Below are 54,201 nucleotides of genomic sequence, written 5' to 3'. Positions count from 1 at the left end.
TCAGCCTCTACCAGTGGGACACGCAGGACCCGGTCCTGAAGACCTGGATGAAGGCGTTCCCGGGCACGGTGAAGCCCAAGGGCGAGATCTCCAAGGCGCTCATGGACCACCTGCGTTACCCGCAGGACCTCTTCAAGGTCCAGCGCGAGCTGCTGACCCGCTACCACGTCACCGACCCGCAGACCTTCCTCAGCGGCAGCGAGGCCTGGGCCGTCCCCGACGACCCGACCACCAAGGCCGGTACGGCGGTTCCGCCGTACTACCTGTCGATGAAGCTGCCGCACCAGACGGAGAAGGACCAGGTCTTCTCGCTCACGACGACCTTCACGCCGAACGAGCGGGACAACCTGAGCGCCTTCATGGCGGTCAACGCCGATCCGGGCACCCCGGACTACGGCAAGATCAGCGTCCTGAAGCTGCCGACCAGCAAGCCGGTCGACGGCCCCAAGCAGGTCCAGAGCAAGTTCCAGTCCGAACCGAAGATCGCCGAATCCATCCGCCTGCTGCGCGGTGGCGACTCGGAGGTCGAGTACGGAAACCTGCTCACGGTCCCGCTCGACGGCGGAATGCTCTACGTGGAGCCCGTGTACGTGCGCAGTTCGGGACTCAAGTACCCGCTGCTGCGCAAGGTGCTCGTGACCTACGGCGGCCAGACGGCCTTCGAGGACTCGCTGGAGAAGGCGCTGAACGTGGTCTTCGGGGCCGAGGCTCCGACCACGCCCGTGCCGCCGACGTCTCCCACCTCGCCGACGAACCCGACCACCCCGCCGACCGCGCAGGACCCGACGGTCAAGGCGGCCCTCGCCGACGCGCAGAAGGCCATCGAGGAGGCCGACAAGGCCATGAAGGCCGGCGACTGGACGGCGTACGGCAAGGCGCAGAGCGACCTCCAGGCGGCGCTGAAGCGGGCGATCGACGCGGAGGCGAAGCTGACGGCGCCCACCCCTGGCGGCGGCCAGTGACCACGCGGTAATGGTTCCGTCCCGCGTCGTGATACTGTGGTTTCACCGACGCGGGGTGGAGCAGCTCGGTAGCTCGCTGGGCTCATAACCCAGAGGTCGCAGGTTCAAATCCTGTCCCCGCTACTGAAGACGAAGGCCCGGATCCAATGGGATCCGGGCCTTCGTCATGTCCGGTGGGGGGACACGCGGTAGCTGAGACGGGTGAGTTGGAGCGGGAGCGTGTTTGACTTGACTCTCTATGGGCATGTCGACAAAACGCTGTAGTGACCTCACTGGCTGCGACATACCAGGTGTACGCGGGTAGCAGGTGATGCGACGATGGGATTTATGGGGGACAGGTCAACTCTGCTGGAGACAGGGCGGTTTGCGAGGGCAGTAGCCGAACCGGGTACCGGAGCCGGTGGCACGGCTCATGCTGACAACGCGCAGACCCCACTGACCGATGCGGGTTTCTTGGACAAGCACGGCGCGGAAGACGTGTTCGCCGAGACCGACGCGGCGAGCGACGCCGAGCTCGAGGCACGCCACCGGGTGGCGGCCGACAAGGGCGACCCCGGCGCCATGAGCGTGCTCGGGGCGCTGCTGCTGCGCCGCGGCGACCTGGCCGGGGCCGAGCCGTACCTCCGCGCCGCCACCGCGGAAGGGGACCGGGCCGCCGCCAACAACCTGGGCGTACTGCTGCACCAGCGGGGTTACCCCGAGGAGGCCGCCAGCTGGTGGAGGGTCGCCGCCGTCGCGGGGTCCGCGCCCGCCGCGCACGCCCTGGGTCGTCACTTCCGCGAGCGCGGGGACGAGCCGGCCGCCGAGTACTGGCTGCGCCAGGCGGCGGAATCCGGCCACGCCCTGGGCGCGTACGGGCTGGCCGACCTGCTGGAGCACCGGGGGGACAACGGTGTCGAGCGGTGGTTCCGCGCCGCGGCCGAGCAGGGGCACCGCGAGGCGGCGTACCGGCTGGCCAGGCACCTGAGGAAGGGCGACCCGGCGGAGGCCGAGCAGTGGTACCGGCAGGCCGCCGCGCGCGGCCACCGGCGTGCGGCGCTGCACCTGGGCGCCCTGCTGGAGGCCCGCGGGGAGCTCAAGGAGGCCGGGCGCTGGTACCTGACCTCCGCCAAGCAGGGCGAGGCCCGGGCGGCCTGCGCCCTCGGCTTCCTGCTGCGCGACGCCGGTGACGAGGACAGTGCGGCCGCGTGGTGGCACCGGGCCGCCCAGGACGGGGACGGCAACGCCGCGAACGCGCTGGGCGCGCTGCACGCCGCCCGGGGGGAGACCCAGACCGCGGAGAAGTGGTATCGCGCCGCCATGGACGCGGGCGACCAGAACGGGGCGTACAACCTTGCTTTGCTGTGCGTCGCACAGGACCGCACCGCACAGGCCGAGCAGTGGTACCGGCGCGCCGCCTACGCGGGTCACCGCGAGGCGGCCAACGCGCTGGCCATCCTGCTCCTGCAGGGCGGGGACGCGGCGGGCGCGGAGCCGTGGTTCTCGAAGGCCGCGGAGGCGGGCAGCGTGGACGCCGCCTTCAACCTCGGGATCCTCTTCGCCAGCCGGGACGAGGACCGCACGGCACTGAAGTGGTACGAGCGCGCCGCCTCGGCGGGACACACCGACGCGGCCCTCCAGGTCGGCATCGCGCTCGTCCGGGACGGCGAGGAGCGGGCGGCCGAACGGCACCTGCGGTGCGCGGCGGGCGGCGGCAGCGCGGAGGCGGCCTTCCGGCTGGCCGCGCTGCTGGAGTCGCTGGCCCCGCCGCCGGAGCCGGTGGCGCTGGGCGAGCCGGTGGGCGGCGCCCCGCGGACCGAGAGCGAGGAGTGGTACGAGCGGGCCGCCGAGCTGGGGCACCGGCGCGCCCAGGTGCGGGTCGGCATGCTGGCCGCCGCCCGGGGCGACCTGGAGGCCGCCGCGCGGTGGTACCGGGAGGCGGCCGAGGCCGGCTCCCGGAACGGCGCGTTCAACCTGGGGCTGCTGCTGGCCCGCGAGGGGAGCGAGCCGGAGGCCGCGCTGTGGTGGACGCGGGCCGCGGTGGCGGGCCACGGCCGTGCGGCGCTGCGGCTGGGGCTGCTGGCCGCTCGTCACGGTGACTTGGCGGAGGGGCAGAAGTGGTGCGTCCGGGCCATGGAGCTGGGCCCGGAGGAAGTCTCGGAGCGGGCGGCCCGGCTCCGGGAGGCCCTCGCGGAGGAGCTCTCGGCGTGACCCCGGCCGGGGGCCGGACGCGGTGGGGCGAGGCGGAAAGTTAAGCGATTTGCATCTGGCGAGGGGCCTCACGTAGAGTCGTGTTTACCGACGCGGGGTGGAGCAGCTCGGTAGCTCGCTGGGCTCATAACCCAGAGGTCGCAGGTTCAAATCCTGTCCCCGCTACTGAAGACTGAAGGCCCGGATCCTCTGGATCCGGGCCTTCAGCCGTTCCCGGCGTTCCCGGCGCCGGAAGGCGCGGGCAAAGGCGTGCAAGGCATGCAAGAAGGGCCCGGGAGCAGCCGCTCCCGGGCCCTTCTTCATGTTCTGCTACGCGGCGGCGCAGTTCGGGCAGATCCCGCGGTACGTCACCTCGACCGCCGACACCACGAAACCGAAGCGCTCCGTGTCCGGCAGGTCGGAGAGGGGATTGCCGGCCGGGTGGACGTCGCGGATCGCGCCGCACTGGGCGCAGACCAGGTGTTGGTGGGGCCGGTGGGCGTTGGGGTCGTACCGCTTGGCGCGGCGGTCCGTGGACACCTCCAGGACCTCGCCCAGGGTGACGAGCTCGCCCAGCGTGTTGTAGACGGTCGCGCGCGAGATCTCCGGCAGCTTCGCCACGGCGCGCGCGTGCACCTCGTCGGCCGTCAGGTGAACGTGGTCACCGTCGAGCACCTCGGCCACGACGCGCCGCTGTGCCGTCATGCGCCAGCCGCGTCCGCGAAGTCGTTCCAGCAGGTCACTCATGGACACCAGCCTAACAGCGAGGGGATCAGGTGTAACTCCCGAACCCGTGCGGATTTGGATGCTTACTTGACTTAGACAAAGTCCATCGTAGGATCGGGTACGGCAAACGCCAGGGACAGGACATGCAGGTATGACGCAGGAGGCGCACGTGACGCAGGGACCGCTCACCACGGAGGCCGGGGCTCCGGTCGCCGACAACCAGAACAGTGAGACCGCGGGCGTCGGCGGCCCCGTTCTGGTCCAGGACCAGCTCCTGCTCGAGAAGCTCGCCCACTTCAACCGCGAGCGCATCCCGGAGCGCGTGGTGCACGCCCGCGGCGCCGGCGCCTACGGCACCTTCACGCTGACCCGCGACGTCTCGCAGTGGACCCGCGCCAAGTTCCTCTCCGAGGTCGGCAAGCAGACCGAGACCTTCCTGCGCTTCTCGACCGTCGCGGGCAGCCTCGGCTCGGCCGACGCCGTCCGTGACCCCCGTGGCTGGGCGCTGAAGTTCTACACCGAAGAGGGCAACTACGACCTCGTCGGCAACAACACCCCGGTGTTCTTCATCAAGGACGCCATCAAGTTCCCGGACTTCATCCACACCCAGAAGCGCGACCCGTACACCGGCTCGCAGGAGGCGGACAACGTCTGGGACTTCTGGGGTCTGTCGCCCGAGTCCACCCACCAGGTGACCTGGCTGTTCGGTGACCGCGGCATCCCGGCCTCCTACCGCCACATGAACGGCTACGGCTCCCACACGTTCCAGTGGAACAACGAGGCCGGCGAGGTCTTCTGGGTCAAGTACCACTTCAAGACCGACCAGGGCATCAAGAACCTCACCCAGGCCGAGGCCAACAAGCTCGCCGGTGAGGACCCGGACAGCCACCAGCGCGACCTGCGCGAGGCCATCGAGCGCGGCGACTTCCCGTCCTGGACCGTGCAGGTCCAGATCATGCCGGCGGCCGAGGCGGCCGAGTACCGCTTCAACCCGTTCGACCTCACCAAGGTGTGGCCGCACGAGGACTACCCGCCGATCGAGATCGGCAAGCTCGAGCTCAACCGCAACCCGGAGAACGTCTTCGCCGAGGTCGAGCAGAGCATCTTCAGCCCGGCCCACTTCGTCCCCGGCATCGGTCCCTCCCCGGACAAGATGCTCCAGGGCCGTCTCTTCGGCTACGGCGACGCCCACCGCTACCGCGTCGGCATCAACGCCGACCACCTGCCGGTGAACCGCCCGCGCGCCACCGAGGCGCGCACCAACTCCCGTGACGGCTACCTGTACGACGGCCGCCACAAGGGTGCGAAGAACTACGAGCCGAACAGCTTCGGCGGCCCGCACCAGACGGACCGCCCGCTGTGGCAGCCCATCGCGCTGACCGGCGGCACCGGCAACCACGCCGCCCCCGTGCACCGCGAGGACAACGACTTCGTCCAGGCGGGCAACCTCTACCGCCTGTACTCCGAGGACGAGAAGTCCCGTCTGATCGAGAACCTGTCCGGCTTCATCGCCAAGGTCTCCCGTGACGACATCGTCGAGCGGGCGATCAACAACTTCCGCCAGGCGGACGGCGACTTCGGCAAGCGGCTCGAAGCCGCGGTCCAGGCCCTTCGCGGCTGACAGGGATCGCTTGCCGTAGCAGGACGGCGGGCCGGAATCCTCCTCGGAGGGTTCCGGCCCGCCGTCGTTCCCGGAGCGGGGGCAGCGGGTGCGCAGTTGCTACGCGGACACCGCGCGCCGCGCCGGCGCCCAGCAGCGGATGACGTCGCGTACGGAGACGATGCCCACGGGGCCGCCGTGCTCCAGCACGATCAGGTGCCGGAAGCCGCCGTGCGCCATCGCCTCGGCGGCTTCCTGCACGGTGGCGTCGGGGGTGCAGAACACCACGTTGTTGGTGGTGTGCGCGCCCACGGACTCCCGGTCGGGATCGTGTCCCGCGCCGAGGGAGTTGAGGATGTCGCGCTCGGTCAGGATGCCGATGCCGCTGTGGTCGGGATCGAGTACGACGGCTGCGCCGACGCGCCGGCCGGACATCAGGCAGGCCGCCTGCCGGAGGGTGTGAGCGGGTCCGAGGGTGAGGATCACGGTGCTCATTGCGTCACGGACGAGCATGAAGAGAGCCACCTCCTGGGGTGAGCCCCCCGCTTGGGTGGGTGAACCCGTGGACGCCTCCTTGAGAAGGCCTTCACAAGCGCACAAGCGGGTGGATTCTCAGATTCCCATGGACACGAAGGGTCATCAAGAGGGCGCGCTCGGTTCGTACGGTCCGTCAGGCGCGCGGGCGCAGCAGCTCCAGCATCTCCTCGTGGAGCAGCCCGTTCGACGCCGCCGCGTTCCCGCCGTGGACCCCGTCCACCCCGTCCAGGCCGGTGAACCGGCCGCCCGCCTCCTGGACCACGACCGCGATGGCCGCCATGTCCCAGAGGTTCAGCTCCGGCTCGGCGCACAGGTCCAGCGAGCCCTCCGCGACCATCATGTACGGCCAGAAGTCGCCGTAGCCGCGCGTACGCCAGCACGCCCGGGTCAGGTCCAGGAAGCCGGCGAGCCGGCCCTGCTCCTCCCAGCCGCTCAGCGAGGAGTACGCGAACGAGGCGTCGCCCAGCGTGCTCACCTTTGACACGCCGATCGCCGTGGTCTCGCCGAGCGCGCCGCCCGCGTACGCGCCCGCTCCCTGCGCCGCCCACCAGCGCCGGCCGAGCGCCGGCGCGGACACCACGCCGACCACCGGGCGGAAGACCCCGTCGGCGCCCTCGGCCATCAGGGAGATCAGGGTCGCCCAGACGGGGACCCCGCGCACGTAGTTCTTCGTACCGTCGATCGGGTCGACGACCCAGCGGCGCGGGCCGCTGCCCTTCAGGCCGTACTCCTCGCCGAGGATGGCGTCGTCGGGGCGCGCGGCCGCGATGCCCGCCCGGATGACCTCCTCGGCGGCCTTGTCGGCCTCGCTCACCGGGGTCATGTCCGGCTTCGTCTCGACCTTCAGGTCGAGGGCGCGGAACCGCTCCATCGTGGCGGCGTCCGCCGCGTCGGCGAGTTCGAGGGCGAGGCGCAGGTCATCGTCATACTCGGGCATGCCCGAACAGTATCGAGACTCCCGGACCCCGACCAACGGCGTCCACACTGCGGCCGGGAGGCGCCCTTGACAGGACCTGTCGCCCCGTCAACCCTGGCCAGGGAGCCAATCGGGGAGGCGTGACCATGCCGGCAGCCCGGGAGTCCTTGCTGGAGGCGGCGGGAGCGGCGCTCTCGGCGCGCCCCTGGCCGGCCGTGCGGATGGTGGACGTGGCGGCTGCCGCCGGGGTGTCCCGGCAGACCCTCTACAACGAGTTCGGCGGCAAGGCGGGCCTGGGCCGCGCCCTGGTCCTGCGCGAGGCCGAGCGCTACCTGCAGGGCGTGGACCGGGCCCTGTCCGTCCCGGCACAGGCCACCGAGCGCCTCGCCGCCGTAGCCGAGTGGACCGTACGGGCCGCCCGCGCCCAGCCCCTCGTACGGGCCCTGCTCACCGGGTTCTGGGACGCCGCCCTGCCCGCCGGCGGTGTCCGGGCGCCCGGGCCGGGCGAGCTGGCCCGCGCCGTCCGCGACCGGGCGGCCGCCGCGCTGCCGCCCGGGGAGGGCGTACAGCGCTGCGAGCTCGCCGTACGGCTCGCCCTGTCCTACGTGGTCGCCCCGGGCGAGGAGCCGGGGGCGGGGGAGCTGCTGCGGCTGCTCAATGGGCAGATCCGGACAGCTGGAGCCCGATGACCCCGAGGATCACCAGGGAGATCGAGACGAGCTTGAGGGTGGAGACCAGGTCCCCAAGGAAGACCATGCCGTAGATCGCCGTCCCCGCCGCCCCGATGCCGGTCCACACCGCGTAGGCCGGACCCACGTCCAGCTTCTTGAGGGCCAGCGTCAGCAGCCCGAAGCTGCCGAGCGCGAAGCAGGCGAAGGCGATGGTGGGCCACAGCCGGGTGAAACCGTGGGACAGCTTCAGGCAGACCGCGAAACCGGTCTCCAGGATTCCCGCGACCACGACGAGCAGCCACGCCATGTCGAATGCCTCCCCGCGTCACGTGACGGCACGTCACTTGGTGCGATTATGCATTTATCCCGGCATGATCCCCGACAAACACGAGTGAACCCGCCCCGCGCGAGGAACACCGGGTCAGAACACCGCGCGAGGAAACACCGCGCTGATCAGTCGCCTTCGCGGCGCTCGCGGGTCTCCAGCAGCCGCCGCAGCGAATACAGCCGTGCCGGATCCGCGTGGCCGTCCTCCACCCACGTGTCGAGCGCGCAGTCCGGCTCGTCGTGGCTGCACGCCCGCGGGCACCCCTCCGTCCCCGGCACCAGGTCCGGGAAGGCCAGGATCACCCGGGACGGGTCCACGTGGTGCAGGCCGAAGGAGCGCACGCCCGGGGTGTCGATGACCCAGCCGTCGCCGTCCGGCAGCGGCAGCGCGAGCGCCGAGGTCGTGGTGTGCCGGCCGCGGCCGGTCACCGCGTTGACATGGCCCGTGGCGCGCTGGCGGCCCTCGGCGACCAGCGAGTTCACCAGGGTGGTCTTGCCGACGCCGGAGTGGCCGACGAAGGCGGTGATCCGGCCGGTCAGCCGCTCGCGCACCCGGTCGGCCGCGTCGCCCGCCGCGAGCTCCTCGCGGTTGGTCACCACGTAGTTCACGCCGAGCGTCGAATAGATCTCCAGGATCTTGTCGGCGGAGGTCAGGTCGGACTTGGTGAGCACCAGCAGCGGCTCCAGCCCGGCGTCGTACGCCGCGACCAGGCAGCGGTCGATCATCCGCGGCCGCGGCTCGGGGTCGGCCAGGGCCGTGACGATGGCCAGCTGGTCCGCGTTGGCCACGACCACCCGCTCGTACGGGTCGTCGTCGTCGGCCGTGCGCCGCAGGACGGACTTGCGCTCCTCGATCCGCACGATGCGGGCGAGGGTGTCCTTCTTGCCGGACAGGTCACCGACGATCCAGACCCGGTCCCCGACCACCGCCGCCTTGCGGCCCAGCTCCCTGGACTTCATGGCGGTGACCGTGCGGTCCTCGACCAGGCAGGTCAGCCGCCCGCGGTCGACGGTCAGGACGAAACCCTCGGAGGCGTCCTCGTGCTTGGGCCGGATGCTGGTCCGGGGCCGGTTGCCCTTGGGGTTGGGGCGCTGCCGGATGTCGTCCTCGTCGGTGTGCTTGCCGTACCTGCGCATGACGGGCCCTACGCTCCCGCTCCCGTTCCCGCGAGCATGTCTGTCCACATCTTCGGGAAGTCCGGCAGGGTCTTCGCGGTCGTCGCCACGTTCTCGATCTCCACGCCCTTGACGGCCAGGCCGATCACCGCGCCCGCGGTGGCCATCCGGTGGTCGTCGTACGTGTGGAAGGTGCCGCCGTGCAGCGGGCGCGGCCGGATGTGCAGCCCGTCGGCGGTCTCGGTGACATCGCCGCCGAGGCCGTTGATCTCGGCGGTCAGCGCCGCCAGCCGGTCCGTCTCGTGCAGCCGCAGGTGCGCGACCCCGCGCAGGGTGGACGGGGAGTCCGCCAGCGCCGCGACCGCCGCGATGCCCGGAGTGAGCTCGCCGACCTCGCTCAGGTCGGCGTCGATGCCGGTGATCCGGCCGGTGCCGGTGAAGACCAGGCCCGCGTCGGTCAGCTCGCACGAGCCGCCCATCGCGGTGAAGAGGTCCCGCAGCGCGTCACCGGGCTGGGTGGTGTGCTCGGGCCAGTCGGGGATGGTGACCGTGCCGCCGGTGATCATGGCGGCGGCCAGGAAGGGCTGGGCGTTCGAGAGGTCAGGCTCCACGACCAGATCGCGGCCGAGCAGCGCGCCGGGGGAGACCCGCCAGACGTTCTTCTCGCCGCCCGCCTCCGGGGTGTCCACCTGGGCACCCGCCATGCGCAGCATGTCCACCGTCATCCGGATGTGCGGCATCGACGGAAGGGTGGCGCCCACGTGCCGGACCTCGATGCCCTGGTTGAAGCGCGGGGCGGAGAGCAGCAGCGCGGAGACGAACTGCGAGGAGTTGCTTGCGTCGATCTCGACCGTGCCGCCCTCCAGGGCCCCGCCGCCCTGGACGGTCATGGGCAGCGCGCCCCGGCCGTCGTCGTCGATGCGCGCGCCCAGCGTCCGCAGGGCGCTGATGACCTGGCCGAGCGGGCGCTCGTAGGAACGAGGGTCGCCGTCGAAGCGGATGTCGCCGTCCGCGAGGGTCGCGACCGGCGGCAGGAAGCGCATGACCGTGCCCGCGTTGCCGACGTCCACGGTGGTCGGGCCGTGCAGGGCCGCCGGGATGACCCGCCAGGCCTCGCCGCCCGCGCCGTCACCGGCGGAGCTGGAGGAGACGGTCTCCTCGATGCCGACGCCCATCGCGCGCAGGGCGTCCGCCATCAGCTGCGAGTCGCGCGAGCGCAGCGGGCGGCGGACCCAGCCCGGCTCGGCGGCGATCGCGGCGAGCACGAGGGCCCGGTTGGTGACCGATTTGGACCCCGGCACGGTGACGGTGGCGTGGACGGGCCCGTCCGCGAGCGGAGCGGGCCAGAGGGCGTGGAGCGCGGGGGTCTCGGTCATGGCCCCCACTTTAGTGGCTTCCCCGAACCCCGGATCTTGATCGCTGCGCCGTCTCAGAGGTCGAGAAGCCAACGCCCGCCGCCCACCAGCGAGCACAGCGCGACGACGTGGAACAAGAGCAGCCACACCACCGGGTGCACGTGGGTGAGCCGGCCCAGCTGGTCGGCGTCGGAATCGGGCGCCCCGCCGTGCCGGCGCTTGGCGCCGAGCTCGAAGACCGGCCGGACCCCGCCCAGGAGCAGGAACCAGACCACCCCGTACGCGAAGACGGCCTGTACGTCGGCCGGGGTCAGCCAGGAGACCAGGACGAACAGCGCGCCCGTCAGCACCACCGTCAGGGCACCGTACGCGTTGCGGATCATCACCAGCATCGCCGCCAGCAGGGCGGTCGCCGCCCACAGGAGCAGGGTGATCCGGTGCGCCGACAGCAGCACCGCGCCGCCCAGCCCGAGCAGCGACGGGGCCGTGTACCCGGCGGCGGCGGTGAGGATCATCCCGAGCCCGGTCGGCTTGCCCCGGCTGACGGTGACGCCGCTGGTGTCGGAGTGCAGCCGTATCCCGTCGAGCCGCCGCCCCGTCACCAGTGCGAGCAGGCCGTGCCCGCCCTCGTGCGCGATGGTGATGGCGTTGCGCGACAGCCGCCACAGCGGGCGGGGGCCGACGGCGGCGAGCGCGGCCAGCCCCGTCGCGATCACCAGCCACCGGTCGGGCGCTGCCTGTATACCCGTCAGCCGGTCCCAGAGACCGGACGCGGTGCTGCTGTCCATGAGGTGGCGGACTCCTTGCGGTGGTGGGCGGGTGACGTGGCAGTGTGGCACGCATGTGCGGAAGGTATGCGGCGAGTCGCAAGCCCGAGGACCTGGTGGAGGCCTTCGGCATCGAGAAGTGGGAGCCGGAGGAGACGCTGGCCCCGGACTGGAACGTGGCGCCGACGAAGGAGGTCCACGTCGTCCTCGACCGTCCCCTCAAGGACGCTCCGGACCGCCGTCCGGTTCGCCAGCTGCGCGTCCTGAAGTGGGGGCTCGTGCCCTCCTGGGCCCAGAACCCCGACGGCGCCGCCCGGATGATCAACGCGCGGGCCGAGACCGTGGCCGAGAAGCCCTCCTTCCGCCGCCCCTTCGCTCAGCGCCGCTGCATCATCCCCGCCGACGGCTACTACGAGTGGGTCACCGCCCACGACGAGCGGCAGCTGGAGGTGGAGGGGAAGAAGAAGCGGGCCCGCAAGCAGCCCTACTTCGTGCTCCCCTCCGACGGCTCGGTCTTCGCCATGGCCGGGATATACGAGTTCTGGCGCGACCGGACCGTGCCCGACGCGGACCCCCGCGCCTGGTGGGTGACCTGCTCGGTGATCACCACCGAGGCCGAGACCGGGCCGCTGGGCGTGGCTCCGGCCGAGGGCCCGCGCTCGCTGTCCGAGATCCACCCGCGGATGCCGCTCATGCTGACCCCGGACCGCTGGGACGCCTGGCTGGACCCCGCGAACACCGACACCGAGGGCTCGCTGCGGGACCTGCTGGCGCCGCCGCCGGGCGGACTGATGCGGGCCTACCCGGTGTCGACCGCCGCGAGCAACGTACGGAACAACGGGCCGGAGCTGCTGGAGGAACTGGCCGCGCCGGAAGAGGGCACGCTCTTCTAGTGCGGTGACCGGAACGGTTCACCGGGGCGCGGCGCCGGCCCGGGCACCATGGGGGCATGACCACGCGTACCGAGAGCGTCGACACCCCGGCGGGCGAGGCCCGCATCACCTGGCACACCGCCCCCAAGGCCGATCTCGTGCTGGCCGTGAGCCACGGCGCGGGCGGCGGCATCGAGGCCCGGGACCTCCGGGCGCTGGCCGCCGCGCTGCCCGCGCGGGGGATCACCGTGGCCCTGGTCGAACAGCCCTGGCGGGTCGCGGGCAAGAAGGTCGCCGCAGCCCCCCGGGTACTGGACGAGGGCTGGCGCGGGCTGTGGCCCGCGCTCGCGAAGGCCGGGCCGCCGGTGGTCGCCGGAGGGCGGAGCGCCGGGGCCCGGGTGGCCTGCCGGACCGCCGCCGAGCTGGGCGCCGCCGGGGTGCTGGCGCTGGCCTTCCCACTGCACCCGCCGGGCAAGCCGGAGAAGTCCCGCGCGCAGGAGCTGCTCGGCGCCGGGCGGCCCACCCTGGTGGTGCAGGGCGGCCGCGATCCCTTCGGGCGCCCCGAGGAGTTCCCGCGGGGCCCGCACACACTGGTGGAGGTCCCGTACGGGGACCACGGCTTCGCGGTGCCGAAGAAGGCGGAGCTCACCCAGGAGGAGGCCCTCGCGGTGATCACCGGGGCGGTGGGGGAGTGGCTCGAGGGGCTCTCCGTCTGACCGCGGCGAACCGCGACACGGCCCCCGCGGGCCCGGACCTGACGGATTCCGGCGGCTCCGGCGCGTGACGGTGGCCACTGCTGCCGCCGCGGCCGGGTGAAGGGCCGAAAACCCACCGCTCCCGGGGGAATGCGCCGCTCGGCCCTTCTGTTGTCCCGGATGTCGGTACGCACGGTGAACGTCGGAGGAGAGGGAGCGCATGACCCAGGTCATCAGCCACAACCGTCCGCAGGCCGCTGACCTGGACTGGACGGTGCTGCCCGCACCCAGGCGCGGCTCGCTTCGGGCGGCGGAGGGCCGGGATGGTCGACTATTCTCCGATTCGAGCGGATCCGCTTTCGGAGCCGCCACGCAGTCGGAGGAGGTGGGTCCTGTCGCTGGGACCGACGAAGGCCACGCGGAGGAGACGACCCCCGAGCGCAATGCGCGCTTCGAGCGGGACGCCCTCGGCTACCTCGACCAGATGTACTCGGCCGCGCTGCGCATGACGCGCAATCCGGCCGACGCCGAGGACCTGGTCCAGGAGACGTATGCGAAGGCGTACGCGTCCTTCCACCAGTTCCGCGAGGGCACCAACCTCAAGGCGTGGCTGTACCGCATCCTGACCAACACCTTCATCAACTCCTACCGCAAGAAGCAGCGCGAGCCCCAGCGCAGCGCGGCGGAGGAGATCGAGGACTGGCAGCTGGCGCGCGCCGAGTCGCACATGTCGACCGGACTGCGCTCCGCCGAGTCGCAGGCGCTCGACCACCTGCCCGATTCCGACGTGAAGGAAGCTCTCCAGGCCATTCCGGAGGAGTTCCGCATCGCGGTCTACCTTGCCGACGTAGAGGGGTTTGCGTACAAGGAGATCGCGGACATCATGGGTACACCCATCGGTACGGTCATGTCGCGACTGCACCGTGGCCGCCGTCAACTCCGCGGAATGCTGGAGGACTATGCCCGTGAGCGCGGGCTGGTGCCCGCCGGCGCGGGAGAGTCGAACGACCGGAAAGGCTCGGGCTCATGAGTTGCGGAGAGCCGCACGAGACGGAGTGCTCTGAGGTCCTGGACCACCTTTATGAGTTCCTCGACCATGAGATGCCCGACAGCGACTGCACCAAGTTCGAGACACACTTCGGCGAGTGCAGCCCCTGTCTGGAGAAGTACGGCCTGGAGAAGGCCGTGAAGAAGCTCGTGAAGCGCTGCTGCGGTTCGGACGACGTGCCGACCGATCTGCGCTCGAAGGTGATGGGCCGGATCGAGCTGATCCGGTCGGGGCAGGCCGTGCCCGATCACGACATCACAGCGGAGGAAACCGCCGCCGGCTGACAAGGCCGGCGGTTCTTTGAACCCTCGCCCCCGGACGGGTACTTCGTTCACTCGAAGGTGCTAATCCGGGGGCGTCCGCATGCCGCAATGTGAAAATGTGGCCCACCTCGCTCGGGCCGCCACTTATTCTCCCCCTTCGGTGCTGGTTTGATTCGGTACCTGGCTGAAACGGCACAGGGGAGGAGGCGCCATGCGGGTACTTCCTGCGGGGGCGCGCGCCTGCGTCCTCTGCGCCGTCCTCGCGGCGATCGCCTGTGTCACGCCGGCCCTCACGGATCCCGCCACGCCCTGGGGGACCGTGGCCCTGTCGGCCCTCCTCTACCTCGGCTGCGAGCTCGTCAGGATCTTCCCCCTGCCGGCCGGGCGGGTGCCCGAGGGCATCGGCTCCTTCTTCCCGGTGGTGCTGGCCGCCGTCTTCCTGCTGCCGCCCGAGGCCGCCGCGCTCGTGGCGGTGCCCGGCGGGCTGGCGGGGAGCGTGGTCCAGCGGCCCGCCTGGGTGCGCCGGGTGTGGCACGCGGCGCAGCAGGCGATAGCCGCGTGGGTCGCGGGGCAGACCTACCGGCTGCTGCGGGGCCCGGCCGCGCTGGGCAGCCCCGGGGGCTCCGGACCCCCAGGCCCCGGGGAGCCCGCCGTCTGGGTGGCCGACTTCCCGTACGTGATGCTCCCCGCGGCGGCCGCGGCCGTCGCCTTCTGCCTCGTGCTGACCGCCCTCGACGGGGGCATCCTGGCCGCCGCCGAACGCCGGCCCGCCGTCACCGCCTGGCGCGGACTGCTCACCCGCTCCCTCGCCCCGCACTGCGTGCACGGCCTCGCCGGCCTGATGATGGCCGTCATGTGGCGCAGCCCGTACGGACTTCCGGCGGCACTGCTCGTCCTGCTGCCGATGTACATCTCCTGCTGGGTCTTCGCCCAGTACCACCGCGAACGCGCCGCCCACCGGGCCACCATCCGCGCCCTCGTCCAGGCCGTCGACATCAAGGACCGCTACACGAGGGGCCACAGCGAACGCGTCGGCCAGGCCTCCGCGATGATCGCCCGCGAGCTGGGCATGGCGGAGGACCGCCTCGAAGTCGTCCGCATCGCCGGGATCCTGCACGACGTCGGCAAACTCGGCGTCCCGACCCGGCTCCTGCGCAAGGACGGGCCGCTCACGCCCGAGGAGCGGCGGATCATCGAGCTGCACCCCGAGTACGGGCACGAGATGGTGCGCGGCATCGGCTTCCTGGGGGAGGCACGGTCCGCGATCCTGCACCACCACGAGCGGGTCGACGGCTCCGGCTACCCGTACGGGCTGAGCGGGGACCAGATCCCGGTGCTGGCCCGGGTGGTGGCGGTGGCCGACGCCTTCGACGCGATGACCTCCACCCGCTCCTACAGCCGGGCCCGGCCGGTGGCGGTGGCCCTGGCGGAGCTGGAGCGGTGCGCGGGGGCGCAGTTCGACCCCGCGATGGTGGGGGCGCTGGCGGGGGCCATCGGACGGCACGGCTGGCACCCGGTGGTCACCTCGGACGAGGACCTCCAGGTGATCAGCGGCTCCGATCGGGCCGGCGCCGGTGCCGGTGCCGCTTCCGCTGGGGGCGGGCCGGGGGCTCCGCCGCTGCCCGGCATGCCCGGCCAGGGCTCCCGCCCGCCCGCCGACGGGGCCCGGGCCGCCGCGCAGGGCGGCGTACGCGTGGCGGCGGGCCCGGCCGGGAGCACGGACGCGGCCGCCCCGGGCGAAAGGGTTCGCCCCGGCCCAGACGGCGGCGGCGCCCCGCCCCGGGACTCCGGCGCGGCCGGCGCCCCGGACGCGCGGGCCGGCCGCCGGGCGGGGGGCGGGGCGTGAGGGGGGCCGCCGTCTGGGGCGTGCGCGGGGCGGCCGGGCTGCTCACCGTCGCCGGCCTGGGCCACACCCTGTGGAACGGCATCGTCGAGCCCGGCACCGCCCTGGTGTTCGGCACCCTGATCACCCTCGGTGAACTCGCCCGCCGGGACCAGGGCACGGGCCACCCCGCCGAGGGCGCCGACCGCCGGCCCGCACCGCTCGGCTCCGCCGGAGCCCTCGCCTACGCCCTGCTCGGCCAGAACGCCGGGCAGCCCACCCACCACGGCGTCCTCCAGATCGTGGCGGTCGTCGTCGCGGCCGCCCTCGCCGGGATTGTCCCGCACATCGCCCGCGGCCGGGGCCCCGCCGTCGACCACGTGGCCCGCCGCGTCCTGACCGTCACCTTCGCCGCCGTGTGTTTCCAGCCGCTGTACAACTCCGGCCGGCTGGAGGACCGGATCGGCCAGGGACCGTACGTCGTCCTCTTCCTGCTCTGCCTCCTCGGCCTCACGGCCCTGTGCGACGCCGTGCTGGCCGCGGCCCTGGCCGGCGCCCGGACCGGCTGGCCGTACGGTCCGCTGCTGCGCGACGAGCTGCGCGCCCAGCTGGGCATCGGCTCGGCGATCTGCGCCACCGGGGTCGTGATGGCCCTCGGCGCGGCCGTCGCCGGGCTGTGGGCCCTGCCCGTCTTCTGCGTGCCCCTCCTGCTGACCCAGATGTCCTTCCACCGGATCACCGCCATCCGCACCACCTACCGCCAGACCATCACCTCGCTGGCCCGCGCCACCGAGATCGCCGGGTACACCCCGGCCGGGCACTCCCGCCGGGTGGCCGCCCTCAGCTGCGCCGTCGGGCGGGAGCTGGGCCTGTCGGAGCGGGAGCTCACGGTGCTGGAGTACGCCGCCCTGATGCACGACATCGGCCAGCTCTCCCTCGTCGACCCGGTCCCGGCCGGGGCCACCGCCGAGCTGCCCGCCGCCGAGGCGCGCCGGATCGCCGAGCTGGGCGGGGAGGTGGCCCGCCAGACCGGGGTGCCCGCCGAGGTCGCCGTGGTCGTGGAGCGGCAGGCGGACCCGTACCGGGAGCAGCCCGTCGCCGCCCGCATCGTGCGCGCGGTCAACGCGTACGAGGACCTCACCGGCCAGGCCGGCGGGAGCCGTCACCCGGGCGGCTCACTGGCCGCCCTGGAACGGCTGCGCCTGGGCACCGGGCACGACTACCAGCCGGAGGTCGTCGAGTGCTTGGCGAGGGTTCTGGCCAGGGGCGGCCGTGACAGAGTGGTGCCCGTCCCACCTGGGTAACCCATGGGTAATGAGCGGCCGTCCGAGTGGGCATGGTTGGATGCCAGTAAGAGGGACGTGGGAGTGTCCGGAAGGCTGCACCTTAGGACCGGCAGGCGGGAATCGTGAGGATCTTCGGGAAGGTACGGCATCGGCCCTCCGCCTCGTGGCGGCAGGCCACCGACCGCGCGTTCACGCTGATCGGCGACGGGCGGTACGAGGACGCGGGCGCGCTCCTGACCAGAGCCGCGGACCTGGAACCCTGGCTGTCCGAGTCCTGGTTCAACCTGGCGCTGCTGCACAAGTTCCGGCACGACTGGGAGCAGGCGCGGGCCGCCGGGCTGCGCGCGGTGGCGCTGCTGGACCGGGAGACCGGCGCACCGGACTGGTGGAACGTCGGCATCGCCGCGACCGCGCTGCAGGACTGGCCGCTGGCCCGCAGGGCCTGGCAGGCGTACGGGCTGAAGGTGCCGGGAGACCCGCACGGCGCGGGCGGCAACGGCGAGCCCGTGGGCATGGAGCTCGGCAGCGCGGCCGTACGGCTGTCGCCCGAGGGCGAGGCCGAGGTGGTCTGGGGCCGCCGGCTCGACCCGGCGCGGCTGGAGGTCCTGTCGATCCCGCTGCCCTCCTCGGGGCGGCGCTGGGGCGAGGTCGTCCTGCACGACGGGGTCCCGCACGGCGAGCGGATCACCGCGGCCGGACCCTCGTACCCGGTCTTCGACGAGATCGAGCTGTGGGCTCCCTCACCGGTGCCGACCTGGGTGGTGCTGCTGGAGGCGGCCACCGAGGCGGACCGCGACGCGCTGGAGCAGCTGGCCTCGGACGCGGGCTTCGCCGCCGAGGACTGGTCCTCGTCGGTGCGGCTGCTGTGCCGGACCTGCTCGGAGAGCGAGATGCCGAGCGACGAGGGCGACGGGGAGCACCTGGACCCGCACGATCACAGCGAGCCGGGCCACCCCGGACCGCTGGGGCACCGCACGGCCGGCTCGCTGTGGGTGCCGGAGCGGGAGTGCGGCCTCGCGGCGCCGGCCGGTCTGGTGCGCGGGCTGCTCGACGGATGGGTCGCGGACAGCCCGGACAGCCGGGAGTGGCGGGATCTCGAAGAAGTCTGCTGAACCGGGCCGTAGGCTGTACGGGCACATCGGTGGCCATTGGCGACCACCGGTGACCGGACTTACGGAAGGCGTACGGCGGACATGTCGCAGCAGGAGAACGAGGTTGTCGAGATCGTGAACGACGGGTACGTCGTGGACACGGAGGACTGCGCCGCGCGCGAGCTCGCCCACCGTGAGCGCGGTACCGCCCGCCCGATCACCGTCGTCGGCAACCCGGTCCTGCACCGCGAGTGCAAGGACGTCACCGAGTTCGGGGACGAGCTGGCGCAGCTGATCGACGACATGTTCGCCAGCCAGAAGGCCGCCGAGGGCGTGGGTCTGGCCGCGAACCAGATCGGCGTGGACGCCAAGGTCTTCGTCTACGACTGCCCGGACGACGACGGCGTGCGGCACACCGGTGTCGTGGTCAACCCGAAGCTCGTGGAGCTGCCGGCGGCCGCGCGGGTGCTGGACGACTCCAACGAGGGCTGCCTGTCGGTCCCGACGGCCTACGCCTCCCTGGCCCGCCCCGACTACGCGGAGGTCGAGGGCCAGGACGCCGAGGGCAACCCGATCAAGGTGCGCGGCACCGGCTACTTCGCGCGCTGCCTCCAGCACGAGACCGACCACCTGTACGGCTACCTGTACATCGACCGGCTCTCGAAGCGGGACCGCAAGGACGCCCTGCGCCAGATGGAAGAGGGCACCCCGCGCTACGAGACGGTCCCGAACGACTGATCTCGCCGGCCGCGGTACGCAGCGGAAGGGCCCGCTCCGGGATCGGAGCGGGCCCTTCCGCGTGGCGTCGCCCGGACTACTTGGGCGCGGTGCCCCAGCCGCTGTCGGCAGGCGTGGCGTCCCAGCCGATGGTGGCGGGCTTGGCGCCGAGGCCGGCGGGCGCCGAGCCCCAGCCGGAGTCCGCCGAGGCGGTGGCGGCCGTACCGCCGAGGAGCAGAACGGCGAACGCGGCGGCGGTGACGGTGCGGGAGATACGGGACATGCAGGGCCCCCCTGGGCTGTCGTGAAGGGTGTCCGGCCGGGCGCTGTGCGGGGCGGTCAGGCCAGGCGTCATCACGGTACGACATCGATCGACTACGGAGGGGCTTGGTTTGGGTCAACTGTTCTATGGTTCTCGGCCAGGTGGTGCAACTCAGGCCACGGCCCGTGGCCCGCGGAAGGTGCGCCTGAAGGCGTTCGGGGTGGTGCCGAGGGTGCGCAGGAAGTGGTGGCGCAGCGCCGCCGCGTTCCCGAAGCCGCTGCGGCCCGCGATCGCGTCGACCGTGTCGTCGGTGGACTCCAGCAGTTCCTGGGCCAGCATCACCCGCTGCCGCAGGACCCACTGGTAGGGGGTCGTCCCGGTCTCCTGGAGGAACCGGCGGGCGAAGGTCCGGGGCGACATGTGGGCCCGCTCGGCGAGCTGCTCGACGGTGATCTCCTCGTCCAGGTGCCGGGCCATCCACCCGATCACCTCGCCCACCGTGTCGCAGGCCGTGCGGGGGAGCGGGCGCTGGATGTACTGGGCCTGCCCGCCGTCCCGGTGCGGCGGTACGACCATCCGCCGCGCGATGGTGTTGGCCACCTCCGCGCCCTGCTCCTGCCGCACGACGTGCAGGCACGCGTCGATCCCCGAGGCGGTGCCGGCCGCGGTGATCACCTGGCCCTCGTCGACGTAGAGCACGTCCGGGTCGACCAGAGCCCCCGCGTAACGGCGCATCAGGGCGGGCGCGTGCATCCAGTGCGTGGTGCAGCGCCGGCCGTCGAGGAGCCCGGCCGCGCCCAGCATGAAGGCGCCGCTGCACACGCTCAGCACCCGCGCACCGCGCTCCACGGCCCGGTTCAGGGCGGCCAGCAGCGCCTCGGGGTAGTCGCGGGTGGGCGCCTCCCGGTCGGCGGGCAGGCAGATCAGATCCGCCGTCTCCAGCCGCTCGGGCCCGTGGGGGAGCGTGAGGCCGAAGAGGCCGTCGCCGACGGACAGCGGATTGTCCTCGACCGCGCAGACGGCGAAGTCGTACGTCGGAAGGCCCATCGCGCTGCGGTCGATCCCGAAGACCTCGCAGAAGATGCCCAGCTCGAAGGGGGCGACCCCATTGACCACGGCCACGGCGACGTTGTTGAGAGGCATGGCTCCAGTGTGGCAGTAATTCGCTCTTCCATGACAGTCCTGCCACTGTCTGATCTTCGTCGGTCCGGCGAGGGTGGAGTCATGCACACGTTCTTGAACTACCTCGTCGTCCTCGCCGTCGCCGCCCTCCTCCTCGGCCCCTCCCTGTACGGAGTGGCCCGTGAACGCAGGATCGACCGGCAACTGCGCGGAGCAGCTGCCGGCCGATCGAAGGCCCGAAGGGCTCAGAAGTCCTCGTCCAGGTCGACCGTGCCCTCGACCGCGACCTGGTAGGCCGACGGCCGGCGCTCGAAGAAGTTCGTCAGCTCCTGGACGCCCTGGAGCTCCATGAAGGAGAACGGGTTCTGCGAGCCGTAGACCGGCGGGAAGCCGAGGCGGACCAGGCGCTGGTCGGCGACGCACTCCAGGTACTCGCGCATCGACTCGGTGTTCATGCCCGGCAGGCCGTCACCGCACAGGTCGCGGCCGAACTGCAGCTCCGCCTCCACGGCCTCCTTCAGCATGTCGGTCACCTGCTGCCGCAGGGCGTCGTCGAAGAGCTCGGGCTCCTCCTTGCGGACCGTGTCCACGACCTCGAAGGCGAAGTTCATGTGCATGGTCTCGTCCCGGAACACCCAGTTGGTGCCGGTGGCCAGGCCGTGCAGCAGGCCGCGCGAGCGGAACCAGTACACGTAGGCGAAGGCACCGTAGAAGAACAGGCCCTCGATGCACGCCGCGAAGCAGATCAGGTTCAGCAGGAATCGGCGGCGGTCGGCCTGCGTCTCCAGCCGGTCGATCTTCTCGACCGAGTCCATCCACTTGAAGCAGAACTGCGCCTTCTCGCGGATGGACGGGATCTCCTCGACCGCGTCGAAGGCCGCCGCGCGGTCGTCCGGGTCGGGCAGGTAGGTGTCGAGCAGCGTCAGGTAGAACTGGACGTGCACGGCCTCCTCGAACAGCTGGCGCGACAGGTACAGGCGCGCCTCCGGGGAGTTGATGTGCTTGTAGAGCGTCAGCACCAGGTTGTTGGAGACGATCGAGTCGCCCGTCGCGAAGAACGCGACCAGGCGGCCGATCATGTGCTGCTCGGCCGGCGTCAGCTTGGCGAGGTCGGCGACGTCCGAGTGGAGGTCGACCTCCTCCACGGTCCAGGTGTTCTTGATCGCGTCCCGGTAGCGCTCGTAGAAGTCCGGGTAGCGCATGGGGCGGAGCGTGAGCTCGAAGCCCGGGTCCAGGAGGTTCTTGTCGGACTGGGTGGTGCTCATTACTGGCAGGCCTCGCAGGACTCGGGGTTCTCAAGGGAGCAGGCCAGCGCGTCGGCGTCGACGGCCTGCGGGAGCGCCACCGGGGTGGCGGCCTGTGCGGCGCGGGCGATCTTCGTCGCCGGGCGCGAGCGCAGGTAGTACGTGGTCTTCAGGCCCTGCTTCCAGGCGTACGCGTACATCGACGACAGCTTGCCGATGGTGGGCGTCTCCAGGAACAGGTTCAGCGACTGCGACTGGTCGAGGAACGGGGTGCGGGCCGCCGCCATGTCGATCAGACCGCGCTGCGGGATCTCCCACGCCGTGCGGTACAGCGCGCGGACCTCGGCCGGGATCCAGCCGAAGCCCTGGACCGAGCCGCTGGACTCGCGCAGCGCCTCGCGGGTCTGCGCGTCCCACACGCCGAGCTGCTTCAGCTCCTCCACCAGGTAGCCGTTGACCTGGAGGAACTCACCGCTCAGCGTCTCGCGCTTGAAGAGGTTGGAGACCTGCGGCTCGATGCACTCGTACACGCCCGCGATCGAGGCGATCGTCGCCGTCGGGGCGATGGCGAGGAGCAGCGAGTTGCGCATGCCGCTCTTCGCGACGCGGGCGCGCAGCGCCTCCCAGCGCTCGGGCCAGTTCAGCTCGACCTCGTAGTGGTCCGGGTGCAGGACACCGCGGGCGGTGCGGGTCTGCTCCCAGGCCGGCAGCGGGCCGCTGCGCTCGGCGAGGTCGCAGGAGGCCTCGTACGCGGCCAGCATGATGCGCTCGGAGAGCTTGGTGGACAGGGCCTTCGCCTCGGGGGAGTCGAAGGGCAGCTTCAGCTTGAAGAAGACGTCCTGGAGGCCCATGGCGCCCAGGCCCACCGGGCGCCAGCGGGCGTTGGAACGGCCCGCCTGCTCGGTCGGGTAGAAGTTGATGTCCACCACGCGGTCGAGGAAGGTGACGGCGGTGCGGACGGTCTCGTCGAGGCGCTCCCAGTCGATCTCGCCGTCCACGACGAAAGCGCCCAGGTTGACCGAACCGAGGTTGCAGACGGCCGTCTCGCCGTCGTTGGTGACCTCGATGATCTCGGTGCACAGGTTCGAGGAGTGCACGACCGTGCCCGGCTCGGCGGTCTGGTTCGCCGTGCGGTTGGAGGCGTCCTTGAAGGTCATCCAGCCCTGGCCGGTCTGCGCGAGGGTGCGCATCATCCGGCCGTACAGGTCGCGGGCGGGCATGGTCTTGCGGGCCAGGCCGTCCGCCTCGGCCTTGCGGTAGGCGGCGTCGAACGCGTCGCCCCACAGGTCCACCAGCTCGGGCACGTCGGCCGGGGAGAAGAGGGACCACTCGGCGTCGGCGTTCACGCGGCGCATGAACTCGTCCGGCACCCAGTGGGCGAGGTTCAGGTTGTGCGTACGGCGCTGGTCCTCACCGGTGTTGTCGCGGAGCTCCAGGAACTCCTCGATGTCCGCGTGCCAGGTCTCCAGGTAGACGGCGGCGGCGCCCTTGCGGCGGCCGCCCTGGTTCACGGCGGCGACGGAGGCGTCGAGGGTCTTCAGGAACGGGACGATGCCGTTGGAGTGGCCGTTGGTGCCGCGGATCAGCGAACCACGGGCGCGGATGCGGGAGTACGAGAGGCCGATGCCGCCCGCGTGCTTGGAGAGCCGGGCCACCTGGTGGTAGCGGTCGTAGATCGAGTCGAGCTCGTCCAGCGGGGAGTCCAGCAGGTAGCAGGAGGACATCTGCGGGTGCCGGGTGCCGGAGTTGAAGAGCGTGGGGGAGGACGGCAGGTAGTCGAGGCGGCTCATCAGCCGGTACAGCGAGGCCACTTCCTCGACGGCCCCGACGGACTCGTCCGCGGCGAGACCGCAGGCCACGCGCAGCATGAAGTACTGCGGGGTCTCGATGACCTGGCGGGTGATCGGGTGGCGCAGCAGGTAGCGGCTGTGCAGGGTGCGCAGGCCGAAGAAGCCGAAGCGGTCGTCGGCGCCCTCCGCGAGGGAGTGCTCCACCAGCGAGTCCAGGCGGCTCGCGTGGGCCCGTACGAACGCGGCCGTGCGGTCGGCGATGAGCCCCTCGCGGTGGCCGACCTCGACGGAGGCCGAGAAGGAGGTGGAGCCCTGGCCGGCGGCCTCGTCCCGCACGGCCAGCGTCAGCAGCCGGGCGGCGAGCCTGGAGTAGGCCGGGTCCTCGGAGATCAGACCGGCGGCGGCCTCCGTGGCCAGCCCGCGCAGCTCGGCCTCGTCGGCGGCGGAGCTGCGGCCGCGCAGCGCGGCGGCGGCGACCCGGCCGGGGTCGGTGTCGGGGAGGTCGGCCGTCAGCTCGGTGAGGGTACGCAGCAGCGTGGCCCCCGGGCCTTCGGTGGTGTCGCCAGAAGCGGACTCGGCGCGCGGTGCGGAAGGCGCGATGGTCACGGCGGGAGCTCTCCCTCGCTCGGCCCGGCCGTCGGCGGGCAGGGCGCGGGGAGGCGCATGCGGGCGTGCCGAAGGCGCGTACACCGCATGGCGTCCACCGGCCCAACCGCGAGGCCCGGACGTGTCGGCACCCGGTTCGGTCGAGCCGGGCGCGCTGTCGGCAGGTCTTCGGACTTGCGTGTGCACCCATGGGTGTACTTCATACCGTTGCGGGACAGTTCCGGATTCGCACCGGATTCCCCTGCGGCGACAGCAGCCATGAGCATACATGTGGGGGGCGGTTGACGCGCGACCCCCCACATGTTGTGTCGGCCCGCTACTGGTTCGGTACTCCCAGCTGCATCGCGTAGGTCAGCAACGGCACCGTGGGGACGGGCGACCAGTCCCGCTCGGGGGTCCGTGCGAAGCCCAGCCGTTCGTAGATCCGGTGCGCGGCGGGGCTCTGGGCCTGGGTGGAGAGCACCAGGCGGGTCACGCCCTCGATGGCCTGCGCCCGCTGGACGCAGGCCCGCACCAGGGCCTCGCCGACGCCCCGGCCGCGACCGGCACGTGCCACCGCAAGCATCCGGAATTCGGCCTCGCCGGGCCCGGCGATGTCGGCCATGCGGCTGCCGGGCGGGGCGAAGGTCACACCGCCCAGCAGTACGCCGTCCAGCGTGGCGACGAGCACCTCGGCGTCGGCGGCCCGGCCGGCGACGTCGCGCAGCGCCCGCTCGTAGGAGTCGTCCTCGTTGTGGTCCAGGAGCCCGTCGTCGAGGTAGGCCTGCGCGGTGATGTCGCCCAGCTCGGCGTAGTCGTCGGGTACGGCTGTTCTGATCACGATGTCCATGCGGCCGAGTGTGCCGGACGGGTGTCAGGGTCCGGCGCTACCGTCGGAGACAGCACCGTCGAAGAAGGTGAGCGAGGCATGACCGTGATGCCCTACCGGCCCCACATGTTGACCGAGGACTTCGAGGCCGTGGCGCGGATAGCGGCCCGCGAGCGGGAGGGGACGCGGCTTGAATTCATCGACGGGGTAATCAGGAGCAAGGCCATGCCGGACGGCGACCACCAGATGATCATCCAGTGGCTCACGCGGATCTGCATGCAGTACCGGCCGGAGCTCTGGTTGCACGGGGGGCAGGGGATCAAGGCCCAGGAGTACCGGGAAGGACGGGCCATTCCGGACGCGGTGCTGGCGCCTTCCAAGGCGTTCGCCGGCCAGGGAGACTGGGTGGACCCCGCCCCCATCCTCATGGCGGTCGAGGTGCCATCCTGGGACTCCGATACCCACCGGCGCGACCGCGTCGAGAAGCCCCGAGCCTACGCCGAGACCGGGATCCCGGTGTACCTGCTGATCGACCGGCACAAGTGCGAGGTCTCCGTCTACAGCGAACCGAACGGGCAGCGGTACCAACTGGTTCACACCGTGCCGTACGGCAAGGACGTCGAACTGCCCGACCTCGTCGGCATCACCCTCCAGACCGAAGTCCTCAAGGACTGGGTGCGCTGAACCCGAAGGCCCCGCCGCGTGCAGCGGCGGGGCCTTCGGTATGGATGGTGCTCAGCAGCAGCGGAAGCCCTCGCGGGGGTCCGCCTCGCGGGCGTCGGTGCGGGCCCGTTCGAACTCCCGGCGGCTCGGGACCTCCGCGTCCGGGTCGTGGGAACGGGCGTGGGCGACGTACCGGTCGTAGGCCGCCTCGCCCGAGAACTCCCGTACGTAGTACCGGGCCCGCGCCAGTGCGCCGCGCAGGCTCATGACGCCGCCGGTTCCTTGACCCGTCCACCGCCCGAGTCCAGGCCCGCCGCGGCGAGTTCCGCCTTCTCCTGCGCGGTCGGGATCAGCCCGGCCGGAGCGATGATCTTGGACTCGGTCCACGGGACCTCGGAGAGCTTCACGGACTCCGGGCTGCTGATGGCCTTGAGGCAGGTCCGGGCCGCGTCGGCCAGCACGATGACGATCAGGATGGCGAACAGCGCCGACAGCGCGCCGTCCACCGTGGCGTTGGTGACCACGGTGTGCATGTCGTCCATGTTCTTCGCGGGCGGCAGCACCTTGCCCGCGTCGATCCCGCCCTGGTACTTGTCGCGCTGCGCGAAGAAGCCGACCTTCACGTCCTCCGAGAAGATCTTCTGGTAGCTCGCCGTGAGCGTGACGGCCACGTCCCATGCCAGGGGAACACCCGTCACCCAGGCCCACTTCAGCCGGCCGGACTTGACGAGCAGGGTGGTGCAGACGGCCAGGGCCACCGCCGCGAGCAGCTGGTTCGCGATGCCGAACAGCGGGAAGAGCTGGTTGATGCCGCCCAGCGGGTCCTTGATGCCGACCCACAGGAAGTAGCCCCAGCCGCCGACGACGAGGGCGCTGGCCAGCCACACGCCAGGCTTCCAGCTGACGTTCTTGAACGACTTGTGCACGTTGCCGAGGGTGTCCTGGAGCATGAACCGTCCGACGCGGGTGCCGGCGTCGACGGTCGTCAAGATGAACAGCGCCTCGAACATGATGGCGAAGTGGTACCAGAAGGCCTTCATTCCCGCGCCGCCGATCACGGACGAGAAGATCTCCGACATTCCGAGTGCGAACGTGGGCGCGCCACCGGTACGGGAGAGCAGGCTCGCTTCCTCGACGTCCTTCGCGGCCTGCGCGAGGGCCTCCGGGCTGATGGCGAAGCCGAAGTGGGTGACCGCCTCCGAGGCCGTCTGGACCGTGGTGCCGATGACGCCGCCGGGGGAGTTCACCGCGAAGAACAGGCCGGGTTCGATGATGGTGGCCGCGATCATCGCCATGATGGCGACGAACGACTCGGTGAGCATCGCGCCGTAGCCGATGACCCGGACCTGGGTCTCCTTCTGGATCATCTTCGGGGTGGTGCCCGACGAGACCAGCGAGTGGAAGCCGGACAGGGCCCCGCACGCGATCGTGATAAAGACAAACGGGAACATCGACCCGGCGAAGACCGGGCCGTCGCCGCGGGCCGCGAAGTCGGTGACCGCGGGCATCTTCAGGGTCGGCATGGCGATGACCACGCCCACCGCCATCAGCCCGATGGTGCCGACCTTCATGAAGGTGGAGAGGTAGTCGCGGGGAGCGAGCAGCATCCACACCGGCAGCACCGAGGCGATGAAGCCGTAGCCGATCATCCAGAGGACCAGCGTCTCCTTCTCCAGGGTGAAGGTGGAAGCCAGCGAGGACTCGGCGACCCAGCCGCCCGCGACGATGGCGAGCAGCAGCAGCGCAACGCCGATGGCGGAGACCTCGGTGACCCGGCCCGGCCGCAGGACGCGCAGGTAGAAGCCCATGAAGAGGGCGATCGGGATGGTCATGCCGATGGAGAAGACGCCCCACGGGGAGTGCGCCAGGGCGTTGACGATGACCAGCCCGAGCACCGCCAGCAGGATGATCATGATGGTGAACACGGCGAGCAGGGCGGCGACTCCGCCGACCGGGCCGATCTCGTCCCGCGCCATCTGGCCGAGCGAACGCCCGTCGCGGCGGGTGGAGAAGAACAGCGTGACCATGTCCTGGACGGCGCCCGCGAAGATCACGCCGGCGACGATCCAGATGGTGCCCGGCAGGTAGCCCATCTGCGCGGCGAGCACGGGTCCGACGAGCGGGCCGGCGCCGGCGACGGCGGCGAAGTGGTGGCCGAAGAGCACCCGCCGGTCGGTGGGGTGGAAGTCGACACCGTTGTCAAGGCGTTCCGCGGGGGTGGCCCGGGTCTTGTCCACCTTCAGGACGCGGTGGGCGATGAAGCGCGCGTAGAAGCGGTAGCCGATGGCGTACGAGCCCAGCGCGGCGGCGAGCAGCCAGGCGGCCGAGATCTCCTCGCCGCGCGAGAGGGCCAGGACGCCCCAGCCGAGGGCCCCGACGAGTCCGACGAGCACCCACACGGCGATGGACTTCGGCGAGGCGGGGGACGTCGGAGAAGGCGAGCCCGGCGTGGTGGCCGGACTCGCCGCGTCCCGTTGTGTTCCGGTTGATTCCGGTTTCGGCATGGCACTCGTCCCCTCGTCGATCATCTGCGTAAGCGCAGGGAATCTACGGGGAATTGCCCGGCCGACGTAAGACCCCGTCCGCATTCCGGTATGCGGACGGTCCTGTTCAGACTGCGGGGCGCTTGAGCCTGGCGACGAACTTGTACCGGTCGCCGCGGTACACCGACCGCACCCACTCCACCGGCTCCCCGTCCGCGTCCAGCGAGTGCCGGGAGAGCATCAGCATCGGCAGGCCGACGTCGGTGCCGAGCAGGCCGGCCTCGCGCGGGGTGGCCAGCGAGGTCTCGATCGTCTCCTCGGCCTCGGCGAGGTGGACGTCGTACACCTCGGCCAGGGCCGTGTAGAGGGAGGTGTACTTGACCAGCGAACGGCGCAGGGCCGGGAAGCGCTTGGCGGAAAGGTGGGTGGTCTCGATGGCCATCGGCTCGCCGCTGGCCAGGCGCAGCCGCTCGATGCGCAGGACCCGCCCGCCGGTGGTGATCTTGAGCAGCCCGGCGAGCGTGTCGTCGGCCGTCACGTAGCCGATGTCGAGCAGCTGGGAGGTCGGCTCCAGGCCCTGGGCGCGCATGTCCTCGGTGTACGAGGTCAGTTGGAGCGCCTGGGAGACCTTGGGCTTGGCGACGAAGGTGCCCTTGCCCTGGATCCGCTCCAGCCGGCCCTCGACGACGAGTTCCTGGAGGGCCTGGCGGACGGTGGTCCGCGAGGTGTCGAATTCGGCCGCGAGCGTGCGCTCCGGAGGCACCGGGGTGCCGGGCGGCAGTGTCTCGGTCATGTCGAGCAAGTGCCGCTTGAGTCGGTAGTACTTGGGGACACGCGCCGTGCGAGTGGCCGCCCCGCCTTCCGGCTCCGTGATCGCCCCTTCGGTGGCCATCGCCGCCCGCCTTCCCGACTCCAGTTTCGCTGCCGTCACCGGCTCCTCCGATATGTGCGGTCACATCGTGACACGTGCGGGGAGACAGGCCTTCCCCCTGCCCAGGTGTCGGTCCGATAACGGACCGAGCACCCGCTCATTAGACCCTTGACACCCCTAAAGGTCTAGGCCAAGCTCCAGCTACTGGTCTACACCAATATGGATCAGATCCCGGCCCCACGGGCAGTACTCGGTACGTACGTCACCGCGGCGGGCGAGGGAAGTTGCAGGCAGCATCCCCGAGGAGGGTGGCGTGAAGCGCAAGCTCATTGCGGCGGTCGGTGTCGTGGGAATGATGGTCGGAGTCGCGGCATGCGGCAATGGCGGCGACGACAAGCCGAAGGCCGACGCGTCGGGTGGCGCCAAGGAGATCACCGTCTGGGTGATGGACGGCTCCGCACCGAAGGCCTGGATCGACGAGGTCAACAAGGAGTTCTCGGCCAAGCACCCCGGTGTCACGGTCAAGGTCGAAGAGCAGAAGTGGACGGGCATCCAGGAGAAGGTCACCACGGCCCTCTCCGAGAACACCCCCCCGGACGTTCTCGAGCTCGGCAACACCCAGACCGCCGGCTACGCGGTCACCGGCGGCCTCGCCGACCTGACCAAGGACAAGGCCAAGCTCGGTGCCGACGCCTGGCAGAAGAGCATGCTCGCCTCGGCCGAGGTCGACGGCAAGCTCTACTCCGCGCCCTGGTACGCCGCCAACCGCGTCGTCATCTACGACAAGAAGGCCTTCGAGAAGGCCGGCGTCACCCCGCCGAAGACCCGTGACGAGTGGGTGGCCGGTCTGGAGAAGCTGAAGGCGGCCGACCCGGCCTCGCAGCCGATCTACCTCCCCGGCCAGAGCTGGTACGTCCTCGCCGGCTTCATCTGGGACGAGGGCGGCGACCTCGCCGTCAAGGACGGCGCCAAGTGGAAGGGCGGGCTGGGCACTCCGCAGGCCGCCTCCGCGATGGAGTTCTACAAGAAGCTGCAGTCCTTCTCCACCGCCCCCAAGGACAAGGACGAGGCCACCCCGCAGCAGTCCACCGACATCGTCCCCAAGGGCGGCGTCTCCTCCTGGATCGGTCTCGGCTGGGAGGCCGGCGGCGCCGAAAAGGCCCTGAAGGACGCGGGCAAGGAGGCCGACTTCGGCTACTTCCCGATCCCCGGCAAGACCGCCGACAAGCCCGGCACCGTCTTCCTCGGCGGCTCCAACCTCGCCGTGGCCGAGCGCTCCAAGAACAAGGAGCTCGCCAAGGAGTGGCTGGCCCTCGCCGCCGGCAAGGACCAGATGACCAAGTACGCCGCCGAGACCAAGGGCGCGCTGCTCCCGAACCAGGCCGGCGCCAACTTCGCCCCGGCCGCGGGCTCCTTCGCCGAGGCGATGGCCAAGGCCGGCGCCAACGGCAAGATCACCCCGGTCACCGCGGGATGGGCGAACGTCGAGACCGAGCCCAACCCGATCAAGGAGTTCATGACCAAGGTCCTGAAGGGTGACGACGCCGCCAAGGCGGGCGCGGACGCGGACAAGGAAATCGCGAACCGCATCAACAAGTAACGCCCCCGCCCGGCAGTACCCGCAGCACCCGCTGCGACCGCAGCACCCGCACGACCCAGCAGTGTGAACGCACCGGGGGGTGCGGCAGGCGCCCAGCCGCCCTGCCGCGCCCCCGGTCGCGCATTTGACTCCACAGTCAACCGCGAGGAAGCCAAGCCATGACCGTGCACTCCCAGGGAGCGGCGACCAGCGCTCCACAGGACGCACCACAGAAGTCCGCCGGACGGCCGCCGCAGGCGCCCACCGCCCCCGCCGGCCCCAGCCATACGGCTCCTCGCGGGAGCAGAAAACCGCTGCCCTCGGGCTGGCTGCCCTACCTGCTGGTCCTGCCCGCGGTGCTCAGCCTCGCGACCCTCCTGCTCTACCCGCTGATCAAGAACGTGATCCTGTCCTTCCAGGACATCAACAAGATCGAGTTCATCCAGCGGAAGTACCCGTTCGCCGGATTCGCCAACTACACCGAGCTGCTGGCCGACTCGAAGTTCTGGACCGTCGTCCTGCGCAGCTTCGCCTTCACCGCCGCCAACGTCGTACTGATCATGGTGCTCGGCAGCCTCATCGGCATCCTGCTGAACCGGCTCGGCAAGAAGATGCGGCTGGTCCTCTCCATGGCGCTCGTGATGGCCTGGGCCATGCCGATCGTCGCCTCGGTGCAGGTCTTCCGGTGGCTGTTCGACGAGCAGTTCGGCGTCATGAACTGGGTGATGCGCACGGCCGGCTTCGCCGGCTACGAACAGCACAACTGGATGGAGACCGGCCTCTCCACCCTCGTGATCGTCACGGTCCTGGTGGTCTGGGGCTCCATCCCCTTCGTCGCCCTCAACATGTACGCGGGCCTCACCACGGTCGGCGCCGAGCTGTACGAGGCCGCCCGGATGGACGGCGCCAACGGCTGGCAGACCTTCTGGAAGATCGTCTTCCCGAACCTCAAGCCCTTCTTCCTCATCACCACGTTCCTCGAGGTGATCTGGGTCTTCAAGGCCTTCACCCAGGTCTACGCGATGAACAAGGGCGGCCCCGACCGCTCCTCCGAGATCCTCCCGGTCTTCGCCTACGTCGAGGGCCAGAGCCAGGCCCACTACGGCCTCGCCGCCGCGATCTCCGTCCTGACGATCGTGATCCTCGTGGTCGTCATGTCCTTCTACTTCCGCCTGATCCTGAAGCAGGAGGAGGAGCAGTGAGCACGACCTCCGCCCCCAAGCCCCCGCAGCAGCTGCGCACCCGCCGGCCGCTGCGCCCCGGGACCGTCGCCAAGAACCTCGGCGCGCTCCTGGTGGCCGCCGTCTTCGTCTTCCCGGTCTACTGGATGTTCTCCTCGGCCCTGAAGCCGTCCAGTCAGATCCTGACCAAGGACCCGGTCTTTGTCTTCACCCCGACGCTGGACAACTTCACCAAGGCCACCGGCGTCGAGAACTTCTGGACGTACGTCACCAACAGCGTCCTGGTCACCGTCGGCGCCGTCGTACTGGCCCTGCTCGTCGCCCTCGCCGCGAGCTTCGCCATCGCCCGCATGAGGTTCAAGGGCCGCAAGGGCCTCGTCCTCACCGTGATGATGGCCCAGATGGCCCCCTGGGAGGTCATGGTCATCGCGATGTACATGATCGCCCGCGACAGCGAGATGCTGAACAGCCTCCCGCTGCTCACCGCGATCTACTTCGTGATGATCCTCCCCTTCACCATCTGGACCCTGCGCGGCTTCATCGCCGCCGTCCCGGTGACGCTGGAGGAGGCCGCCCAGATCGACGGCTGCACCCGCGGCCAGGCCTTCCGCAAGGTGATCTTCCCCCTGCTGGCCCCCGGTCTGATGTCCACCTCGCTCTTCGGCTTCATCACCGCCTGGAACGAGTTCGCCATGGTCCTGATCCTCAACAAGGACAAGACCGCGCAGACCCTCCCGCTGTGGCTGACCGAGTTCATGACCGCCTTCGGCAACGACTGGGGCGCCACCATGGCCGCGTCCTCGCTGTTCGCGGTCCCGGTCCTGCTGATCTTCATCTTCCTCCAGCGCAAGGCCGTCGGCGGCATGACCGCCGGCGCCGTGAAGGGATAACGGCACCATGACTGTCCTCGCGCACCGCGTCGACACGGTCACCCGTGACGCCCTCGCGGTCCTCCAGCCCGGCTTCGAAGGCACCACCGCTCCCGCCTGGCTGCTGCGCCAGGTCCGCGAAGGCCTCACCGCCGTCGGCCTGTTCGGCCGCAACATCGCCTCGGCCGACCAGCTCGCCGCGCTCACCGCGCAGCTGCGCGCCGAGCGCGACGACGTCCTCGTCGCCATCGACGAAGAGGGCGGCGACGTCACCCGCCTGGAGGTCCGCGGGGGCTCCTCCTTCCCCGGCAACCTGGCCCTCGGCCACGTCGACGACACCGCCCTGACCCGCGAGGTCGCCCGCGAACTGGGCCGGCGCCTCGCCGAATGCGGGGTCAACCTCAACTGGGCCCCCTCCGCGGACGTCAACTCCAACCCGGGCAACCCGGTCATCGGCGTGCGGTCCTTCGGCGCCGACACCCACCTCACCGCCCGGCACACCGCCGCCTACGTGGAAGGCCTCCAGGCCGCCGGCGTCGCCGCCTGCACCAAGCACTTCCCGGGCCACGGCGACACCAACGTCGACTCGCACCACGCGCTGCCGCGCATCGACGTGGACCTGGACACCCTCCAGGCCCGTGAACTCGTCCCCTTCAAGGCGGCCATCGCGGCCGGCACCAAGGCCGTGATGAGCGCGCACATCCTCGTGCCCTCCCTCGACCCGACCCGCCCGGCCACCCTCAGCCCCCGGATCCTGACCGGTCTGCTGCGCAAGGAGCTCGGCTACGAGGGCCTCATCGTCACCGACGGCATGGAGATGAACGCCATCGCCGGCACCTACGGCATCGAGCGCGGCTCGGTCCTGGCCATCGCGGCCGGCGCCGACGCCATCTGCGTCGGCGGCGGGCTGGCCGACGAGCAGACCGTGCTGCGGCTGCGCGACGCGCTCGTCGCGGCCGTACGGGAGGGCACGCTCCCGGAGGAGCGCCTCGCCGACGCGGCCGCCCGGGTCCGGGCGCTCGCCGAGTGGACCAGCCGGGCCCGTCCGGACGCGCGGCCGGAGGGGAGCCGCGCGTCCGGCATCGGCCTCACGGCCGCCCGCCGAGCCGTCGCCGTCACCGGCGGCGCGCGGCCGCCGTCCGCCCCGTACGTGGCCACCCTCGCGCCCGTCGCGAACATCGCGGTGGGGGACGAGACCCCGTGGGGCGTGGCCCCGGAACTGGCCTCGCTGCTCCCGGGCACCGAGTCGGGCGTCTACGCGGAGGGCGCCTCGGCCGCGGACGTCCTCGCGGCGGCGGGGGAGCGCACCGTGGTCGCCGTGGTCCGCGACGAGCACCGGCACCCGTGGATGACGGCGGCCGTGGACGCCCTGGTCGCCGCGCGGCCGGACACGGTGGTCGTGGAGATGGGCGTGCCGCAGGCCGCACCCCGGGGCGCCCTGTACGTCGCCACCCGCGGCGCCTCCCGCGTCTGCGGCCGGGCCGCGGCCGAGGTGATCGCGGGCGCGTAACCGCGCGCCGCCCGGGGCCGCTTGCGCGGCGGCGCCGCGGCGGTACGGCGAAGGGCCGGACCCCGAGGAGGGGGTCCGGCCCTTCGGCGTCGGCCGGGTTACAGGCCCTGCCAGGCCGGCTTGTTGGCGAAGGTGTGCCGGAAGTAGTCCGCGAGCTTCAGCTTCGACGCGGCCGCCTCGTCCACGACGACCGTGGCGTGCCGGTGCATCTGCAGCGCGGAGGCCGGGACCAGCGCGGACAGCGGGCCCTCGACCGTCTGCGCGACGGCCTCGGCCTTGCCCTCGCCGGTGGCCAGGAGCACCAGGTGGCGGGCGTCGAGGATGGTGCCGATGCCCTGGGTGATGACGTGGTGCGGCACCTGGTCTATGTCGTCCTCGAAGAAGCGCGCGTTGTCGACGCGGGTCTGCTCCGTCAGCGTCTTGATGCGGGTGCGGGAGGCAAGCGAGGAGCACGGCTCGTTGAAGCCGATGTGACCGTCCGTGCCGATGCCCAGCAGCTGGAGGTCCACGCCGCCGGCCTCGGCGAGCGCGCGGTCGTAGGCCTCGCAGGCGCCGACGATGTCCTCGGCCGAGCCGTCGGGCCCCATGAAGGAGGCCTCGGACAGGCCGAGCGGTTCGACGACCTCGCGGAGTACCACCGCCCGGTAGGACTCGGGGTGTCCGGCCGGCAGGCCGACGTACTCGTCGAGCTGGCAGATCCGGGCCTGGGAAGCGTCGACCTCGCCCGCCTTCACCTTGGCGGCCAGGGCCTCGTAGATGGGCAGCGGGGTAGAGCCGGTCGCCACGCCGAGAAGGGCGTCGGGCTTGCGGCGGACCAGGGCGGCCATGGCCTCCGCGATGAGCTCGCCGCCTGCCTTGGCGTCCGGGACGATGACAACTTCCACGCGGGGCCTGCCGATCTGGAGAGGTGGTGTGGTATAGACCAATCTAGCAGAATCGGGCCCCGGGCGTCCCGGTTCCGCCCCTGTTTCCATGGTGGTCCGCGTCCCCGCGTCCGGCCTCCCGGCGGTGCGGGAACGCCTACGTCAGGGACAGCTGGAGGCCGCCGGTGGCGTCGAGGTGCTGGCCCGTCACCCAGCGGGAGTCCGGCGAGGCCAGGAAGGCCACCACGTCGGCGACCTCCTCCGCCGTGCCGATCCGCCCGAAGACCGAGCGGGAGGCGGCGTGGGCGCGGGCCGCGGGGTCCGCCAGCCAGGCCGCGGTGAGGTCGGTCCCGGTGACGCCGGGGCCCACGGAGTTCACGGTGATCCCGCGCGGGGCGAGCGCGGCGGACAGCGAGCGGGTCAACGCGTTCACCGCGCCCTTGGCCATGATCGTGGCCAGGATCGCGGGCAGTGCGATCTCCGGGGTGCCGGTCACGTTGACGACCCTGCCCCCGTCGCGCAGCCGGGGCAGCCCCTGCTGGATCACGAAGAACGCGGCCTTGGCGTTCAGGGCGTGGACCCGGTCGTAGGTTTCCTCGTCGGTGTCCTCGATCCCGGCGAAGGCGGCCGCCCCCGCGTTGTTGACCAGGATGTCGACGTGCGCGGTGTGGGCGGGATGGGCCTCGTAGGCCGCCCAGAGGGCCTGTGCGTCGCCCGGAACCCCCAGCTCCGCCCCGAGTGCGAAGGCCTGCCCGCCGGCCGCCTCGATGGCGCCCACGGTCTCCTTCGCCGCTGCCTCGTTGCGCCCGTAGTGCACCGCCACCAGCGCCCCGTCCCGCGCCAGCCGCTCCGCGACGGCCCGTCCGATCCCCCGGCTGCCGCCCGTGACCAGTGCCGTCTTCCCCTCGAGCACGCCCATGACGCGCCCCCCTTCAGCAATCAGTAGTGGTCGCTACAGAAATGACCGTAACAGATTCCCTAGCGGCCGCTATAGAATGTCCGCATGGTGACCGGACAGCGCGGCAGGCCCCGCTCCTTCGACCGTGACGCGGCCCTGGACAAGGCCATGCTCGCCTTCTGGGAGCGCGGCTACGAGGCGACGTCCATCTCCGACCTGACCGCCTCCCTGGGCATCAGCGCCCCCAGCCTCTACGCGGCCTTCGGCGACAAGCGCAAGCTCTTCGACGAGGTGGTGGTCGTCTACGGCGGCCGCTACGGGGACTTCGCGAGCGTGGCGCTGGCCGAGGAGCCCACGGCCCGCGCCGCCATGGAGCGCATCCTGCGCGAGGCCGCCGAGGTCTACACCGACCCGGCGCACCCCCCGGGCTGCATGGTGATCAGCGCGGCGATCAACACCACCTCGCAGGAGGTGGCCGAGGCCCTGCGCGAGCGGCGCAACGCCAACCTGGCGATGTTCGAGAGCCGTATCCGGGCGGACATGGCCACCGGCACGCTGCCCGCGGACACGGATGCGCGGGCGCTCGCCCGGTACGCGGGCGCGGTGCTCCAGGGGATGTCCCAGCAGTCGCGCGACGGGGCGACGCGGGAGGAGCTGGAGGCGGTCGCGGCACGGGCGCTCATGGCCTGGCCTGCGTAGGTTCGGCGGCTGCGGCTGCGGGGGCTTTCGTGGCGCACTCCGGGGGCGCCTTGCGCGGCGTCTTCCCCAGCTGTTGTTCCGTAGCTCGTCTTCCTCTGGGCCACGGTGCCCGACGGGACCCTCAACCCGTCCGGCACCGTAGCCCGGAGTACTTACGGCCGACGGGTGTGCGGTTCCCGCGGCCGGTTGGGAGGTGCCGGCGCAGTCAGGGCAGAGTGCGCGGCTTACCTCGATCCGTCCTCCTGTGCGGGGAGGGCGGAAGCTTGGGCCAATTGTGGACTAGACCATTCTGTTCTGTCCATCCAACGACGGGCCGTGCAATCCCGTCGGTTCCTCCAACAGTACGCGGCCTCGGGGCCTCCTGGATACTCCTGGGTATTCCCGTGGGGAAAGTCATGGCGCGTACCCGGGGTACGCTCGCCACGTGCCCTCCATGAACGACCTCGTACGCCAGCACACCGCTCTCGGTGAAACCGACCTGGAGTGGCTCCACCTGCTGGTCTCGGAGTGGCAGCTGCTCTCCGACCTGTCCTTCGCCGACCTCGTGCTGTGGGTCCCCACCCTCGACGGCACCCGGTACGTCTCGGTCGCGCAGATGCGCCCCAACACCGGCCCCACCTCGTACCAGGACGACATGGTCGGCCACCTGGTGCCCCGCGGCCGGCGCCCGCTGCTCGACGCCGCGCTGGACGAGGGCCGGATCGTGCGCGAAGGGGACCCCGAGTGGCGCGAGGAGGTGCCGGTCCGCGTCGAGTCGATCCCCGTCCGCCGCGAGGGCCGGGTGCTGGGGGTGATCGCCCGCAACACCAATCTGCTCACTGTGCGTACACCGAGCCGGCTGGAGCTGACCTACCTCCAGTCCGCCTCCGACCTGGCGCAGATGATCGCCGCGGGCTCCTTCCCGTTCCCCGGCCAGCAGGTCGACATGGACGCCTCCCCGCGTGTCGGCGACGGCCTGATCCGCCTCGACGCCGAAGGCGTGGTCACGTACGCCTCCCCGAACGCGCTCTCCGCCTACCACCGGCTCGGTCTGGCCTCCGACCTCGTCGGCCAGCACCTCGGCACCACCACCACCGAACTCGCGCCCTCGCGCGGCGCGGTGGACGAGGCCCTGGTCAAGCTCGCCAGCGGCTGGGCCCCGAGGGAGACCGAGGTCGAGGGCAACAGCGGGGTCATCCAGCTGCGCGCCATTCCGCTGAAACCCAAGGGCACCCGGATCGGTTCCCTGGTGCTCTGCCGCGACGTCACCGAACTGCGCCGTCGCGAACGCGAACTGATCACCAAGGACGCGACCATCCGGGAGATCCACCACCGGGTCAAGAACAACCTCCAGACGGTGGCCGCTCTCTTGCGGCTCCAGGCCCGCCGGATGGATTCGCCGCAGGGCCGCGAAGCACTCAACGAGGCCGTGCGCCGGGTCGGTTCGATCGCGATCGTGCACGAGACGCTGTCTCAGAACCTGGATGAGCGCGTGGAGTTCGACGAGATCGCCGACCGCGTCATCGCGATGGTCTCCGAAATCTCCCCGGGCAAGGTCGACTGCCGGCGCACCGGCCGCTTCGGCATCCTGGACGCCGAGGTCGCCACCCCGCTGTCGATGGTGCTGACCGAGATCCTGCAGAACGCTCTGGAACACGCCTTCACCCAGGGGGAGCGCGGCACCGTGGAGGTCTCCGCGGTCCGCTCCGGCACCGGCCGCGCCGACGGGCGGCTGCTGATCACCGTGATCGACGACGGCAAGGGCCTGCCCGAGGGGTTCGACCCCCAGCGGGCCGGCAATCTCGGACTGCAGATCGTACGGACCCTCGTGGAGGGAGAGCTCGGCGGCACCTTCGACATGGTCCGGGCCGAGCCGCGCGGCACCAAGGTCGTCCTCGACATCCCGTCCAGCCCGCAGAAGTAGCGGACGAGCCATCACCGAGGGTGACGGCCCGCCGTGTCCACTGCCCCCGGACAGCACTGAGCCCCGGACCGAAAACTTCTCGGTCCGGGGCTCAAGAGCACGTTGCTGAGCGCTTCTCTGGTTCTACGCGCTGCGCGTCGAGGCTCGAAAGTCGTTGTCAGGCGCTGGCGTTGCGCGCCCGGTTGCGAGCGGCGCGGCGCTTCATCGCGCGGCGCTCGTCCTCGCTGAGACCGCCCCAGACGCCGGAGTCCTGACCGGACTCGAGCGCCCACTGCAGGCACTGCTCCATGACGGGGCAGCGGCGGCAGACGGCCTTGGCTTCCTCGATCTGCAGCAGCGCAGGACCGGTGTTGCCGATGGGGAAGAACAGCTCGGGGTCTTCCTCACGACAAACGGCGTTGTGACGCCAGTCCATGGCTGCTACCTCTCTTGTGTGACATGCACGTTGCTTGTGAATGTGAACGCTTTCACGAATCCCTCCGCGAGGGAAGGGCCGACGCCCAGTTGCCTGGTGCGGTCCAGAGATTCGTTGGGGGTTCTGGCGGTCTGTGTGGGTGCCGGTTCTGCGGGCTGTCCCGATCGCCATGTAGAGATTCGCAAACCTCGGACGGGGATACAACCCCTTCCAGAAAGTTTTTTTTGATTCGTCGGTGTCTAGTAGGTCACAGCCCTACATCGTGAGGGTGTACCGGCGTGTAAACGTTCGAGTGAAAGGACTTTGGCCGCTTCTACTCACACAATCACACGCAGTGCACGGCGAACGCCTGTGAACCGAACGCTGGTGCGCAATCCGAGGTGGTCGCCGTCCATCTGGAAGGGAAGCGGCACCTTCGAATGCAAGGTGAAGTCCGTCAGATCGTGCAGAGACACCGCATGCTTGCCGTGCGGACCCCGCTCAGGAGTCGAGGTCAGGAGCTGTGTCGCGTAGCGCGCGACCGCCGGAGTTGACAAACGGTCCAGCGCCAATACGTCAAGTGCAGTATCGAACGATGCCTCCGGGGAGGCGTACAGCGGGCGATTGCCCAGGTATGTCCAGGGAGAGGTGTTGCAGACTATCGAGAGCACCAGATCCGTCACCGGATCCGCGCCGGGGCGCTCCAGCGTCACCGTGCCGTGCCGGCGGTTCGGCTCCTCCCAGAACTGGCGCATCAGCTGCCGTACGTACAGGGCGTGCGTCGAACGCTTGCCGCGCTCGCGCTGCTGTTCGACCCGCCCCACCACGCCCGCGTCGAAACCGAAGCCCGCGCAGAAGGTGAACCAGCGCGCCGGAACCGACTCGTCCTCCGTCCCCGGGGTGCCGGCCGCCAGCCCCAGGCCCACCGTCCGCTCGCGCCGCTCCCGCAGCGCGTCGAGCAGGGCTCCGGTCGCCTCGACCGAGTCGTTGGGCAGCCCGAGCGCGCGGGCGAAGACATTGGTGGAGCCACCGGGCACCACGGCCAGCCGGGGCAGCCGCTCCGGATCGGGGCCGTCGTGCAGCAGTCCGTTGACCACCTCGTTGACCGTGCCGTCCCCGCCCAGGGCGACGACGAGATCCAGCCCCTCGTGCGCGGCCCTGCGGCCGAGGTCCCGGGCGTGCCCCCGGTACTCGGTGGTCACCGCCTCCAGCTTCATCTCGCTGGCCAGGGCGTGGGTCAGGACGTCGCGCGTGCGCGCACTGGTCGTCGTCGCTGCTGGGTTGGCCACGAGAAGTGCACGCATGAGCGCCAGACTACCCACCCCCTCGGCCGCCCACCCCACTGCCCGTTCCCTCCAGGTCCGGGGCACGCGGCTACCCTGCTGGGGTGAGTAAGAAGCAGCCCGCGCAGACCACCGCCCCCGCCGCCACCGAGACCGCCGCACTGCCCGGCCGGCTGACGGCCGCCGCGGCGCTCACCGCCCTGGAGGGCCTGGCGCTGGCCGGCCTCGGCGTCTACATGCTGTTCGTGGGCATCGCCGGCGACCCCGACTCCCCGCAGCAGGCCGAGACCGGCGGGGTCACCCTGCTGGCGCTCGCCGCGCTGCCACTGATCGCGGCCCGCGGACTGCGCCTGGGCCGCCGCTGGAGCCGGGGCCCGGCGCTGATCACGCAGCTGATGGCGCTGCCGGTGGCCTGGACGCTCTACACCACCGGCGGCGCGATGATCGCCGCCGCTGTGGGGCTTGCCGTGGCCGCGGTGGCCGTCGTCGTGCTGCTGGTGAACCCGACGGCCACCGAGGCGCTCGGAATCGGGCCCCGCGAAGAGGCCCGATAACCCGGAGCCCGGCCACGCCCCGCCCGATCCTGCCTATTCCTCCACGAGGAGCTTGTCGCGCAGCTGCGCCAGGGTGCGGGCCAGCAGCCGGGAGACGTGCATCTGCGAGATGCCGACCTCCTGCGCGATCTGCGACTGGGTCATGTTGCCGAAGAACCGAAGCAGCAGGATCCGCTTCTCCCGCGGCGGCAGCCCCTCCAGCAGCGGCTTGAGGGACTCGCGGTACTCGACGCCCTCCAGGGCCTCGTCCTCCGCGCCCAGGGTGTCCGCGACCGCCGGCGACTCGTCGTCGGTGTCGGGGACGTCCAGCGACAGCGTGCTGTAGGCGTTGGCCGATTCCAGCCCCTCCAGCACCTCCTCCTCGGAGATCCCCAGCCGCTCGGCCAGTTCGTGCACCGTGGGGGAGCGGCCGTGCTGCTGGGACAGCTCCGCCGTGGCCGTCGTCAGCGAGAGCCTCAGCTCCTGAAGGCGCCGGGGCACCCGAACCGCCCAGCCCTTGTCCCGGAAGTGGCGCTTGATCTCGCCGACCACCGTGGGCGTGGCGTACGTGGAGAACTCGACCCCGCGGTCCGGGTCGAACCGGTCCACGGACTTGATCAGGCCGATCGTCGCCACCTGCGTCAGGTCGTCGAGCGGCTCACCGCGGTTGCGGAAGCGCCGCGCCAGGTGCTCGACCAGCGGCAGGTGCATCCGTACGAGGCGATTGCGCAGCTCCGCCCGCTCCGGCGAGCCCTCGGGTAGCGCCCGCAGCTCGACGAACAGGGCCCGCGCGCCGCTGCGGTCGCGCGGATCCGGCAGTACCGCCGGCACCGGGAACAGCGGCACGACGGGGATTGCCTGGACATCGGCCACATCGGGCACCACCGGCGCCGGGGCCGTGGCACCGGCCTCGGCCGGCGGTGACGGCCGCGATGGCTGTGCTTGTTCGTGCTGGTTCTCGCTCATAGGGCCCGCCCGTCGCTCCGCCGAGTCCAAAAAGCCGTCTTCCGCATCCGCGTCAGCCGGGTGCGGCCGGGCGTGCTGCTGCTCCGGGATGCCGCCGTCGACCTCGTGCCGCACTCGGGGCCGATCCCCGCCCCGCACCGGGATCTCCCCGCCGCTCACGCCGGTCCTGGTCCCGCGCCGCGCTGTTTGTAGAGACTGATGCTCACCGTCCGGTTCTCCTCGACCGTGGCCTCGACCTTGCCGGCCAGCGCCGACAACACCGTCCACGCGAACGTATCGCGCTCCGGCGCGCGCCCGTCGGTGGTCGGCGCGGAAACCGTGACCTCCAGCGAATCCTCGATGAGACGGAAGACGCAGCTGAGGACGGAGCCGGGCACGGCCTGCTGGAGCAGGATCGCGCAGGCCTCGTCCACCGCGATGCGGAGGTCCTCGATCTCGTCGAGGGTGAAGTCCAAACGTGCGGCGAGGCCGGCCGTGGCCGTCCGCAGCACCGACAGGTAGGCACCCGCAGCGGGCAGCCGGACTTCCACGAAGTCCTGGGTCCCGGGCTCGCCTGCGATCTGGGACAACCCCTCACCTCCAAGGTGGTACGAGATCTGTTCGCCCGGTGACGCTACCGCGATCCGGGCGATCGTGTCGCGGCACCCCTCTGGGCACCCGCTTGAGGGCACCCCTTCCCACGGCCAGTGACTGATGGTAAGCCCACCGGTACACACAGTGGCTAGGGGTCGGCGGGCCCAAATCAGGGGAACCGGCGGAGGGTTGACCTACCCCGCCTCAGACGATCGAACCGTCGACAAAACACCAGCGCCAGATCTCGCCCGGCTCGAAGCTCCGCATGACCGGATGGCCCGTCGCCTGGTGGTGCGCCGTGGCGTGCCGGTAGGGCGAGGAGTCGCAGCAGGCGACGTACCCGCACCCCAGGCACATCCGCAGTTGCACGGGATGGCTGCCGAGCTCCAGACATTCGGGGCAGGTCTGGGCAGACGGGATGGGCTCGGGGCGCGGCAGTTCGGCAACGTGGGTGCACTCGCTCATGATGGCCAGCGTACGACCAGGGTGCGGGCGCGCGATGGATCGCGACGGATGAGGATGGATCATCGATGGTGGTATTGCCGCTGGTGGCACTGGTCGCGGGAAGCGCGGCCGTCGCGGGCCTGGCCCGCCGGACGCCGGTGCCCGCGCCGCTGCTGCTGGTCGCCGCCGGTCTGCTCGCCGCGTACGTCCCGGGCGTGCCCGACTACACCCTCGACCCGGACATCGTGCTGCCGCTGCTGCTCCCGCCGCTGCTGCACACAGCCGCCGTGGACAGCTCGTACCTGGACCTGCGCGCGAACCTGCGGCCCATCGCCATGCTGTCCGTCGGGTACGTGCTCTTCGCGACGCTCGCCGTGGGGTACGCGGCGCACCTGGTGGTGCCGGGCCTGTCGCTGCCGGTCGCGCTGGTGCTGGGCGCGGTGATCGCGCCGCCCGACGCGGTGGCCGCGACCGCGATCGCCCGCCGGCTCGGGCTGCCCAACCGGATGACGACCATCCTCCAGGGCGAGTCCCTGGTCAACGACGCCACCGCGATCACCGCCTACAACGTGGCGCTGGCGGCGGCGGTCGGGATGAGCGCCGGCTGGGCGGGCGGGACCGCGGAGTTCCTGGTGGCCTCGGTGGGCGGGGTCGGCGTGGGCCTGCTGCTGATGGTGCCGATCCACCAGCTGCGCAAGCGGCTGAAGGAGCCGCTGCTCCAGAACACCCTCTCGCTGCTGATCCCCTTCGTGGCGTACGCGGTGGCCGAGCGGGTGCACGCCTCGGGTGTGCTGGCGGTGGTCGTCGTCGCCCTGTACCTCGGGCACCGGAACTGGCAGGTCGACTTCGCCACCCGGCTCCAGGAGGAGGCCGTGTGGAAGGTGGTCGCCTTCGTCCTGGAGTCGGTGGTCTTCGCGCTGATCGGCCTCCAGCTGCCCGTGGTCCTGCGGGGTCTGGGGGAGTACGAGGGCATGGCCGCGGCCTGGTACGCGGCCCTGGTGTTCCTCGCGGTGGTCGTCGCCCGGTACCTGTGGGTGTTCCCGGCGACCTTCGTGCCGCGCTGGGTGTCGGAGCGGATCCGCACGCGGGAGCCGGACACCGACTGGAAGGCGCCGGTGATCGTGGGGTGGGCCGGGATGCGCGGGGTGGTCTCGCTGGCCATCGCCTTCTCGGTGCCGATGGCGGTGCCGCACCGGAACCTGATCCTCTTCCTCACCTTCACGACGGTCATCGGGACGCTGGTGGTGCAGGGGCTGACGCTGCCGCCGCTGATCCGGATGCTGAAGCTGCCGCCGCGGGACGTGCAAGCCGAGACGCTGGCGGAGGCGCAGGCGCAGAGCGAGGCCTCGCGGGCGGCGGAAGAGCGACTGGCGGAGCTGCTGGAGGAGCCGGAGAGCAGCACGCTGCCGCCGCCGCTGGCGGACCGGCTGCGGACGGTGCTGGAGCGGCGGCGCAACGCGGTGTGGGAGCGGTTGGGCGAGGTCAACCCGGTCACGGGGGAGTCGGCGGACGACATCTACCGGCGGCTGGCGCGGGAGATGATCGGCGCGGAGCGGGAGGTGTTCGTGGCGCTGCGGGACCGGAGGCGGATCGACGACGAGATGCTGCGGGGGTTGCTGCGCAGGCTGGACCTGGAGGAGGCGGCGGCCTACCGCGAGGAGCGGGGCTGACCCGCGCCGGGGCGCGTGGGGGCGGGTCCGGCGGGGCCGCCTCGTCGCGCGGTCGGGCAGTTCCGGTGGGGCCGGGCCTCGTTCCCGTGCCGGGGCTCGTGGGGGCGGTTCCGGTGGGGCCGGGCCGGGCCTCGTTGCCGTGCCGGGGCTGGTGGGGCGGTTCCGGTGGGGACGGGTGCGCGCCGGGGCACCTCCTCGGGCGCCGAACGTGGCCAGGGGGTGGGCAGTTCTGCGGGACAGTGTTCGGCGCCCTGCGGGGGCGCCCCGGCACACACCCGTCCCCACCGGAACCTGGGCGGGGCGCCCGGGGCCCCTGCCGGAACTGGGCGGGCATCGGGTGGGGAGTGGTCCTGCCGGGCGAGGAGGTGGTCAGGGGCGGCCGGTGATCACGGCGGCCAGGGTGGTGCCCTCCGGGAAGGCCCCGGAGGCGGTGAGCTCGGTCAGCGCCCACAGGAGCTTGGCCACGTAGACCCGTTCCACCGGGAGGCCGTGCCGGGATTCGAAGCCGGCCGCGAAGGAGTCCAGTTCGGCCGGGACGCGGGCGTAGCCGCCGTGGTGGAAGTCCTCGGCGAGGGTCCAGTCGCCCGCCGGGCCGCCGAAGGCCTGCTCCTGGAGGGAACGTATCTCCGCCGTCAGGAAGCCGCCCGCCAGGACCGGAACGCCCAGGGCCCGCTGGCCCGGGGCGAGCCCCGCCGCCAGGCCCGCCAGGGTGCCGCCGGTGCCGCAGGCCACCGCCGCCACGTCGGCGCATCCCCGCAGCTCGCGGCCCAGCTCCGCGCACCCCGCCAGGGCCGCGGCGTTGCTGCCTCCCTCCGGGACCACGTATGCGCCCCGCGCGCCGGCCTCCGCGAGGAGCCGGGCCTGCGTCCCGGGCTCCGCCTTGCGGCGGTAGTCGGCGCGCGTGGCGAAGTGCAGCCGCATGCCGTCCGCGGCGCACCGGGCCAGGGAGTCGTTGAGGGGCCGCCCGGCCAGCTCGTCGCCGCGCACGATCCCGACCGTCCGCAGCCCCAGCAGCCGGCCGGCCGCGGCGGTGGCCCGCAGGTGGTTCGAGTACGCGCCGCCGAAGGTGACCAGCGTGTCGTGCCCCTGCGCGAGCGCCGCCCGAAGGTTCGGCGCGAGCTTGCGCCACTTGTTCCCGGGGATCACCGGATGCACGAGGTCGTCCCGCTTCAGCAGCAGCCGTACCCCGTACCGGTCGAACCGCTCGTCGTGGATCTCCCGCAGTGGGGACGGCGGCCGGGGCTCCAGGAGCACGGCGGGGTCGGCAGGGCGGTTCACCCACCCATTGTGTGCCGCTCCGGTCCGTGCCGCCGCGCCCGGCCCCGTACTTCGGCTGATCTTGTGGTGCCGTGGCAAGGTGCGGTGTTACGTTCCCGGCATGTCCAAGGGGGAGATAGACCTGTTGACCGCCGAGTTCTTCGGCGCCTTCGACAACCGGGGCGGCAAGGCCGCCGACGTGGCGCGGATTCGGCGGCTGATGATTCCGGGGGGCGTGATTGTCGCTACCGGGCCGGAGCTGACGGTCTACACCGTGGAGGAGTTCGTCGAGCCCCGGGAGCGGCTGCTCGGCGGTGGGCGGCTGGTCGAGTTCGCCGAGTGGGAGACCTCCGAGCGGACCGAGATCGCCGGGGACATCGCGTCGCGGTTCGGCGAGTACGCGAAGTCCGGGATCCTGGACGGTGAGCCGTTCGAGGGTGCCGGGACGAAGACCATCCAGTTCGTCCGGACCCCGCAGGGGTGGAGGATCGCGGCCTTCGCCTGGTACGACCACCCCTGACCGGCCGTCAGGGGTGGGGTGGGGGCACCGGCTACTTCAGGTGTCCCGCCACGCGCTCGCGCAGCCAGTCCATCGTGAAGCCCTTGGGGTCGATCTTGCCCGGCTGCCATTCCAGGTGGCCGATCACCGAGCGCGCGGTCCAGCCGTGGACCCGGCACACCGCGGCCGCCGCGCGGGCCATGGCGTCCAGCTGGGCCGGCGGCCAGGGGTCCTTGCCGTCGCCGAGGTTCTCGCACTCGAAGCCGTAGAAGTGGCGGTTCCCGTCGGTGTCGGCCTCGTTGTCCGGCGGCAGCCGCTTCTCGGCGATCACCGCCGCCAGGACGTCGGAGTCGCCCGCCCCGGCGTGGTTCGCGCGTCCGTAGCCCACCAGGTGGACGCGGCCGTCCTTGGTGATCACCCCGTGGCAGAGGGGGCCCGGAAGGTCCTCGTCGCCCTCGCGGCAGAGGTTGACGGTGAAGGAGGTGCCGTGGCTGACGGTGTGGTGGATCATCACCCCGTGCACCGGCCCCCAGGGGCCCTTGTGGTTGCGGTTGTGCGTGCGCCAGGCGCCGACCTCGACGACGGTCAGGCCCTGGGCGCGCAGGGCGCGGATGAAGCGGTCTGCGGACATGGGTGCGGCCATGGCCGCCTCCTTTACGGTACGTGCGCGGTTCGTCACGTTCCGGTGTAGTGGAGGCGGCACTTCCGCCGCTAGGGCGTGATCCGGACAGGGATCAGACCGAAGCCAGCCACAGGTCCGGGCTGAAGACCTCGTAGTGGATGTCCGCGGCCGGTACGCCCTTGGCCAGCAGTTGTTCGCGCACCGCGCGCATGAAGGGGAGCGGCCCGCACAGGTACGCCTGCGTGCCGGGCGCGACGGAAACGTCCGTCAGGTCGATCCGGCCTTCGCCGTCGCCCGGCTCGGCTCCGGACTCGTACCAGAAGCGGGCCGAGGCGTCGGTCAGCTTGAGCGTCAGGGCCCGGTGGTCGCCGCGCAGTGGGTGGTCCGCGGGGGAGCGGTCGGCGTGCAGGACGGTGACCGGGGCGGTGTGCCCGGTGTCGGCGAGGTGCTCCAGCATCGAGAGCATCGGGGTGCAGCCGATGCCGGCCGAGGCGAGCAGGACGGGCGCCGCGGAGTCCCGCAGGACCAGGTCGCCGTACGGGGCCGAGGCGCGCAGCGTGTCGCCGACGCGGACGCGGGCGTGCAGGTGGTGGGAGACCTCTCCGTCGGGGCCCGCGGCGGCCGGGCCGTGGACCCGCTTGACGGTGATCGCGCGGACCGGGGAGCCGGGGGCGGTGGAGAGGCTGTACTGGCGGATCTGGCGGGCGCCGTCCGGGAGTTCGACCTGGACCGAGACGTACTGGCCCGGCTTGAAGGAGGGCGCGGGGGCCCCGTCGGCCGGCGCGAGGTGGAAGGTGGTGCAGTCCGAGGTCTCCTCGACCCGGCCGACGACCGTCCAGGTCCGCCAGACGTCGCCCGCGAGCACCTGCTGCTCGGCGTAGAGGCGTTCCTCGAGGGTGATGAGGGCGTTGGCCATCAGCCAGTAGACCTCGTCCCAGGCTTCGGCGACCTCGGGGGTGACGGCCTCTCCGAGGATCTCGGCGATCGCCGCGAAGAGGTGCTCGTGGACGACCGCGTACTGCTCGCGGGTCACGCCGAGCGAGGCGTGCTTGTGTGCGATGCGGCTCAGCATCACGTCGGGGCGGGTGTCCGGGCGGTCCAGGAGGTGCGTCGCGAAGGCGGCTATGGAGCCGGCGAGGGCCTGCTTCTGGAGGCCGGCGTTCTGGTTGCCCCGGTTGAAGAGGTCGCGCAGGAGCTCCGGGTGGGCCGCGAACAGCTTCTCGTAGAAGAGCTCCGTGATGTCGCCGATGGCCGCGCCGACGGCGGGCAGGGTGGTTCGTACGGTCGCGGTCGACTTCTCGGACAGCATGCGGAACTCCTCGTATGGATGGCCGGCGATTGATAACTGGTATGTGAGATGCGCATTTTCGGCGACGGGGAAGCGCACGGCGCATGGTGGTGCGGTCTTCTGTTCGAGTTCGCCGCCGGGTCCGGTCGGGCGGGCCGGAGGCTGGTGGGAACCGGCCATCCGGCCCGGGTCGTCAGGGGCCTGCGGCCGAGGCCGGTGCTCCGCCCGAGATGCCCAGGAGCAGCGGTCCCGTGGGGGCTGCCACCAGGTCGTTCACCGTCAGCGGGTCGAGGGCGGCGAAGAAGGCCTCCTGTGCCCGGCGCAGCGCGCCGCGCAGGACGCAGGCGCCCCGGAGCGGGCAGGGTGCGCTGCCCTCGCACTCCACGACATCGCCCGCGCCCTCCAGTTCGCGCACCAGCCCGCCCACCGAGGCGGCGCGCCCGGCGGAGGTCAGGGTGAGGCCGCCGCCGCGGCCTCGCCGCGCCTCGACCAGGCCGAGATGCTGCAGCTTGGCGACCACTTTGGCCGCGTGGGTGTACGGAACCTGCATCGTCGCCGCCACGTCCCGCGTGGTCGGGAGGTCTGCCTCCTCGACGGCCAGGCGCATCAGGACGCGCAGGGCCAGGTCGGTGAATCGGGTCAGGCGCATGGGCACACCGTAGAAAACTTGCATCTCACGTGCAAATTAACGTCGAGCCGGGATTCCGATGGCCGGAAGTGGTGGGTGCACGGCCCCCGTGGAGGCGGAACAGACCCCACACAGTGCCCCGCACCCGGACGGAGTAGTCCCACCCGTTTGTGTAATGGTCCCACCACGTTCCGTGGTGAAAGGCTGATCCCGCAGATCCATGGAGTGATCGAAAGGGAAAGACATGTCGGTCCAGGCAGGTTCCGAATCCGAGGCCCAGACACCGCAGCGCAGTCTGGCGACATCGGCCGCGCGGAACTTGGCAACCACGACCAAGTCCGCGCCGCAGATGCAGGAAATCACCTCGCGGTGGCTCCTGAAAATGCTCCCGTGGGTCTCCGTGCAGGGCGGCACCTACCGCGTCAACCGGCGGCTGAGCTACTCGGTCGGCAACGGCATCGTGGAATTCATCAAGACCGGGACGCAGGTCCAGGTCATCCCCGCGGAACTCGGCGAGCTCCCGCTGCTGCGCGACTACGAGGACCTCGACGTCCTCGCCGAACTCGCCCAGCGCTGCCGCCAGATCGACTTCGAGCCCGGCCAGGAGCTCACCTCATTCGGCAACGCCTCCGACCAGGTGTTCCTCCTCGCCCACGGCCGCATCGAGCAGATCGGCCCCGGCCCGTATGGCGAGGACGCCGTCCTGCGGACCGTCGCCGACGGCGCCTTCTTCGGCGAGGACTCCCTCGTCGACGAGGAGGCGATCTGGGAGTACACCGCCCGCGCCGCCACCGCGGGCACCGCACTCGTCCTGACCCGCCAGGACTTCCAGCTGCTCGCCGACCGGGTCGACTCGCTGCGCGCGCACGTCGACACCGTACGGTCCCTGCCCCCGCAGCGGACCAACAAGTACGGCGAGGCCGCCATCGAGCTCTCCGCCGGCCACCAGGGCGAGGCCGTGCTCCCCGGCACCTTCGTGGACTACGAGGCCCGCCCGCGCGAGTACGAACTCTCCATTGCACAAACGGTCCTGCGCGTCCACACCCGCGTCGCCGACCTGTACAACCAGCCGATGAACCAGACCGAGCAGCAGTTGCGGCTCACGGTCGAGGCGCTGCGCGAGCGCCAGGAGCACGAGATGCTCAACAACCACGACTTCGGCCTCCTCCACAACGCCGACTACGACCAGCGCATCCAGCCCCACGACGGCGCGCCCAGCCCCGACGACATGGACCAGCTGCTCAGCATGCGGCGCGGCTCCAAGCTCTTCCTCGCGCACCCGAAGGCGATCGCCGCCTTCGGCCGGGAGTGCAACAAGCGCGGGCTGTACCCGGAGTCGATCGACATCGACGGCCACCGGGTGCCGTCCTGGCGCGGCGTGCCGATCTTCCCGTCCAACAAGATCCCGATCAGCGACGCCCGCACCACCTCGATCCTGTGCATGCGCACCGGCGAGGACGACCAGGGCGTGATCGGCCTGCACCAGCCGGGCATCCCCGACGAGATCGAGCCGAGCCTTTCGGTCCGCTTCATGGGGATCAGCGAGCAGGCGATCATCTCCTACCTGGTCACCGCCTACTTCTCCGCCGCGGTGCTGGTGCCGGACGCGCTCGGCGTGCTGGAGAACGTGGAGATCGCCCGTTGGCGCTGAACGCCGTCGCGACCGGCGAGGGCCAAGAGGCCGCTGCCCTCCTCGAACGCACAAGAGAAACGGTCAACCCGGAACTGCGGCGGGCCGTCGAGAGCCTGCCCGGCTCCATGCGGCGCGTCGCCATGTACCACTTCGGCTGGGAACAGGCCGACGGCACCCCGGCCGCGGGCAACGCCGGGAAGGCCATCCGGCCGGCCCTCGTGCTCGCCTCGGCCCTGGCCCTTCAGGGGCAGGGCGGCGGGCAGCCCGAGGAGGCGGTACGCGCGGCCGTGGCGGTGGAGCTGGCGCACAACTTCACGCTGCTGCACGACGACGTCATCGACCGGGACGTCCGCCGGCGCGGCCGGGCCACCGCCTGGACGGTCTTCGGGATGGCAGACGCGATCATCACCGGCGACGCCATGATGGCGCTCGCGCTGGGACTGCTCGCCGAGGATCCGCACCCGGCCTCGGAGCGCGCTTCGGCCCGCCTCTCGGCCTGCGTCATCGAGCTGTGCGCCGGCCAGCAGGCGGACTGCGCCTTCGAACAGCGCCCGGACGTCTCGCTGGACGAGTGCCTGACCATGGCGACGGCCAAGACCGGGGCGCTCCTGGGGTGCGCGTGCGCCCTGGGCGCGCTGTACGCGGGGGCCGGACCGGACGAGGTCGACGCCATGGACGCCTTCGGACGGGAGGCCGGACTGGCCTTCCAGCTCATCGACGACCTGATCGGCATCTGGGGGGACCCCGCGCACACCGGCAAACCCGCCGGAGCCGATCTGATCTCCCGCAAGAAGTCCCTCCCGGTCGTGGCCGCCCTCACCTCGGGCACCACGGCGGGGCAGGAGCTGGCTGCCCTGTACGCCGGTCCCATGACCGGGGACGACGTACAGCGGGCGGCCGAGGCGGTGGACCGGGCCGGCGGGCGCGACTGGGCGCAGGCCCACGCCGCGGACCGGATGGGCCGCGCGGTGCAGCAGCTGTCACGGGCGGTTCCCGACCTCGCGGCGGCCGGCGGACTGCTGGCGCTCGCGGAGTTCGTGACGCGCCGTACGAGGTGACCTCGCCGCAGCGGGGTGCGCACGGCCCGTTCCGGCATCCACAGGGTGTCGGAACAGGCCTTTCCGCCGCCCCCGCCCCTTCGGAGCCCCGCCACAACTCTAGGATCGCCCAAGGTCGTTGGCGATGGAGCGAGAGGTGTGACCGGTGGCGCTGGAGATACGTCAGGCGGAGCAGTCGGACCGGGACGCGGTGGCCCGCCTCCTCGACGAGGCCTTCCGCACCGATCCGGTGAGCAGCTGGGTCTTCCCGGACCCGGACCACCGGGCCGCCGTGCACGGCAGATTCCTCGGCGTCTTCGTGGACGTGGCGCTCGCCGAAGGCCGGATCGACTACGCCGTGGACGGCTCGGCGGCCGCGCTGTGGCTGCGGATCCCGGCGGGCGAGCCGGAGGGCGAGGACGAGATCCCGGCGAAGATGCGGGCCGTCGCCGACCCGGACAACGAGCGGTGCGAGCTGGTCGGCCGGCTGACGGGCGCGGTCCACCCAACGGCGGAGGAGCACGAGTACCTGCTGATGATCGCGGTCGCCCCGGGGCGCCAGGGCGAGGGGCTGGGCAGTGAGCTGATGCGCCCGGTGCTGGAGCGCTGCGACCGCGAGGGCGTGCCCGCGTACCTGGAGGCGAGCAGCGAGCGCAGCATGCGGCTGTACGAGCGCCTGGGCTGGGAATTCACGGGCGATGCGGTGCGGCTGCCGGACGGGCCGCTGATGTGGCCGATGTGGCGCAAGCCGCGGGGGTAGGCGCCCACCACTCCCACGGCGGTGCCCTACGCACGCGGGCGCCGACGGGCCTACCGTGGAGGCATGGCCGGTGAACAGCACGAGCAGCAGCACCCGCACGAGACCGTCGCCCCGCAGGCCGGGCACGAGCAGCAGCTCTGCCCGGCCTGCGGGAACCCCGTCGAGACGGTGCTGAGACGTCACAAGTCCCTCGGGATCTTCGTACCGCAATGGGTTCCGGGTCCCTGCCGGAACCCGCAGTGCGAGCGGTACGTGGCGCCGGCGGACTAGCCCTTCGAGTCGAGGCCCGAGGCGACGAGGCCGTTGGCCCAGAGCTGGTCCACGCGCGCCCGCTCGGTGCTGTTCGGGGTGGCGTTCTGGCAGGAGGTGCCCGGACCGCCACCCGACATCAGCTCGCTGCACGGGCCCGAGTAGTGGTCCGGCAGCCCGAGGACGTGGCCCGTCTCGTGCGCCGTCACCCGCGTGGAGTTGTACTGCTGGTTCTGCCGGTAGTCGAGGAAGATGTAGCCCCGGCCGTGGCCGTCCGTGCTCGCGTACGAACCGCGCGAGTCGTTGCCCTCGCGGTACGAGAAGTTCCCGCCGGAGGAGACCTCCTGCAGCTTGACGTTGCTGACCGAGCTGTTCCAGATCTGCGTGGAACGGGCTATCTGGGTGCGGAAGCTCGGCGCGTTGCGGGTGTTGTAGGTGACGGTCACGGCCAGGAGGCCCGGGTTCGCGGCGCGCTGCTCGGCGACCGAGCGCGAAACGGCCTCGAAGAAGGCCTTGTTGGCTGCCTGGTTCTCCTGCGAGTTCTCGTACGCCGCGTAGCTGGCGGGCGTGCCGGCGGGAGCGGGGGCGGCGCTGGCGGTGGGGACGACGCCGCCGAGGGCGGCGGCCAGGCCGAGACCGAGCGTGGTGGCCAGAACGGCCTTACGGGAGTGGCGCATGTGCGGGAGCTCCTACTCGTCCGGTGCGGTGGGGGGTGGTGGTTCGTGACCGGAGTCTGAGGGAGCGGAAGCACCCGGCGGATGATGTCACTGGCCGATAGCGCGGTCCTATCGGGAAGATTTCGACAGTCCAACCGGGGTGAGAATGGCGGGATTCGAGGGGCTATCGGTGGCTGGTGCGGCCAGCCGGGCCCGGCCTACCCTCTGGGCATGGAGCTTGAGGTCAGGCACCTGCGCGCCCTGTGCGCCATCGCCGACGCCGGGAGCCTGCACAAGGCGGCCCGGCAACTCGGCGTGAGCCAGCCCTCCTTGACCACCCAGCTGCGCCGGATCGAACGGGCCCTGGACGGCGAGCTGTTCCTGCGCGAACGCACCGGCTGCCGGCCGACCCCCTTCGGTCGCACCGTACTGGGCCGGGCCCGCCCGCTGCTCGCCGAGATGGCCGCGCTCGTGGCGGAGGCGCGCGCACTGGCCAACGGGCCGCGGCTGAGAATCGGCTCCACGGCCAGCCGGGCCCTGCCGGGCTGGCTGCGGCGGCTGCACCGGCGGCTGCCGGACACGGAGACCTCGCTGGTGGTGGACGTCTCCGCCAACGCGCTGCTGCGGTTGGTCGATGCGGGGCAGCTCGACGTGGCCTTCGTACACGAGGTGGAGGGCAGCCCGCTGCGGGTTCCCGCCGGGCTCCAGCTGCACGTGCTGATGGAGCGGGAGCCGCAGTTCGTGTCGATGTCCCGGGACCACCCGGCCGCGGACCAGGCCGTCGTCTCCTTACGGGACCTGGCCGCCGACCGGTGGACGGTGGACCCCTCGGTCGACGGCGAGTGGGACGGCCTGCGGCGCGTCTTCGCCGGGGCCGGACTGGACCCGCCGGTCCTGCACGCCGACTACCACACGGCGACCTCGCTGATCGTCTCCGGCGAGGCGGTCGCCCCCTGCCAGCCGACCTCCGGGCCGCGGGACGACATGGCGATCCGCCCGCTGTCGGGCGATCCCCTGGCCGTACGCCTGCTGCTGGCCACTCGCCCGGGCGCCCATGCCGAGGTCTACGCGGACCTGCGCGCCGCCTACCGCGAGGCGGCCCTGGGTACGCCGCCGTACCGGGCCTGGCTGCACCGGCACGCGAGCCCGCTGCTGTCGGCCTAGCCCTCTGCCGGGCCCTCCGCCGGGCGTGCGCGGCCCTCCGCCGGGCGTGCGCGCTGGCCGTCGGTGGTCTCCCCCATGGGGGTGCCGCTGCGTCGGCCGGCCCCGGGTCGCCTCAATCGCCGGCGGGGCTGGGGGGTGTCCTCCGGGTGGGGCCGGAGTGGGGCTTGGGGCGGTGCCCCGCCGGAGTGTCTCCTCGGCTCGCGCACGAAGCCCCCGCTTCGACATGTTCAGGGTGGTTGCGCGCTCGTCCTGCG

55 protein-coding genes, 2 tRNA genes and 1 riboswitch (1 of these 58 only partly in view) are annotated in these 54,201 nt (G+C 71.6%); of the genes, 30 read left to right on the top strand and 27 right to left on the bottom strand.

From position 1 onward, the window contains the following. From ACIP5M_RS19655 to ACIP5M_RS19640, 4 genes are all read left to right on the top strand, one after another. Window positions 1-962, top strand: partial view of a UPF0182 family protein gene (locus ACIP5M_RS19655; protein ID WP_401199069.1) — the end only. Its footprint begins 1,930 nt before the window's first position; only the last 962 of its 2,892 coding nucleotides appear in the window; its start codon lies beyond the left edge, outside the window; it ends in the stop codon at window positions 960-962. Window positions 963-1,011: 49 nt separating this feature from the next. Beyond that, window positions 1,012-1,085: transfer RNA gene (locus tag ACIP5M_RS19650), tRNA-Met, on the top strand. A 195-nt stretch (window positions 1,086-1,280) separates the two neighbouring features. After that, window positions 1,281-3,152, top strand: a complete 1,872-nt coding sequence (locus ACIP5M_RS19645) for a tetratricopeptide repeat protein (protein ID WP_401198649.1) — start codon at window positions 1,281-1,283, stop codon at window positions 3,150-3,152. A gap of 91 nt (window positions 3,153-3,243) precedes the next feature. Continuing rightward, window positions 3,244-3,317 (top strand) — tRNA-Met (locus tag ACIP5M_RS19640). A gap of 144 nt (window positions 3,318-3,461) precedes the next feature. On the opposite strand, the gene ACIP5M_RS19635 is transcribed toward ACIP5M_RS19640, so the two are convergent. Next, complete coding sequence (locus ACIP5M_RS19635; RefSeq protein ID WP_401198648.1) at window positions 3,462-3,878, bottom strand: Fur family transcriptional regulator; 417 nt, start codon at window positions 3,876-3,878, stop codon at window positions 3,462-3,464. Window positions 3,879-4,008: 130 nt separating this feature from the next. Between ACIP5M_RS19635 and ACIP5M_RS19630 the strand changes: the two genes are divergently transcribed. Continuing rightward, window positions 4,009-5,478, top strand: coding sequence for a catalase (locus tag ACIP5M_RS19630; protein ID WP_401198647.1), 1,470 nt, complete (start codon window positions 4,009-4,011; stop codon window positions 5,476-5,478). A gap of 99 nt (window positions 5,479-5,577) precedes the next feature. Here ACIP5M_RS19630 and ACIP5M_RS19625 read toward each other — a convergent pair whose 3' ends face one another. After that, complete coding sequence (locus ACIP5M_RS19625; protein WP_401198645.1) at window positions 5,578-5,970, bottom strand: cyclic nucleotide-binding/CBS domain-containing protein; 393 nt, start codon at window positions 5,968-5,970, stop codon at window positions 5,578-5,580. A 157-nt stretch (window positions 5,971-6,127) separates the two neighbouring features. Then, window positions 6,128-6,931: a histidinol-phosphatase gene (gene hisN / locus ACIP5M_RS19620; protein WP_401198643.1), complete on the bottom strand. Its 804-nt coding sequence runs from the start codon at window positions 6,929-6,931 to the stop codon at window positions 6,128-6,130. A 125-nt stretch (window positions 6,932-7,056) separates the two neighbouring features. Between hisN and ACIP5M_RS19615 the strand changes: the two genes are divergently transcribed. Further along, on the top strand, window positions 7,057-7,599 hold the full coding sequence (locus tag ACIP5M_RS19615) for a TetR/AcrR family transcriptional regulator (RefSeq protein ID WP_401199067.1): 543 nt from the start codon (window positions 7,057-7,059) through the stop codon (window positions 7,597-7,599). Here the strand turns inward: ACIP5M_RS19615 and ACIP5M_RS19610 are convergent. The 4 genes from ACIP5M_RS19610 to ACIP5M_RS19595 all read right to left on the bottom strand — a co-directional run bounded on the left by ACIP5M_RS19610 (window position 7,565) and on the right by ACIP5M_RS19595 (window position 11,167). Next, window positions 7,565-7,888, bottom strand: coding sequence for a multidrug efflux SMR transporter (locus ACIP5M_RS19610; protein WP_030225858.1), 324 nt, complete (start codon window positions 7,886-7,888; stop codon window positions 7,565-7,567). The genes ACIP5M_RS19615 and ACIP5M_RS19610 overlap by 35 nt on opposite strands. A 146-nt stretch (window positions 7,889-8,034) precedes the next feature. Continuing rightward, complete coding sequence (rsgA, locus tag ACIP5M_RS19605; RefSeq protein ID WP_401198641.1) at window positions 8,035-9,045, bottom strand: ribosome small subunit-dependent GTPase A; 1,011 nt, start codon at window positions 9,043-9,045, stop codon at window positions 8,035-8,037. Window positions 9,046-9,053: 8 nt separating this feature from the next. Continuing rightward, complete coding sequence (gene aroA, locus ACIP5M_RS19600; RefSeq protein WP_401198639.1) at window positions 9,054-10,400, bottom strand: 3-phosphoshikimate 1-carboxyvinyltransferase; 1,347 nt, start codon at window positions 10,398-10,400, stop codon at window positions 9,054-9,056. A gap of 53 nt (window positions 10,401-10,453) precedes the next feature. Next, entirely contained in the window at window positions 10,454-11,167 is a 714-nt protein-coding gene (locus ACIP5M_RS19595; RefSeq protein WP_401198637.1) for a M50 family metallopeptidase, read from the bottom strand. Between the two features lie 53 nt (window positions 11,168-11,220). Between ACIP5M_RS19595 and ACIP5M_RS19590 the strand changes: the two genes are divergently transcribed. The 8 genes from ACIP5M_RS19590 (at window position 11,221) to def (ending at window position 18,961) form a co-directional block, all read left to right on the top strand. Then, entirely contained in the window at window positions 11,221-12,039 is an 819-nt protein-coding gene (locus ACIP5M_RS19590) for an SOS response-associated peptidase (RefSeq protein WP_401198636.1), read from the top strand. 56 nt (window positions 12,040-12,095) lie between these two features. Next, on the top strand, window positions 12,096-12,734 hold the full coding sequence (locus ACIP5M_RS19585; RefSeq protein ID WP_401198635.1) for an alpha/beta family hydrolase: 639 nt from the start codon (window positions 12,096-12,098) through the stop codon (window positions 12,732-12,734). A gap of 364 nt (window positions 12,735-13,098) precedes the next feature. Beyond that, window positions 13,099-13,743, top strand: coding sequence for a sigma-70 family RNA polymerase sigma factor (locus ACIP5M_RS19580; protein ID WP_030709911.1), 645 nt, complete (start codon window positions 13,099-13,101; stop codon window positions 13,741-13,743). Continuing rightward, complete coding sequence (rsrA, locus tag ACIP5M_RS19575) at window positions 13,740-14,045, top strand: mycothiol system anti-sigma-R factor (RefSeq protein WP_401198633.1); 306 nt, start codon at window positions 13,740-13,742, stop codon at window positions 14,043-14,045. Before ACIP5M_RS19580 ends, rsrA begins: the two co-directional genes overlap by 4 nt. A gap of 190 nt (window positions 14,046-14,235) precedes the next feature. Beyond that, window positions 14,236-15,870 carry an HD-GYP domain-containing protein gene (locus tag ACIP5M_RS19570; protein ID WP_401198631.1) on the top strand — a complete coding sequence of 545 codons (1,635 nt, stop codon included), beginning with the start codon at window positions 14,236-14,238 and terminating at the stop codon, window positions 15,868-15,870. After that, window positions 15,867-17,150 carry an HD-GYP domain-containing protein gene (locus tag ACIP5M_RS19565; protein ID WP_401198629.1) on the top strand — a complete coding sequence of 428 codons (1,284 nt, stop codon included), beginning with the start codon at window positions 15,867-15,869 and terminating at the stop codon, window positions 17,148-17,150. Before ACIP5M_RS19570 ends, ACIP5M_RS19565 begins: the two co-directional genes overlap by 4 nt. Window positions 17,151-17,254: 104 nt before the next feature. Further along, on the top strand, window positions 17,255-18,244 hold the full coding sequence (locus ACIP5M_RS19560) for a tetratricopeptide repeat protein (protein WP_401198627.1): 990 nt from the start codon (window positions 17,255-17,257) through the stop codon (window positions 18,242-18,244). Between the two features lie 81 nt (window positions 18,245-18,325). Next, entirely contained in the window at window positions 18,326-18,961 is a 636-nt protein-coding gene (gene def, locus ACIP5M_RS19555) for a peptide deformylase (RefSeq protein ID WP_401198625.1), read from the top strand. A 76-nt stretch (window positions 18,962-19,037) separates the two neighbouring features. Here the strand turns inward: def and ACIP5M_RS19550 are convergent, their stop codons facing one another. After that, on the bottom strand, window positions 19,038-19,223 hold the full coding sequence (locus tag ACIP5M_RS19550) for a hypothetical protein (protein WP_401198623.1): 186 nt from the start codon (window positions 19,221-19,223) through the stop codon (window positions 19,038-19,040). Between the two features lie 150 nt (window positions 19,224-19,373). After that, on the bottom strand, window positions 19,374-20,345 hold the full coding sequence (locus ACIP5M_RS19545) for a helix-turn-helix domain-containing protein (RefSeq protein WP_401198621.1): 972 nt from the start codon (window positions 20,343-20,345) through the stop codon (window positions 19,374-19,376). Window positions 20,346-20,426: 81 nt separating this feature from the next. On the opposite strand from ACIP5M_RS19545, the gene ACIP5M_RS19540 reads away from it, so the two are divergent. Next, the gene (locus ACIP5M_RS19540) at window positions 20,427-20,618 is read left to right on the top strand and encodes a hypothetical protein (protein ID WP_401198620.1); all 192 of its coding nucleotides are present in this window, start codon (window positions 20,427-20,429) and stop codon (window positions 20,616-20,618) included. Here the strand turns inward: ACIP5M_RS19540 and ACIP5M_RS19535 are convergent. The 3 genes from ACIP5M_RS19535 to ACIP5M_RS19525 all read right to left on the bottom strand — a co-directional run bounded on the left by ACIP5M_RS19535 (window position 20,570) and on the right by ACIP5M_RS19525 (window position 24,793). Further along, window positions 20,570-21,589, bottom strand: coding sequence for a ribonucleotide-diphosphate reductase subunit beta (locus ACIP5M_RS19535; RefSeq protein ID WP_401198618.1), 1,020 nt, complete (start codon window positions 21,587-21,589; stop codon window positions 20,570-20,572). The two genes, ACIP5M_RS19540 and ACIP5M_RS19535, sit on opposite strands and share 49 nt — an antisense overlap. After that, the gene (locus tag ACIP5M_RS19530; RefSeq protein WP_401198616.1) at window positions 21,589-23,964 is read right to left on the bottom strand and encodes a ribonucleoside-diphosphate reductase subunit alpha; all 2,376 of its coding nucleotides are present in this window, start codon (window positions 23,962-23,964) and stop codon (window positions 21,589-21,591) included. Before ACIP5M_RS19530 ends, ACIP5M_RS19535 begins: the two co-directional genes overlap by 1 nt. Before the next feature lie 141 nt (window positions 23,965-24,105). Beyond that, window positions 24,106-24,240: riboswitch (cobalamin riboswitch) on the bottom strand. A 40-nt stretch (window positions 24,241-24,280) separates the two neighbouring features. Continuing rightward, window positions 24,281-24,793, bottom strand: a complete 513-nt coding sequence (locus ACIP5M_RS19525; protein ID WP_401198614.1) for a GNAT family N-acetyltransferase — start codon at window positions 24,791-24,793, stop codon at window positions 24,281-24,283. A 78-nt stretch (window positions 24,794-24,871) separates the two neighbouring features. On the opposite strand from ACIP5M_RS19525, the gene ACIP5M_RS19520 reads away from it, so the two are divergent. Then, window positions 24,872-25,456 (top strand): Uma2 family endonuclease, encoded by a 585-nt coding sequence (locus tag ACIP5M_RS19520; protein ID WP_401198612.1) that lies wholly within the window; start codon window positions 24,872-24,874, stop codon window positions 25,454-25,456. Window positions 25,457-25,507: 51 nt separating this feature from the next. On the opposite strand, the gene ACIP5M_RS19515 is transcribed toward ACIP5M_RS19520, so the two are convergent. From ACIP5M_RS19515 to ACIP5M_RS19505, 3 genes are all read right to left on the bottom strand, one after another. Continuing rightward, complete coding sequence (locus ACIP5M_RS19515; protein WP_401198610.1) at window positions 25,508-25,702, bottom strand: YbdD/YjiX family protein; 195 nt, start codon at window positions 25,700-25,702, stop codon at window positions 25,508-25,510. After that, window positions 25,699-27,963 (bottom strand): carbon starvation CstA family protein, encoded by a 2,265-nt coding sequence (locus ACIP5M_RS19510; protein WP_401198608.1) that lies wholly within the window; start codon window positions 27,961-27,963, stop codon window positions 25,699-25,701. Before ACIP5M_RS19510 ends, ACIP5M_RS19515 begins: the two co-directional genes overlap by 4 nt. 82 nt (window positions 27,964-28,045) lie before the next feature. After that, on the bottom strand, window positions 28,046-28,810 hold the full coding sequence (locus ACIP5M_RS19505; RefSeq protein WP_069921883.1) for a GntR family transcriptional regulator: 765 nt from the start codon (window positions 28,808-28,810) through the stop codon (window positions 28,046-28,048). Between the two features lie 292 nt (window positions 28,811-29,102). Here ACIP5M_RS19505 and ACIP5M_RS19500 point away from each other — a divergent pair, with 292 nt between their 5' ends. From ACIP5M_RS19500 to ACIP5M_RS19485, 4 genes are all read left to right on the top strand, one after another. Continuing rightward, window positions 29,103-30,389, top strand: a complete 1,287-nt coding sequence (locus ACIP5M_RS19500) for an extracellular solute-binding protein (RefSeq protein WP_401198606.1) — start codon at window positions 29,103-29,105, stop codon at window positions 30,387-30,389. Between the two features lie 158 nt (window positions 30,390-30,547). Beyond that, window positions 30,548-31,570 carry a carbohydrate ABC transporter permease gene (locus ACIP5M_RS19495; RefSeq protein ID WP_401198604.1) on the top strand — a complete coding sequence of 341 codons (1,023 nt, stop codon included), beginning with the start codon at window positions 30,548-30,550 and terminating at the stop codon, window positions 31,568-31,570. Continuing rightward, window positions 31,567-32,439: a carbohydrate ABC transporter permease gene (locus tag ACIP5M_RS19490; protein ID WP_401198600.1), complete on the top strand. Its 873-nt coding sequence runs from the start codon at window positions 31,567-31,569 to the stop codon at window positions 32,437-32,439. The genes ACIP5M_RS19495 and ACIP5M_RS19490 overlap by 4 nt, the downstream gene beginning before the upstream one ends. 7 nt (window positions 32,440-32,446) lie before the next feature. Beyond that, window positions 32,447-33,928, top strand: a complete 1,482-nt coding sequence (locus tag ACIP5M_RS19485; RefSeq protein ID WP_401198598.1) for a glycoside hydrolase family 3 protein — start codon at window positions 32,447-32,449, stop codon at window positions 33,926-33,928. A 98-nt stretch (window positions 33,929-34,026) separates the two neighbouring features. On the opposite strand, the gene nagB is transcribed toward ACIP5M_RS19485, so the two are convergent. Next, a complete protein-coding gene (gene nagB / locus ACIP5M_RS19480; RefSeq protein WP_401198596.1) occupies window positions 34,027-34,812 on the bottom strand; it encodes a glucosamine-6-phosphate deaminase in 786 nt (261 codons plus the stop codon). A gap of 136 nt (window positions 34,813-34,948) precedes the next feature. Continuing rightward, window positions 34,949-35,710, bottom strand: a complete 762-nt coding sequence (locus ACIP5M_RS19475) for an SDR family oxidoreductase (RefSeq protein WP_401198594.1) — start codon at window positions 35,708-35,710, stop codon at window positions 34,949-34,951. Between the two features lie 84 nt (window positions 35,711-35,794). On the opposite strand from ACIP5M_RS19475, the gene ACIP5M_RS19470 reads away from it, so the two are divergent. Together ACIP5M_RS19470 and ACIP5M_RS19465 are read left to right on the top strand one after the other, a co-directional pair. Then, a complete protein-coding gene (locus tag ACIP5M_RS19470) occupies window positions 35,795-36,388 on the top strand; it encodes a TetR/AcrR family transcriptional regulator (RefSeq protein WP_401198592.1) in 594 nt (197 codons plus the stop codon). A 433-nt stretch (window positions 36,389-36,821) separates the two neighbouring features. Further along, entirely contained in the window at window positions 36,822-38,291 is a 1,470-nt protein-coding gene (locus tag ACIP5M_RS19465; RefSeq protein ID WP_401199064.1) for a sensor histidine kinase, read from the top strand. A gap of 157 nt (window positions 38,292-38,448) precedes the next feature. Here the strand turns inward: ACIP5M_RS19465 and ACIP5M_RS19460 are convergent, their stop codons facing one another. Further along, window positions 38,449-38,706, bottom strand: coding sequence for a WhiB family transcriptional regulator (locus tag ACIP5M_RS19460; RefSeq protein WP_003953983.1), 258 nt, complete (start codon window positions 38,704-38,706; stop codon window positions 38,449-38,451). Between the two features lie 317 nt (window positions 38,707-39,023). Then, entirely contained in the window at window positions 39,024-39,989 is a 966-nt protein-coding gene (locus tag ACIP5M_RS19455) for a diacylglycerol/lipid kinase family protein (RefSeq protein ID WP_401198591.1), read from the bottom strand. An 83-nt stretch (window positions 39,990-40,072) separates the two neighbouring features. Between ACIP5M_RS19455 and ACIP5M_RS19450 the strand changes: the two genes are divergently transcribed. Continuing rightward, the gene (locus ACIP5M_RS19450) at window positions 40,073-40,522 is read left to right on the top strand and encodes a hypothetical protein (RefSeq protein WP_401198590.1); all 450 of its coding nucleotides are present in this window, start codon (window positions 40,073-40,075) and stop codon (window positions 40,520-40,522) included. A 33-nt stretch (window positions 40,523-40,555) separates the two neighbouring features. On the opposite strand, the gene ACIP5M_RS19445 is transcribed toward ACIP5M_RS19450, so the two are convergent. The 3 genes from ACIP5M_RS19445 to ACIP5M_RS19435 form a co-directional block, all read right to left on the bottom strand. Then, window positions 40,556-41,626 (bottom strand): SigB/SigF/SigG family RNA polymerase sigma factor, encoded by a 1,071-nt coding sequence (locus ACIP5M_RS19445; RefSeq protein WP_401198588.1) that lies wholly within the window; start codon window positions 41,624-41,626, stop codon window positions 40,556-40,558. Further along, a complete protein-coding gene (locus ACIP5M_RS19440) occupies window positions 41,623-42,036 on the bottom strand; it encodes an anti-sigma regulatory factor (RefSeq protein WP_215015185.1) in 414 nt (137 codons plus the stop codon). Before ACIP5M_RS19440 ends, ACIP5M_RS19445 begins: the two co-directional genes overlap by 4 nt. Before the next feature lie 208 nt (window positions 42,037-42,244). Then, entirely contained in the window at window positions 42,245-42,505 is a 261-nt protein-coding gene (locus ACIP5M_RS19435; RefSeq protein ID WP_401198586.1) for a UBP-type zinc finger domain-containing protein, read from the bottom strand. Between the two features lie 65 nt (window positions 42,506-42,570). Between ACIP5M_RS19435 and ACIP5M_RS19430 the strand changes: the two genes are divergently transcribed. Further along, complete coding sequence (locus tag ACIP5M_RS19430; protein ID WP_401198584.1) at window positions 42,571-44,154, top strand: Na+/H+ antiporter; 1,584 nt, start codon at window positions 42,571-42,573, stop codon at window positions 44,152-44,154. Between the two features lie 369 nt (window positions 44,155-44,523). Here ACIP5M_RS19430 and ACIP5M_RS19425 read toward each other — a convergent pair whose 3' ends face one another. Next, window positions 44,524-45,432 carry a 1-aminocyclopropane-1-carboxylate deaminase/D-cysteine desulfhydrase gene (locus tag ACIP5M_RS19425; protein ID WP_401198582.1) on the bottom strand — a complete coding sequence of 303 codons (909 nt, stop codon included), beginning with the start codon at window positions 45,430-45,432 and terminating at the stop codon, window positions 44,524-44,526. Window positions 45,433-45,532: 100 nt separating this feature from the next. On the opposite strand from ACIP5M_RS19425, the gene ACIP5M_RS19420 reads away from it, so the two are divergent. Further along, window positions 45,533-45,931: a DUF4440 domain-containing protein gene (locus ACIP5M_RS19420; RefSeq protein ID WP_401198581.1), complete on the top strand. Its 399-nt coding sequence runs from the start codon at window positions 45,533-45,535 to the stop codon at window positions 45,929-45,931. Between the two features lie 31 nt (window positions 45,932-45,962). Here the strand turns inward: ACIP5M_RS19420 and ACIP5M_RS19415 are convergent, their stop codons facing one another. The 3 genes from ACIP5M_RS19415 to ACIP5M_RS19405 all read right to left on the bottom strand — a co-directional run bounded on the left by ACIP5M_RS19415 (window position 45,963) and on the right by ACIP5M_RS19405 (window position 48,469). Beyond that, window positions 45,963-46,553, bottom strand: coding sequence for an N-acetylmuramoyl-L-alanine amidase (locus ACIP5M_RS19415; RefSeq protein WP_401198580.1), 591 nt, complete (start codon window positions 46,551-46,553; stop codon window positions 45,963-45,965). A gap of 91 nt (window positions 46,554-46,644) precedes the next feature. Beyond that, window positions 46,645-47,841, bottom strand: a complete 1,197-nt coding sequence (locus tag ACIP5M_RS19410) for a globin domain-containing protein (RefSeq protein WP_401198578.1) — start codon at window positions 47,839-47,841, stop codon at window positions 46,645-46,647. A 172-nt stretch (window positions 47,842-48,013) separates the two neighbouring features. Beyond that, window positions 48,014-48,469: an RrF2 family transcriptional regulator gene (locus ACIP5M_RS19405; RefSeq protein WP_401198576.1), complete on the bottom strand. Its 456-nt coding sequence runs from the start codon at window positions 48,467-48,469 to the stop codon at window positions 48,014-48,016. A gap of 223 nt (window positions 48,470-48,692) precedes the next feature. On the opposite strand from ACIP5M_RS19405, the gene ACIP5M_RS19400 reads away from it, so the two are divergent. The 4 genes from ACIP5M_RS19400 (at window position 48,693) to ACIP5M_RS19385 (ending at window position 52,148) form a co-directional block, all read left to right on the top strand. Beyond that, the gene (locus ACIP5M_RS19400; RefSeq protein WP_401198574.1) at window positions 48,693-50,099 is read left to right on the top strand and encodes a family 2B encapsulin nanocompartment shell protein; all 1,407 of its coding nucleotides are present in this window, start codon (window positions 48,693-48,695) and stop codon (window positions 50,097-50,099) included. Next, complete coding sequence (locus ACIP5M_RS19395; protein ID WP_401198572.1) at window positions 50,090-51,139, top strand: family 2 encapsulin nanocompartment cargo protein polyprenyl transferase; 1,050 nt, start codon at window positions 50,090-50,092, stop codon at window positions 51,137-51,139. The genes ACIP5M_RS19400 and ACIP5M_RS19395 overlap by 10 nt, the downstream gene beginning before the upstream one ends. Before the next feature lie 145 nt (window positions 51,140-51,284). Further along, a complete protein-coding gene (locus tag ACIP5M_RS19390) occupies window positions 51,285-51,878 on the top strand; it encodes a GNAT family N-acetyltransferase (RefSeq protein WP_401198570.1) in 594 nt (197 codons plus the stop codon). 63 nt (window positions 51,879-51,941) lie between these two features. Further along, complete coding sequence (locus ACIP5M_RS19385; RefSeq protein ID WP_401198568.1) at window positions 51,942-52,148, top strand: hypothetical protein; 207 nt, start codon at window positions 51,942-51,944, stop codon at window positions 52,146-52,148. On the opposite strand, the gene snpA is transcribed toward ACIP5M_RS19385, so the two are convergent. Next, on the bottom strand, window positions 52,145-52,804 hold the full coding sequence (gene snpA / locus ACIP5M_RS19380; RefSeq protein WP_401198566.1) for a snapalysin: 660 nt from the start codon (window positions 52,802-52,804) through the stop codon (window positions 52,145-52,147). The two genes, ACIP5M_RS19385 and snpA, sit on opposite strands and share 4 nt — an antisense overlap. 210 nt (window positions 52,805-53,014) lie before the next feature. On the opposite strand from snpA, the gene ACIP5M_RS19375 reads away from it, so the two are divergent. After that, on the top strand, window positions 53,015-53,947 hold the full coding sequence (locus ACIP5M_RS19375; RefSeq protein ID WP_401198565.1) for a LysR family transcriptional regulator: 933 nt from the start codon (window positions 53,015-53,017) through the stop codon (window positions 53,945-53,947). The last annotated feature ends 254 nt before the right edge of the window (window positions 53,948-54,201 follow it).

The sequence above is a fragment of the Streptomyces sp. NPDC088762 genome, from assembly GCF_044750905.1.
GTDB lineage: Bacteria > Actinomycetota > Actinomycetes > Streptomycetales > Streptomycetaceae > Streptomyces.
The sequence above is the reverse complement of the archived record's forward strand: the minus strand, read 5'-3'. Positions and strand labels throughout refer to the sequence as shown.

What these genes read in the sequence shown, in the direction of transcription:
- ACIP5M_RS19625 (WP_401198645.1), bottom strand. Translation starts at nt 5,970, where the DNA reads ATGCTCGTCCGTGACGCAATGAGCACCGTGATCCTCACCCTCGGACCC.
- ACIP5M_RS19535 (WP_401198618.1), bottom strand. Translation starts at nt 21,589, where the DNA reads ATGAGCACCACCCAGTCCGACAAGAACCTCCTGGACCCGGGCTTCGAG.
- ACIP5M_RS19385 (WP_401198568.1), top strand. Translation starts at nt 51,942, where the DNA reads ATGGCCGGTGAACAGCACGAGCAGCAGCACCCGCACGAGACCGTCGCC.
- ACIP5M_RS19590 (WP_401198636.1), top strand. Translation starts at nt 11,221, where the DNA reads ATGTGCGGAAGGTATGCGGCGAGTCGCAAGCCCGAGGACCTGGTGGAG.
- ACIP5M_RS19495 (WP_401198604.1), top strand. Translation starts at nt 30,548, where the DNA reads ATGACCGTGCACTCCCAGGGAGCGGCGACCAGCGCTCCACAGGACGCA.
- hisN (WP_401198643.1), bottom strand. Translation starts at nt 6,931, where the DNA reads ATGCCCGAGTATGACGATGACCTGCGCCTCGCCCTCGAACTCGCCGAC.
- ACIP5M_RS19550 (WP_401198623.1), bottom strand. Translation starts at nt 19,223, where the DNA reads ATGTCCCGTATCTCCCGCACCGTCACCGCCGCCGCGTTCGCCGTTCTG.
- ACIP5M_RS19475 (WP_401198594.1), bottom strand. Translation starts at nt 35,710, where the DNA reads ATGGGCGTGCTCGAGGGGAAGACGGCACTGGTCACGGGCGGCAGCCGG.
- ACIP5M_RS19400 (WP_401198574.1), top strand. Translation starts at nt 48,693, where the DNA reads ATGTCGGTCCAGGCAGGTTCCGAATCCGAGGCCCAGACACCGCAGCGC.
- ACIP5M_RS19455 (WP_401198591.1), bottom strand. Translation starts at nt 39,989, where the DNA reads ATGCGTGCACTTCTCGTGGCCAACCCAGCAGCGACGACGACCAGTGCG.
- ACIP5M_RS19615 (WP_401199067.1), top strand. Translation starts at nt 7,057, where the DNA reads ATGCCGGCAGCCCGGGAGTCCTTGCTGGAGGCGGCGGGAGCGGCGCTC.
- ACIP5M_RS19635 (WP_401198648.1), bottom strand. Translation starts at nt 3,878, where the DNA reads ATGAGTGACCTGCTGGAACGACTTCGCGGACGCGGCTGGCGCATGACG.
- ACIP5M_RS19420 (WP_401198581.1), top strand. Translation starts at nt 45,533, where the DNA reads ATGTCCAAGGGGGAGATAGACCTGTTGACCGCCGAGTTCTTCGGCGCC.
- aroA (WP_401198639.1), bottom strand. Translation starts at nt 10,400, where the DNA reads ATGACCGAGACCCCCGCGCTCCACGCCCTCTGGCCCGCTCCGCTCGCG.
- ACIP5M_RS19570 (WP_401198631.1), top strand. Translation starts at nt 14,236, where the DNA reads ATGCGGGTACTTCCTGCGGGGGCGCGCGCCTGCGTCCTCTGCGCCGTC.
- ACIP5M_RS19485 (WP_401198598.1), top strand. Translation starts at nt 32,447, where the DNA reads ATGACTGTCCTCGCGCACCGCGTCGACACGGTCACCCGTGACGCCCTC.
- def (WP_401198625.1), top strand. Translation starts at nt 18,326, where the DNA reads ATGTCGCAGCAGGAGAACGAGGTTGTCGAGATCGTGAACGACGGGTAC.
- ACIP5M_RS19435 (WP_401198586.1), bottom strand. Translation starts at nt 42,505, where the DNA reads ATGAGCGAGTGCACCCACGTTGCCGAACTGCCGCGCCCCGAGCCCATC.
- ACIP5M_RS19540 (WP_401198620.1), top strand. Translation starts at nt 20,427, where the DNA reads ATGCACACGTTCTTGAACTACCTCGTCGTCCTCGCCGTCGCCGCCCTC.
- ACIP5M_RS19520 (WP_401198612.1), top strand. Translation starts at nt 24,872, where the DNA reads ATGACCGTGATGCCCTACCGGCCCCACATGTTGACCGAGGACTTCGAG.
- ACIP5M_RS19630 (WP_401198647.1), top strand. Translation starts at nt 4,009, where the DNA reads ATGACGCAGGAGGCGCACGTGACGCAGGGACCGCTCACCACGGAGGCC.
- ACIP5M_RS19375 (WP_401198565.1), top strand. Translation starts at nt 53,015, where the DNA reads ATGGAGCTTGAGGTCAGGCACCTGCGCGCCCTGTGCGCCATCGCCGAC.
- ACIP5M_RS19410 (WP_401198578.1), bottom strand. Translation starts at nt 47,841, where the DNA reads ATGCTGTCCGAGAAGTCGACCGCGACCGTACGAACCACCCTGCCCGCC.
- ACIP5M_RS19515 (WP_401198610.1), bottom strand. Translation starts at nt 25,702, where the DNA reads ATGAGCCTGCGCGGCGCACTGGCGCGGGCCCGGTACTACGTACGGGAG.
- rsgA (WP_401198641.1), bottom strand. Translation starts at nt 9,045, where the DNA reads ATGCGCAGGTACGGCAAGCACACCGACGAGGACGACATCCGGCAGCGC.
- ACIP5M_RS19545 (WP_401198621.1), bottom strand. Translation starts at nt 20,345, where the DNA reads ATGCCTCTCAACAACGTCGCCGTGGCCGTGGTCAATGGGGTCGCCCCC.
- ACIP5M_RS19415 (WP_401198580.1), bottom strand. Translation starts at nt 46,553, where the DNA reads ATGGCCGCACCCATGTCCGCAGACCGCTTCATCCGCGCCCTGCGCGCC.
- ACIP5M_RS19510 (WP_401198608.1), bottom strand. Translation starts at nt 27,963, where the DNA reads ATGATCGACGAGGGGACGAGTGCCATGCCGAAACCGGAATCAACCGGA.
- ACIP5M_RS19405 (WP_401198576.1), bottom strand. Translation starts at nt 48,469, where the DNA reads ATGCGCCTGACCCGATTCACCGACCTGGCCCTGCGCGTCCTGATGCGC.
- ACIP5M_RS19585 (WP_401198635.1), top strand. Translation starts at nt 12,096, where the DNA reads ATGACCACGCGTACCGAGAGCGTCGACACCCCGGCGGGCGAGGCCCGC.
- ACIP5M_RS19525 (WP_401198614.1), bottom strand. Translation starts at nt 24,793, where the DNA reads ATGGACATCGTGATCAGAACAGCCGTACCCGACGACTACGCCGAGCTG.
- ACIP5M_RS19430 (WP_401198584.1), top strand. Translation starts at nt 42,571, where the DNA reads ATGGTGGTATTGCCGCTGGTGGCACTGGTCGCGGGAAGCGCGGCCGTC.
- ACIP5M_RS19470 (WP_401198592.1), top strand. Translation starts at nt 35,795, where the DNA reads ATGGTGACCGGACAGCGCGGCAGGCCCCGCTCCTTCGACCGTGACGCG.
- snpA (WP_401198566.1), bottom strand. Translation starts at nt 52,804, where the DNA reads ATGCGCCACTCCCGTAAGGCCGTTCTGGCCACCACGCTCGGTCTCGGC.
- ACIP5M_RS19610 (WP_030225858.1), bottom strand. Translation starts at nt 7,888, where the DNA reads ATGGCGTGGCTGCTCGTCGTGGTCGCGGGAATCCTGGAGACCGGTTTC.
- ACIP5M_RS19465 (WP_401199064.1), top strand. Translation starts at nt 36,822, where the DNA reads ATGAACGACCTCGTACGCCAGCACACCGCTCTCGGTGAAACCGACCTG.
- ACIP5M_RS19595 (WP_401198637.1), bottom strand. Translation starts at nt 11,167, where the DNA reads ATGGACAGCAGCACCGCGTCCGGTCTCTGGGACCGGCTGACGGGTATA.
- ACIP5M_RS19505 (WP_069921883.1), bottom strand. Translation starts at nt 28,810, where the DNA reads ATGGCCACCGAAGGGGCGATCACGGAGCCGGAAGGCGGGGCGGCCACT.
- rsrA (WP_401198633.1), top strand. Translation starts at nt 13,740, where the DNA reads ATGAGTTGCGGAGAGCCGCACGAGACGGAGTGCTCTGAGGTCCTGGAC.
- ACIP5M_RS19460 (WP_003953983.1), bottom strand. Translation starts at nt 38,706, where the DNA reads ATGGACTGGCGTCACAACGCCGTTTGTCGTGAGGAAGACCCCGAGCTG.
- ACIP5M_RS19645 (WP_401198649.1), top strand. Translation starts at nt 1,281, where the DNA reads ATGGGATTTATGGGGGACAGGTCAACTCTGCTGGAGACAGGGCGGTTT.